The organism is Glycomyces paridis, assembly GCF_004912155.1.
Lineage (GTDB): Bacteria > Actinomycetota > Actinomycetes > Mycobacteriales > Micromonosporaceae > Glycomyces > Glycomyces paridis.
Genome location: NZ_STGX01000007.1, coordinates 132,610 through 188,167, shown reverse-complemented (window position 1 = coordinate 188,167; position 55,558 = coordinate 132,610). Strand labels below are relative to the sequence as shown.

The 55,558-nt window shown below is 70.7% G+C and carries 59 protein-coding genes, 1 tRNA gene, 1 pseudogene and 1 riboswitch (2 of these 62 running past the window's edge); of the genes and pseudogenes, 42 read left to right on the top strand and 19 right to left on the bottom strand.

The annotated features are described in order from the left end of the window. A protein-coding gene (locus E9998_RS11420; protein ID WP_136529816.1) for a hypothetical protein crosses the window boundary here: on the bottom strand, positions 1-1,094 show its 5' portion. 46 nt of this gene lie to the left of the window's left edge; the window shows 1,094 of its 1,140 coding nt (coding positions 1-1,094); it begins with the start codon at positions 1,092-1,094; its stop codon lies beyond the left edge, outside the window. Between the two features lie 82 nt (positions 1,095-1,176). After that, entirely contained in the window at positions 1,177-1,863 is a 687-nt protein-coding gene (locus E9998_RS11415) for an IclR family transcriptional regulator (RefSeq protein ID WP_030157516.1), read from the bottom strand. A gap of 67 nt (positions 1,864-1,930) precedes the next feature. On the opposite strand from E9998_RS11415, the gene leuC reads away from it, so the two are divergent. From leuC to E9998_RS26750, 3 genes are all read left to right on the top strand, one after another. Beyond that, positions 1,931-3,358, top strand: a complete 1,428-nt coding sequence (gene leuC / locus E9998_RS11410) for a 3-isopropylmalate dehydratase large subunit (protein ID WP_136529815.1) — start codon at positions 1,931-1,933, stop codon at positions 3,356-3,358. A gap of 10 nt (positions 3,359-3,368) precedes the next feature. Further along, positions 3,369-3,968, top strand: a complete 600-nt coding sequence (gene leuD, locus E9998_RS11405; RefSeq protein WP_136529814.1) for a 3-isopropylmalate dehydratase small subunit — start codon at positions 3,369-3,371, stop codon at positions 3,966-3,968. 240 nt (positions 3,969-4,208) lie between these two features. Then, positions 4,209-4,769, top strand: coding sequence for an HU family DNA-binding protein (locus E9998_RS26750; protein ID WP_136529813.1), 561 nt, complete (start codon positions 4,209-4,211; stop codon positions 4,767-4,769). Between the two features lie 145 nt (positions 4,770-4,914). Here E9998_RS26750 and E9998_RS11395 read toward each other — a convergent pair whose 3' ends face one another. From E9998_RS11395 to E9998_RS11380, 4 genes are all read right to left on the bottom strand, one after another. Beyond that, positions 4,915-6,195 carry a D-arabinono-1,4-lactone oxidase gene (locus E9998_RS11395; protein ID WP_136529812.1) on the bottom strand — a complete coding sequence of 427 codons (1,281 nt, stop codon included), beginning with the start codon at positions 6,193-6,195 and terminating at the stop codon, positions 4,915-4,917. Positions 6,196-6,343: 148 nt separating this feature from the next. Next, complete coding sequence (locus E9998_RS11390) at positions 6,344-7,252, bottom strand: NUDIX domain-containing protein (protein WP_158299780.1); 909 nt, start codon at positions 7,250-7,252, stop codon at positions 6,344-6,346. A 161-nt stretch (positions 7,253-7,413) separates the two neighbouring features. Continuing rightward, positions 7,414-7,623, bottom strand: a complete 210-nt coding sequence (locus E9998_RS11385; protein WP_136529890.1) for a cold-shock protein — start codon at positions 7,621-7,623, stop codon at positions 7,414-7,416. A gap of 102 nt (positions 7,624-7,725) precedes the next feature. After that, on the bottom strand, positions 7,726-7,941 hold the full coding sequence (locus E9998_RS11380) for a hypothetical protein (RefSeq protein WP_136529810.1): 216 nt from the start codon (positions 7,939-7,941) through the stop codon (positions 7,726-7,728). A gap of 393 nt (positions 7,942-8,334) precedes the next feature. On the opposite strand from E9998_RS11380, the gene E9998_RS11375 reads away from it, so the two are divergent. The 12 genes and pseudogenes from E9998_RS11375 to E9998_RS11320 all read left to right on the top strand — a co-directional run bounded on the left by E9998_RS11375 (position 8,335) and on the right by E9998_RS11320 (position 17,758). After that, the gene (locus E9998_RS11375) at positions 8,335-9,153 is read left to right on the top strand and encodes a lysophospholipid acyltransferase family protein (protein ID WP_204745392.1); all 819 of its coding nucleotides are present in this window, start codon (positions 8,335-8,337) and stop codon (positions 9,151-9,153) included. An 11-nt stretch (positions 9,154-9,164) separates the two neighbouring features. Continuing rightward, on the top strand, positions 9,165-10,172 hold the full coding sequence (locus E9998_RS11370) for an NAD(P)H-dependent glycerol-3-phosphate dehydrogenase (protein WP_136529888.1): 1,008 nt from the start codon (positions 9,165-9,167) through the stop codon (positions 10,170-10,172). Then, positions 10,162-11,238 carry a D-alanine--D-alanine ligase family protein gene (locus tag E9998_RS11365; protein WP_136529809.1) on the top strand — a complete coding sequence of 359 codons (1,077 nt, stop codon included), beginning with the start codon at positions 10,162-10,164 and terminating at the stop codon, positions 11,236-11,238. The genes E9998_RS11370 and E9998_RS11365 overlap by 11 nt, the downstream gene beginning before the upstream one ends. Before the next feature lie 183 nt (positions 11,239-11,421). Further along, positions 11,422-12,027 (top strand): 30S ribosomal protein S4, encoded by a 606-nt coding sequence (rpsD, locus tag E9998_RS11360; protein ID WP_136529808.1) that lies wholly within the window; start codon positions 11,422-11,424, stop codon positions 12,025-12,027. 315 nt (positions 12,028-12,342) lie between these two features. After that, positions 12,343-12,564: a translation initiation factor IF-1 gene (gene infA, locus E9998_RS11355; protein ID WP_026929479.1), complete on the top strand. Its 222-nt coding sequence runs from the start codon at positions 12,343-12,345 to the stop codon at positions 12,562-12,564. 26 nt (positions 12,565-12,590) lie between these two features. Further along, on the top strand, positions 12,591-12,707 hold the full coding sequence (gene rpmJ, locus E9998_RS11350) for a 50S ribosomal protein L36 (protein ID WP_091053360.1): 117 nt from the start codon (positions 12,591-12,593) through the stop codon (positions 12,705-12,707). Positions 12,708-12,873: 166 nt separating this feature from the next. Next, positions 12,874-13,248 (top strand): 30S ribosomal protein S13, encoded by a 375-nt coding sequence (gene rpsM, locus E9998_RS11345; protein ID WP_136529807.1) that lies wholly within the window; start codon positions 12,874-12,876, stop codon positions 13,246-13,248. 11 nt (positions 13,249-13,259) lie between these two features. Next, entirely contained in the window at positions 13,260-13,658 is a 399-nt protein-coding gene (gene rpsK, locus E9998_RS11340; protein ID WP_136529806.1) for a 30S ribosomal protein S11, read from the top strand. Positions 13,659-13,776: 118 nt separating this feature from the next. Beyond that, entirely contained in the window at positions 13,777-14,823 is a 1,047-nt protein-coding gene (locus tag E9998_RS11335) for a DNA-directed RNA polymerase subunit alpha (protein ID WP_030157550.1), read from the top strand. A gap of 67 nt (positions 14,824-14,890) precedes the next feature. Beyond that, a pseudogene (rplQ, locus tag E9998_RS11330) lies at positions 14,891-15,238 on the top strand (50S ribosomal protein L17); the annotation flags it as partial. 133 nt (positions 15,239-15,371) lie between these two features. After that, positions 15,372-16,187, top strand: coding sequence for a tRNA pseudouridine(38-40) synthase TruA (gene truA, locus E9998_RS11325; protein ID WP_136529804.1), 816 nt, complete (start codon positions 15,372-15,374; stop codon positions 16,185-16,187). A 101-nt stretch (positions 16,188-16,288) separates the two neighbouring features. Continuing rightward, a complete protein-coding gene (locus tag E9998_RS11320) occupies positions 16,289-17,758 on the top strand; it encodes a vWA domain-containing protein (protein ID WP_136529803.1) in 1,470 nt (489 codons plus the stop codon). Between the two features lie 60 nt (positions 17,759-17,818). On the opposite strand, the gene E9998_RS11315 is transcribed toward E9998_RS11320, so the two are convergent. After that, entirely contained in the window at positions 17,819-18,214 is a 396-nt protein-coding gene (locus E9998_RS11315; protein WP_136529802.1) for a RidA family protein, read from the bottom strand. A gap of 103 nt (positions 18,215-18,317) precedes the next feature. Between E9998_RS11315 and E9998_RS11310 the strand changes: the two genes are divergently transcribed. The 3 genes from E9998_RS11310 to E9998_RS11300 all read left to right on the top strand — a co-directional run bounded on the left by E9998_RS11310 (position 18,318) and on the right by E9998_RS11300 (position 22,095). After that, a complete protein-coding gene (locus E9998_RS11310; protein ID WP_136529801.1) occupies positions 18,318-19,277 on the top strand; it encodes a helix-turn-helix transcriptional regulator in 960 nt (319 codons plus the stop codon). 302 nt (positions 19,278-19,579) lie between these two features. Next, on the top strand, positions 19,580-21,043 hold the full coding sequence (locus E9998_RS11305) for a cytochrome ubiquinol oxidase subunit I (protein WP_204745390.1): 1,464 nt from the start codon (positions 19,580-19,582) through the stop codon (positions 21,041-21,043). After that, positions 21,043-22,095: a cytochrome d ubiquinol oxidase subunit II gene (locus tag E9998_RS11300; protein WP_136529886.1), complete on the top strand. Its 1,053-nt coding sequence runs from the start codon at positions 21,043-21,045 to the stop codon at positions 22,093-22,095. The genes E9998_RS11305 and E9998_RS11300 overlap by 1 nt, the downstream gene beginning before the upstream one ends. 87 nt (positions 22,096-22,182) lie before the next feature. Here E9998_RS11300 and E9998_RS25300 read toward each other — a convergent pair whose 3' ends face one another. Both E9998_RS25300 and E9998_RS11290 read right to left on the bottom strand, forming a co-directional pair. Continuing rightward, complete coding sequence (locus tag E9998_RS25300) at positions 22,183-23,205, bottom strand: proprotein convertase P-domain-containing protein (protein ID WP_158299779.1); 1,023 nt, start codon at positions 23,203-23,205, stop codon at positions 22,183-22,185. Between the two features lie 315 nt (positions 23,206-23,520). Then, positions 23,521-24,477: a hypothetical protein gene (locus E9998_RS11290; protein WP_136529800.1), complete on the bottom strand. Its 957-nt coding sequence runs from the start codon at positions 24,475-24,477 to the stop codon at positions 23,521-23,523. A 180-nt stretch (positions 24,478-24,657) separates the two neighbouring features. Here E9998_RS11290 and E9998_RS11285 point away from each other — a divergent pair, with 180 nt between their 5' ends. The 15 genes from E9998_RS11285 (at position 24,658) to E9998_RS11220 (ending at position 37,813) form a co-directional block, all read left to right on the top strand. Continuing rightward, a complete protein-coding gene (locus E9998_RS11285; protein ID WP_204745388.1) occupies positions 24,658-25,263 on the top strand; it encodes a class I SAM-dependent methyltransferase in 606 nt (201 codons plus the stop codon). A gap of 69 nt (positions 25,264-25,332) precedes the next feature. After that, entirely contained in the window at positions 25,333-26,211 is an 879-nt protein-coding gene (locus E9998_RS11280; RefSeq protein WP_136529798.1) for a DnaJ C-terminal domain-containing protein, read from the top strand. A gap of 80 nt (positions 26,212-26,291) precedes the next feature. Further along, positions 26,292-26,398: riboswitch (TPP riboswitch) on the top strand. After that, the gene (gene thiE, locus E9998_RS11275) at positions 26,391-27,065 is read left to right on the top strand and encodes a thiamine phosphate synthase (RefSeq protein ID WP_136529797.1); all 675 of its coding nucleotides are present in this window, start codon (positions 26,391-26,393) and stop codon (positions 27,063-27,065) included. Its footprint overlaps the riboswitch before it by 8 nt. Continuing rightward, positions 27,065-28,318, top strand: coding sequence for a glycine oxidase ThiO (gene thiO / locus E9998_RS11270; protein ID WP_136529796.1), 1,254 nt, complete (start codon positions 27,065-27,067; stop codon positions 28,316-28,318). Before thiE ends, thiO begins: the two co-directional genes overlap by 1 nt. Next, the gene (gene thiS / locus E9998_RS11265; protein WP_136529795.1) at positions 28,315-28,506 is read left to right on the top strand and encodes a sulfur carrier protein ThiS; all 192 of its coding nucleotides are present in this window, start codon (positions 28,315-28,317) and stop codon (positions 28,504-28,506) included. Before thiO ends, thiS begins: the two co-directional genes overlap by 4 nt. After that, a complete protein-coding gene (locus E9998_RS25840; protein ID WP_204745387.1) occupies positions 28,443-29,306 on the top strand; it encodes a thiazole synthase in 864 nt (287 codons plus the stop codon). Before thiS ends, E9998_RS25840 begins: the two co-directional genes overlap by 64 nt. Continuing rightward, positions 29,303-30,127 (top strand): bifunctional hydroxymethylpyrimidine kinase/phosphomethylpyrimidine kinase, encoded by an 825-nt coding sequence (gene thiD, locus E9998_RS25835; RefSeq protein ID WP_204745386.1) that lies wholly within the window; start codon positions 29,303-29,305, stop codon positions 30,125-30,127. Before E9998_RS25840 ends, thiD begins: the two co-directional genes overlap by 4 nt. A 297-nt stretch (positions 30,128-30,424) precedes the next feature. Then, entirely contained in the window at positions 30,425-32,008 is a 1,584-nt protein-coding gene (gene thiC, locus E9998_RS11255) for a phosphomethylpyrimidine synthase ThiC (RefSeq protein ID WP_136529794.1), read from the top strand. Positions 32,009-32,296: 288 nt separating this feature from the next. Then, entirely contained in the window at positions 32,297-32,740 is a 444-nt protein-coding gene (gene rplM, locus E9998_RS11250) for a 50S ribosomal protein L13 (protein ID WP_136529793.1), read from the top strand. Between the two features lie 25 nt (positions 32,741-32,765). Next, positions 32,766-33,353, top strand: a complete 588-nt coding sequence (gene rpsI, locus E9998_RS11245) for a 30S ribosomal protein S9 (protein WP_136529792.1) — start codon at positions 32,766-32,768, stop codon at positions 33,351-33,353. Between the two features lie 275 nt (positions 33,354-33,628). Beyond that, positions 33,629-34,957 (top strand): phosphoglucosamine mutase, encoded by a 1,329-nt coding sequence (gene glmM, locus E9998_RS11240; protein ID WP_136529791.1) that lies wholly within the window; start codon positions 33,629-33,631, stop codon positions 34,955-34,957. A gap of 347 nt (positions 34,958-35,304) precedes the next feature. Further along, complete coding sequence (locus E9998_RS11235; RefSeq protein ID WP_192907081.1) at positions 35,305-36,180, top strand: LemA family protein; 876 nt, start codon at positions 35,305-35,307, stop codon at positions 36,178-36,180. A 39-nt stretch (positions 36,181-36,219) separates the two neighbouring features. Further along, entirely contained in the window at positions 36,220-36,882 is a 663-nt protein-coding gene (locus tag E9998_RS11230) for a hypothetical protein (RefSeq protein WP_136529790.1), read from the top strand. Between the two features lie 61 nt (positions 36,883-36,943). Next, on the top strand, positions 36,944-37,636 hold the full coding sequence (locus E9998_RS11225) for a hypothetical protein (protein WP_136529789.1): 693 nt from the start codon (positions 36,944-36,946) through the stop codon (positions 37,634-37,636). A gap of 105 nt (positions 37,637-37,741) precedes the next feature. Then, positions 37,742-37,813: transfer RNA gene (locus E9998_RS11220), tRNA-Gln, on the top strand. A gap of 46 nt (positions 37,814-37,859) precedes the next feature. Here E9998_RS11220 and E9998_RS11215 read toward each other — a convergent pair. The 6 genes from E9998_RS11215 to E9998_RS11190 form a co-directional block, all read right to left on the bottom strand. Further along, on the bottom strand, positions 37,860-38,120 hold the full coding sequence (locus E9998_RS11215; RefSeq protein WP_136529788.1) for a Txe/YoeB family addiction module toxin: 261 nt from the start codon (positions 38,118-38,120) through the stop codon (positions 37,860-37,862). Continuing rightward, positions 38,121-38,378 carry a type II toxin-antitoxin system Phd/YefM family antitoxin gene (locus E9998_RS11210; protein ID WP_136529787.1) on the bottom strand — a complete coding sequence of 86 codons (258 nt, stop codon included), beginning with the start codon at positions 38,376-38,378 and terminating at the stop codon, positions 38,121-38,123. It lies immediately after the preceding gene. An 89-nt stretch (positions 38,379-38,467) separates the two neighbouring features. Then, on the bottom strand, positions 38,468-39,556 hold the full coding sequence (locus E9998_RS11205) for an ROK family protein (protein ID WP_136529786.1): 1,089 nt from the start codon (positions 39,554-39,556) through the stop codon (positions 38,468-38,470). A 3-nt stretch (positions 39,557-39,559) separates the two neighbouring features. Beyond that, positions 39,560-40,837 (bottom strand): sugar ABC transporter permease, encoded by a 1,278-nt coding sequence (locus tag E9998_RS11200; protein ID WP_240037573.1) that lies wholly within the window; start codon positions 40,835-40,837, stop codon positions 39,560-39,562. Next, positions 40,834-41,601, bottom strand: coding sequence for an ATP-binding cassette domain-containing protein (locus tag E9998_RS11195; protein ID WP_136529785.1), 768 nt, complete (start codon positions 41,599-41,601; stop codon positions 40,834-40,836). Before E9998_RS11195 ends, E9998_RS11200 begins: the two co-directional genes overlap by 4 nt. Before the next feature lie 9 nt (positions 41,602-41,610). Next, a complete protein-coding gene (locus E9998_RS11190; protein ID WP_136529784.1) occupies positions 41,611-42,732 on the bottom strand; it encodes a sugar ABC transporter substrate-binding protein in 1,122 nt (373 codons plus the stop codon). Between the two features lie 180 nt (positions 42,733-42,912). On the opposite strand from E9998_RS11190, the gene glmU reads away from it, so the two are divergent. The 9 genes from glmU to E9998_RS11145 all read left to right on the top strand — a co-directional run bounded on the left by glmU (position 42,913) and on the right by E9998_RS11145 (position 52,870). Continuing rightward, positions 42,913-44,352 carry a bifunctional UDP-N-acetylglucosamine diphosphorylase/glucosamine-1-phosphate N-acetyltransferase GlmU gene (gene glmU / locus E9998_RS11185; protein WP_136529783.1) on the top strand — a complete coding sequence of 480 codons (1,440 nt, stop codon included), beginning with the start codon at positions 42,913-42,915 and terminating at the stop codon, positions 44,350-44,352. A gap of 98 nt (positions 44,353-44,450) precedes the next feature. Continuing rightward, positions 44,451-45,434, top strand: coding sequence for a ribose-phosphate diphosphokinase (locus E9998_RS11180; protein ID WP_136529782.1), 984 nt, complete (start codon positions 44,451-44,453; stop codon positions 45,432-45,434). A gap of 198 nt (positions 45,435-45,632) precedes the next feature. Beyond that, entirely contained in the window at positions 45,633-46,262 is a 630-nt protein-coding gene (locus E9998_RS11175; RefSeq protein ID WP_240037572.1) for a 50S ribosomal protein L25/general stress protein Ctc, read from the top strand. Between the two features lie 11 nt (positions 46,263-46,273). Further along, positions 46,274-46,867: an aminoacyl-tRNA hydrolase gene (gene pth, locus E9998_RS11170; RefSeq protein ID WP_136529780.1), complete on the top strand. Its 594-nt coding sequence runs from the start codon at positions 46,274-46,276 to the stop codon at positions 46,865-46,867. Between the two features lie 213 nt (positions 46,868-47,080). After that, complete coding sequence (locus E9998_RS11165) at positions 47,081-48,577, top strand: sugar transferase (RefSeq protein ID WP_240037571.1); 1,497 nt, start codon at positions 47,081-47,083, stop codon at positions 48,575-48,577. A 132-nt stretch (positions 48,578-48,709) separates the two neighbouring features. Next, complete coding sequence (locus tag E9998_RS11160; RefSeq protein ID WP_136529778.1) at positions 48,710-49,528, top strand: inositol monophosphatase family protein; 819 nt, start codon at positions 48,710-48,712, stop codon at positions 49,526-49,528. Positions 49,529-49,600: 72 nt separating this feature from the next. Continuing rightward, on the top strand, positions 49,601-50,503 hold the full coding sequence (cysD, locus tag E9998_RS11155; RefSeq protein ID WP_136529777.1) for a sulfate adenylyltransferase subunit CysD: 903 nt from the start codon (positions 49,601-49,603) through the stop codon (positions 50,501-50,503). Further along, positions 50,503-51,780, top strand: a complete 1,278-nt coding sequence (locus E9998_RS11150) for a sulfate adenylyltransferase subunit 1 (protein ID WP_136529776.1) — start codon at positions 50,503-50,505, stop codon at positions 51,778-51,780. Before cysD ends, E9998_RS11150 begins: the two co-directional genes overlap by 1 nt. 229 nt (positions 51,781-52,009) lie before the next feature. After that, positions 52,010-52,870, top strand: a complete 861-nt coding sequence (locus tag E9998_RS11145) for a hypothetical protein (protein WP_136529775.1) — start codon at positions 52,010-52,012, stop codon at positions 52,868-52,870. A gap of 107 nt (positions 52,871-52,977) precedes the next feature. Here E9998_RS11145 and E9998_RS11140 read toward each other — a convergent pair whose 3' ends face one another. The 4 genes from E9998_RS11140 to E9998_RS11125 form a co-directional block, all read right to left on the bottom strand. Beyond that, positions 52,978-53,736 carry a chromosomal replication initiator protein DnaA gene (locus E9998_RS11140; RefSeq protein ID WP_136529774.1) on the bottom strand — a complete coding sequence of 253 codons (759 nt, stop codon included), beginning with the start codon at positions 53,734-53,736 and terminating at the stop codon, positions 52,978-52,980. Between the two features lie 9 nt (positions 53,737-53,745). Continuing rightward, entirely contained in the window at positions 53,746-54,360 is a 615-nt protein-coding gene (locus E9998_RS11135) for a DUF305 domain-containing protein (RefSeq protein ID WP_136529773.1), read from the bottom strand. An 87-nt stretch (positions 54,361-54,447) separates the two neighbouring features. After that, positions 54,448-55,230, bottom strand: coding sequence for a DUF3105 domain-containing protein (locus tag E9998_RS11130; protein ID WP_136529772.1), 783 nt, complete (start codon positions 55,228-55,230; stop codon positions 54,448-54,450). A gap of 194 nt (positions 55,231-55,424) precedes the next feature. Next, positions 55,425-55,558, bottom strand: the end of a protein-coding gene (locus tag E9998_RS11125; RefSeq protein ID WP_240037570.1) for a DUF3105 domain-containing protein. 559 nt of this gene lie beyond the right edge of the window; the window shows 134 of its 693 coding nt (coding positions 560-693); its start codon lies beyond the right edge, outside the window; its stop codon occupies positions 55,425-55,427.

Genomic DNA, 55,558 nt, shown 5'->3' with positions numbered 1-55,558 from the left:
TGCTCCTGCCAGGCGTAGACCTCGGATTCGTGCTCGAGCATGCGGCCGATGTTCATGGCGCGCCATTGGGATCGGCCGGCCTCGCGGTAGCCGGTGTCGTCGGCGCAGGCGGCGAAGGCGGTGGCGAGGGCGAGTTCGGCGGCGAAGGCGGTGTCGTAGTCGTAGGGGGCGTCGGCGGGGATCTCGGGCATGGCGGCGAGTTCGGCATCGGGGAGGGGGTCGAACTCGATGCCGGCGTTCGCCGGGTCGGGCGGGTAGAAGGCGTGGACGTAGAAGAACGGGTCGACGTAGCCGTCCTGGTTGAAGTCCCAGCCGGGTTCGGTGTCCGCGTCGAGGCAGACCAGGAACGCGCGCTCCTCCTCGCGGGTGAGGTCGCGCCAGTCGCGGATGTCGTCGTAGTAGTCCCAGTCGACCCACAGCGGGTTCGGCTCGCCCCACTCCCAGAGGACGGACGGGTCCTCCACGTCGGTGATGCGGGTCGGCTCGCCGTAGACCGCGCTGTGCATCTCGCCGTCGCAGCCGCCGGGTTCGGGCTCCTGCAGGCGCTCCTCGTCGGTGTCGTTCGAGTCCCTCCAGGCGACGACCGCGGGCCCGAAGTACGCCCGGTTCCACGCCAGCCGCTCCTCGTCCGACAGGTCGTACCAGGGACCTTCCATGGTGTTGTAGTAGTCCTGCATGTAGTCGGGGACCTCGTCCTCGGGGGCGAGTTCGCTCCCGTCGTAGGTCTCGGCCCAGACCATGAAGCCGTTCTCGGCGGCCTCCTCGGCGGTGGGGATCTGCTCGACGGGGGCCTGGAAGTCGAGCAGGTCGAGGTCGCCTTCGGCGCCGCTGGGCCACAGGAAGAGCTCGGTCTCGTCGTGGACGGTGAAGCCCTTGTCCTCCAGGCAGCGGCGCATGAGCCGGTTGAGGATCGCGTCGAGTTCGCCGCCGACCTCCATGCCCTCTTGGAGCGCGGCCTGGAGGCGCGCCTCGTCGTCCTCGTCCGCTTCGAGGCCGAGGTCGACGCGCTCGTCCAAGGGGTCTTCGGGCGCTTCGGTGCAACCGGTGAGCGCCAGGAGCGCGGCGCCGACTATCGCGATGGGTGTGCGGTGCATGTGTCCCCGACGCCGCGGGGGGCCGGTCCGGTTGCACGGAAGCGGCCCGGCGGCGGGCCGCCGGGCCGTGGGCTGGAAGGGATCAGAGACCGGAGAGCTTCTGCCCGGCGCGGATGACGGCCATGCCGAGGCGGTCGCCGGGGCGGCGCCCGAGACGCTCTATGGGGCCGGACACCGAGATCGCGGCGACGACGCGGCCGGTCTTGTCGCGCACCGGCGCGGAGACGCTGACCACACCGGGCTCGCGCTCGGCGACCGACTGCGCGAAGCCGCGGCGGCGGACCTCGGCGAGGGTCTTGGAGGAGAAGCGGCACTTGGGCAGGAGGGGCAGGATGCCCTCGGGGGGCTCCCAGGCGAGCAGCACCTGCGCGCCCGACCCCGCCGTCATCGGCAGGGCGGCGCCGACCGGGACGGTGTCGCGCAGGCCGGAGGCCCGCTCTGCGGCGGCGACGCACACGCGCTCGTCGGCCCGCCTGCGGTACAGCTGGGTCGACTCTCCCGTCTGGTCGCGCAGGAGGTTGAGCACCGGCTCGGCGGCGGAGAGGAGGACGTCGGCCGTCGACCCGGCGAGCTCGCCGAGCTTCGGGCCGGGACGCCAGCGACCTTCATGGTCGCGTTGCAGCATCTCGTGGGCTTCGAGGGCCTGCGCGAGCCGGTGGGCCGTGGCCCTGGGCAATCCGGTCTCGTGCACGAGTTCAGCCAGGCTGGCGCCGTTGGTGCAGGCCGTGAGGATGAGCACCGCCTTGTCAAGGACGCCGACTCCGCTGATAGTATTCGTTCTCACGAGCTGAACACTACCTCCCATATACCGAGAAGTCCAACGACTGGGAACAGAGATGTCACGTACACCACAAGAAGCTGAGGAAACGCGACCGCGCACCCTCGCCGAAAAGGTCTGGGACGCCCACGTGGTACGCACGGGCGGCCAACAGCCGGACCTGCTCTACATCGACCTCCACCTGCTGCACGAGGTGACGAGCCCCCAGGCCTTCGACGGCCTGCGGCAGGCCGGGCGCAAGGTCCGCCGGACCGATCTGACGATCGCGACCGAGGACCACAACACGCCCACCGACAACCTCTTCACCATCGCGGACCCGACCAGCCGCAAGCAGATCGAGACGCTCCGCGCCAACTGCGAGGAGTTCGGCGTCCGCATCCACTCGCTCGGCGACGCCGAGCAGGGCGTGGTCCACGTCGTGGGACCCCAGCTGGGACTCACCCAGCCGGGCATGACCGTCGTCTGCGGCGACTCCCACACCTCCACGCACGGCGCGTTCGGCTCGATCGCGTTCGGCATCGGCACCAGCGAGGTCGAGCACGTGCTCGCCACGCAGACCCTGCCGCAGGCGAAGCCGAAGTACATGGCCGTCACCGTCAACGGCTCGCTGCCCGAAGGCGTCTCCGCCAAGGACCTGATCCTCAAGATCATCTCCATCACCGGCACCGGCGGCGGCAAGGGCCACATCGTCGAGTACCGCGGCCAGGCCATCGAGGAGCTCTCGATGGAAGGTCGCATGACGGTGTGCAACATGTCGATCGAGTGGGGCGCCAAGGCCGGCCTCATCGCGCCCGACGCGAAGACCGCCGCCTACGTCCAGGGCCGCGCGCACGCGCCCAAGGGCGAGGACTGGGACGCCGCCGTCGAGTACTGGCAGAGCCTCACCACCGACGAGGGCGCCGTCTTCGACAAGGAGATCGTCATCGACGCGGCCTCCCTGAGCCCGTTCGTCACCTGGGGCACCAACCCCGGGCAGGGCATCGAGCTCTCCGGCGCGGTCCCCGCGCCCGAGGACTTCGCCGACCCGATCGAGCGCACCACCGCCGCGAGCGCCCTGACGTACATGGGCCTGGAGGCCGGCACGCCGATGCGCGACATCGACGTGGACGTGGTCTTCCTCGGCTCGTGCACCAACGGCCGCATCGAGGACCTGCGCACCGCCGCCGACGTCATCAAGGGCCGCAAGGTCGCCGACACCGTCAACATGATGGTCGTGCCCGGTTCCGCGAAGGTCCGCGAGCAGGCGATCGCCGAAGGCCTCGACCAGGTCTTCATCGACGCGGGCGCCGACTGGCGCTTCGCGGGCTGCTCGATGTGCCTGGGCATGAACCCCGACCAGCTGACGCCGGGCCAACGGGCCGCCTCGACCTCGAACCGCAACTTCGAGGGCCGCCAAGGCAAGGGCGGGCGCACCCACCTGGTCAGCCCGGCCGTCGCCGCGGCCACCGCCGTCACCGGACGCCTCGCCAGCCCGGCCGACCTGTAGGAGAGGGCACATGGACAAGTTCACGACCCACACCGGCAGCGCCGCCCCGCTGCGCCGCTCGAACGTCGACACCGACCAGATCATCCCGGCCGTCTACCTCAAGCGGGTCACCAAGACCGGCTTCGAGGACGGGCTGTTCGCCGAGTGGCGCGAGGACGAGGCGTTCCTGCTCAACCAGGAGGCGTACAAGGACGCCACGATCCTGGTCACCGGCACCGAGTTCGGCACCGGCTCCTCGCGCGAGCACGCCGTCTGGGCCCTGAAGGACTACGGGTTCAAGGCGGTCGTCGCCCCGCGCTTCGGCGACATCTTCCGCGGCAACTCGCTCAAGAACGGTCTGTTGACTGTGGAGCTGCCCGAGGCGGCCGTCGAGGAGCTCTGGACCCTCAGCGAGACCGACCCGACCGCCGAGATCACCGTGGACCTGGTCGAGTGCGAAGTCCGTGCGGGGGACCGTACCTGGGGCTTCGAGTTCGACGAGTTCCTGCGCTGGCGCATGATGGAGGGCCTCGACGACGTGGCGCTGACACTGCGCGACGAGGACAAGATCGCGGCCTTCGAATCGAACCGGGACGCTTGGCGGCCTAGGACTCTCCCCGCGGCGGTCTAGCGTCCGCATTCCGATCCAGTTAGCCCTCACGTACGGAGCCGGTGGCGTCGCCACCGGCTCCAGGCGTGTTCGGGTCCCTCCCAACGGGGTTGCGAGCGTCGATTTCGGGCACCCGAATAAAAATTCCTTGCGACACAAGGGGTCGATTTTCGCGGAAACAGTTGCGTTCGCTTTCGAAACGTCATAACGTGCGCTTAACAAGCTGGTATGGCTCCAGAACTTATCGGGAGGGTAGGACTCGTGAACAAGGCAGAGTTCGTTGATCGGATCGCCGCTCGCACTGGCGACCGGGCCGCCGCGAAAGAAGTCGTGGATGTGGCGATCGACGAGATACAGCGCGCGGTGGTGAAAGGGGAGAAAGTCTCCTTCGCCGGTTTCGGCGTCTTCGAGAAGCGCCAGCGCGCCGCTCGCATGGCCCGCAACCCGCGCACCGGTGACGCGGTGAAGGTCAAGAAGACCGTGGTCCCGGCGTTCCGCCCGGGTACCGGCTTCAAGGAGCTGGTGACCGGCAAGCGCAAGGCGACCAAGGCCGCACCTGCCTCGAAGAAGGCCGCGCCCGCCAAGAAGGCCGCCGCGAAGAAGACCACGGCCAAGAAGACGGCCGCCAAGAAGACCGCGCGGGCCGCCTCCACGGCGACCCGCTCGACCGCCACGAGCCGCGTGGCGGCCAAGAAGACCGCGGCGAAGAAGACGGTGGCCAAGAAGGCCTCCACCGCGAAGAAGGCCGTGCGCAAGACCGCGGCGAAGCCCGCCGCGAAGAAGACCGCGGCCAAGAAGGCCACGAAGCGCGGACGTAGCTGATGCCGTGCCCCGATACGGTTCGGGGCACGGTGGAGCACCCGTCCGACACGCACGGGGAAGAGGGCATTCAGGAGCCGCCTGAATGCCCTCGTCGCTTTCCGCGGCGCGGCGGGGTCCCGGCCGCGCGCCCGGGCGGCGCGAGTCGCTAAAGCGCGGCGCCGCCGACGACGGCGGTGGAGAAGTGATTGGCGAACTTCCCCTCTGGATCGACACGTTCGCGCAGTTTCTCGAAGTCGCCCATTCGTGGATAACGCGAACGGACTTCGCCAATCGGCATTGAAAACAATTTGCCCCAATGGGGCCGCGCCGCGAACGGCGCGAGTGCGGTTTCGACCGCGAGCATCGCCGGGCGCACCGCCTCGACGTCACTCACCCAAGTGAAATGCAGACCGACCGTGTCGCGCCCGTACGCCGGCGACAGCCACAGGTCGTCCCCCGCCATCGTCCGGATCTCGCTGATCTGCGTGACCGGGGCGAGCAGCCGCCCGATCCCCGCCAGCGCCTCGATCGCCGCCGGGGCGTCCGCGCGGTCGATCAGGTACTCCGACTGGAGCTCGTCCCCGGCGCTCGGCGTGAACTCGGGCCTGAAGTGCGCCAGTCGCTCCAGCCACGGCCCCGTCTGGCCCTGCTGGACCGTGCACGCGGCCGGGTCCACGCCCGGGACCGGGTGGCGCGGCCCGTCCGCCAGCGGGGCGCCGTACCAGTTCGCCTTCGGGAACGGGTGCGACTGGTCGGCCGTGCGCTGCTTGACCCAGAACTGGAACGCCGGCTCGGCCCCCCACGCGGTGAACAGGCTCGTGCTGTACGCCGCCGAGGTCAGCTCGTCGAAGTGGTCCACGACCGCCTCGTAGGTCAGGCCGTCGTAGACGTACTGGCGCATCTCGAAGCCCGCCAGGAGGTCCAGCGTCACCGTGTGCACGACCCCGAGCGCGCCCAGGTGGACCACCGAGCCGGGGAAGTCCTCGTCGCCGCGCGCGACCGTGCGCAGTTCGCCGTCGGGGCCGATGAACTCGATCGCCGCCACGGCGGTCGCGAGGTTCCCGTTGGCGTCGCCCGAGCCGTGCGTGCCCGTGGCGATCGAGCCCGCGACCGAGATGTGCGGCAGCGACGCGAGGTTGTGCAGCGCGAAGCCGGCCCGGTGGACGGCCGCGCCCAAGCGCGCGTAGGTGAGCCAGCCCGAGGCGGTCACGGTGCCGTCGAGGGCCGAGATCCGCACGTCCGGCTCGATGCCGGTGAGCGAGAGCATGACCGCGTCGGTGTCGGCGATCGTGTTGAACGAGTGGCCCGACCCCAGCACCCGCACGCGCGGGGCCGCGGCGACGGCCGCCCTGGCCTCGTCGAGCGTCGCGGGCTGCTCGAAGCTGCTGGGGGAGAAGCGGATGTTCCCGGCCCAGTTGCGAAGGTCGGTGCTGGCGCGGTCCGGCACGGGTGCCTACCTCCTTGTGCGCGCACGACGGCGCTCGAATCCGATGGCGGACGCAACCCTAGCGCGCGAAAACGCCTTCAGAGCGCCCGCCAGGGCCCGTACGCAGCCGCGCCGCCCCCGAAGCCCCCCGACGGACCCGCGAAGGCGCTCAGAGCCGTTCGAGCCCGATGAGCCGCTGGCCCGACAGGGACAGCACCCACGCCTCCCCGGCCCGCGTCGACACGTCCGGGACCTCCAGGCCGTCCTCGTCGGCCAGGATCGCCACCGTGTCGCACACGACCTCCGGCTCGGCGCACACGATCGCCGCCCCGCCCCCGCCCGCCAGCTCCCGCACCTGGACGCCCGTGCGCAGCGGATTGCGGCCGTGCGCTTCGGCGTCGAAGGTCGAATCGCCGCTCAGCGTGCACCGCACCGCGTGCGCGACCGGCTCCACGGTCTGCACGCTCGCCCGGCCGGTCGCGCTGTAGGCCCGGTCCGGCTGGTACAGCGACGTCAGCGCCGCCAGCCGCACCGCCTGGTCCCGGCCCCGATCGCTCAGCGGGCGCGTCACCTCCGGCCCGTCCCAGGACGCCTCGACCTCCGCCGGGGCCGCCAGGATCACCGTCGCCGTCACTGCCGGGAGCGACGCGAACGCCTTGAGCACCTCCTGGTCCCGCGGACGCGTCAGCGCCGCACGGGCCTCCGAGAGCGTCAGCCAGCGCCGCTCGCCGATCTCCTCGTCCGCGGTGAAGCCCGCCTCGGGCTTCTCGGTGCGCATCGACCAGTAGTCGACCCACTTGAGCACGTCGCCCGCCGGATTGGGGAGCACGTACGAAGGGCGGCACAGCCACATCTGCGGGATGACCGGGATGCCGGTCTCCTCTTCGACCTCGCGGCAGGCCGCCGTCAGCGGATGCTCGCCGGGGTCGAGCTTGCCCTTCGGCAGCGACCAGTTCCCGACCTGGGGCCGCCACACCGCGACCAGTTCCACCAGCCCGCGTTCGCCGTTGCGCCACAACAGGCCGCCGGCCGCGGCCACGTGCCGCCGCGCCCCGCTCGTCGATGCAGTCCCGCTCACGCTCATACCGTACTGTGACTCACCCAATCGCGGGAACCTCGCCACTCGTGCGGAGGACGCCGATGCCGTATGGGGACAGCCCATTACGGGCCGAACCGCGACGAAACGCCCCCGCTCCCTCAGGCGCGCATGGTCAAGCCCGCATGGTCAGGCCGGCATGGTCAAGCGTGCATGGTGACGATGCGGACGGCGACCACCGCGCCCGCCTCGTCGCATTCGAAGGCGACGCGCTGGCCGGGGCGCAGCAGGCGCAGCCCGGAGACGTCGAAGGCCGCCGCGTCGAAAGCGATGCGGCGGCCCGCGTTGTCGGTGCCGTCGAGGACGATCACGCCGGAGCGGTCCTCGTTGAAGGTCGCGATGGTGCCCTGCATGGTCTCAGCTTGGACCATCGGGGGCCGATCCGCCAGGGGCGCGGCCGCATCGGCGCGGGGAACGGCGATGCCGCGGCCGGGCGGGCCGCGGCACCGGGGGGACTACTTGCGGATCTGGCGGCGTTCGCCGCCGCCAACGGCCTTGTAGCCCTTGTAGCCGAGGAAGATGAGGCCGCCGACGACGGCGACGACGAGGGCGAGCTTGATGAGGAAGCCGAGCGTCGCGAACACCAGGCTGATGACGGTCGCCACGAGCCAGATCGCGACGATCGCGCCGCCGAACATGGCCGCGAGCCAGCCGAAGAGACGCCAGTTCATGTCATTCACTCCGAGTCGGGTCGGGATTCGCGCCGGCGAGGCGGTCGGCGCGCTAGATGTCATTGTGACTCTATGATGACATCATAGCTGGGGCGGCGCAACCCCGGCGTCCCGCGCCCCGCCCGCCCGGAGTCGCCGACCGCGCGGCGCGTACCTGGGAGTTCACTTGGCGTATACCGCGACCCCGGAACGGGGAGTCAAACCCCACCCTTTGCTTCCCGTCGCCCGACCGGGCCGGGGCGGGCGTTAGAGTGCAATGCACTGACGATCCCGTACACAACGGCACAGGCTGAGCCGACGGACGGCTCTCGCGCGTCGCCCGGCCCTCCCGCGGCCCGCCGCGCGGGAACGCCCCGCGCCCGCACCGGCCCCGCCGAGAAAGAGAGCCACCAGGTGACCGAGCCGACGCCCGAGGCGCAGTACACCTTCCGCCGCCGCGGCGGCGACGCCCTCTCCGCGTTCATCCAGGTCTGCGGCAACCTCGTGAAGGGCGGGATGCTCCTCCTCTCCAAGCGCGAGTGGAGCGGCATGGAGCACGTCCCCCTCACCGGGCCGGCGATCCTGGTCTGGAACCACTACTCGGACATCGACCCGCTCGTGGTCGCCCACTACGTGTGGAACGCCGGACGCCACCCCCGCTTCCTGCTCAAGGAGTCGATCCTGCGGATTCCGGTGGTGGGCCCCGTGGTCGGGCGCACCGGGCAGATCCCGGTCAAGCGCGGCAGCGCCGACGCCGCCGACGCCGTGCGCGTCCTCGCCGACGAGCTGCGCATGGGTCACGTCGTCATCATGTCCCCCGAGGGCACGGTCACCAAGGAGCCGAACCACTGGCCCATGAAGGGCAAGACCGGCGTCGCCCGTCTGGCCCTGGAGACCGGCGCGCCCGTGATCCCGATCGTCCAATGGGGAGCGCTCGCGATCCACGACCGCGGCCGCAGCCCCAAGTTCAAGTTCGGCCGCAAGCCCGTGACCGTCCGCGCCCTGCCCGCCGTCGACCTCGACCGGTGGCGCACGGCGCCGACCGAGGGCTCCGGGGCCGTCCCCGGCGCCGAGGTCCCCCGCGAGACCCTCGCCGCGGTCACCGACCGCATCATGGAGTCCCTGCGCGACGGCCTCGCCGAGATCCGCGGCGAGACCGCCCCCGAGCTGTTCGACCCCCGCCGCCGGCGTTCCGAGGACCGGGACCGCGAAGAAAGCGAGCCGACCGAGTGAGAGCAGCCGTGATGGGCGCCGGTTCCTGGGGGACCGTGTTCGCCAAGATCCTCGCCGACGCCGGGACGCCCGTGACGTTGTGGGCCAGGCGGGAGGCCGTCGCCGAGGCGGTCGCCGCCCGCCACCGCAACCCCGACTACTACCCCGACATCGAGCTGCCCGCGCTCGTCTCGGCCACGACCGACGCGGCCGAGGCCCTGCGCGGCGCCGACCTCGTCGTCCTGTCGGTGCCCAGCCAGACCCTGCGCGGCAACCTCGCCGACTGGTCGGACCACCTGGAGCCCACCGCGACCCTCCTGAGCCTCATGAAGGGCATCGAGCTCGGGTCGACCGCGCGCATGACCGAGGTCATCGCCGAGGTCACCGGCGCCCCGCAGTCGCGCATCGCGGTCCTGTCGGGCCCCAACCTCGCCCGCGAGATCGCCGAGGAGCAGCCCACGGCCTCGGTCGTGGCGTGCATCGACCACGGCCGGGCCGTGGACGTCCAGAAGGCCGTCACCACCGCGTACTTCCGCCCGTACACGAACACCGACGTGGTCGGCTGCGAGCTCGGCGGCGCGGTCAAGAACGTCATCGCCCTCGCCTACGGCATGGCCGCCGGCATGGGCATGGGCGACAACACCAAGGCCACCATCATCACCCGCGGCCTCGCCGAGACCACCCGCCTGGGCCTGCGCCTGGGCGCCGACCCGGCCACGTTCGCCGGGCTCGCCGGGCTCGGCGACCTGGTCGCCACCTGCTCCTCCCCGCTGTCGCGGAACCACACCTTCGGTGAACAGCTCGGTCTCGGGGCAACCCTCGAAGAGGCCGCGCGCGTCACCAAGCAGACCGCCGAGGGCGTCAAGAGCTGCCGGTCCATCACCGACCTCGCAGGCAAGGTCGGCGTGGAGATGCCGATCTGCGACGCCGTCGAGCGGGTCTGCCACGAGGGACTCGACCCCAGAGCCGCGGTCGCCCTGCTCATGGGACGCGAGACCAAACCAGAAACCGACAGTTTGAGGTCCGACAATGCACGATGACAGCTCCGCGAAACCGACCGTCGCCGTCTTCTTCGGCGGGCGCAGCGTCGAGCAGCCCGTCTCCGCCGCCTCCGGCTCCGGGGTCGCCAAGGCGCTCCGCGACCGCGGCTACGAGGTGACCTCCATCGGCATCACGCGCGCCGGCGAGTGGGTCGAGCTGCCCTCGGACGCCGCGTTCGCGATCGAGTCCGCGGGCTCGCTGCCCGAGGTCACCGCCGAGGTCGGCAAGTCCGTCGCCGTGGACCTCGGCCCCGGCGCGCGCCCGATCGCCGACGTCCTCTTCCCGGTCCTGCACGGGCCCTACGGCGAGGACGGCACCATCCAGGGCCTGTTCGAGATGGCCGGGGTCCCCTACGTGGGCTCGGGCGTGCTCTCCAGCTCCCTGTGCATGGACAAGGAGTTCAGCAAGCGACTGCTGGCCGCCGAGGGGATTCCCCAGGGCGCCTTCGCGGTCCTCAAGCCGGGGGAGGAGCTCGACGCCGAGGCGGTCGTGGCGAAGCTCGGCCTGCCGATCTTCGTCAAGCCCGCCCGCGCCGGCTCCAGCCTGGGCATCAGCCGCGCCAAGTCGGCCGAGGAGCTCGCCGACGCGGTCGCCAAGGCCCGCGAGGTCGACGAGAAGGTCGTCTTCGAGGCCTCCTTCATGAACGTGCGCGAGATCGAGATGGGCGTCCTGGAGACCCTCGACGGCGACCTCGACGTGACCTTCCCGCTCGAAGTGCTCGCCAAGGGCGAGGACGGCTGGTTCGACTTCGACGCGAAGTACCTCGACAACCCCGAGCCGTTCGACCTGCACCCGGACTACCCCGAGGGCGTGGCCGCGCAGGCGCAGGCCCTCGCCCGCAAGGTCTTCCGGCTCCTGGACTGCCGCGACCTCGCCCGCGTCGACTGCTTCCTCGGCGAGGACGGCGTGGTGTACCTCAACGAGGTGAACACCATGCCGGGCATGACGCCGATGAGCGGCGTCCCGCAGGCCTTCGCCGCCGCCGGGACCTCCTACGGCGACCTCGTGGAGCGCCTGGTCACTCTCGCGGCGGCCCGGGTGGGCGACGCGAAGGACGGCAAGTAACCTAGACCCGAGCTCTGTACCCCGTGACGGGGTGCGAAGCGACCGCATCACCGTGTGCGCGCCAGCCCCAGGGGACACCCAGGTGCATAGCTGAGCGCGCTACACTCACGCGTTTCTGCCGGTCAGGGACGCAATCTGCCTCGGATCTCCTTCGAGGCGACGCATGAATTACTGGAGAGATCATTGCAAGCTAAGGCGAAAGTCAAGCTTTCCCGATCCCTCGGCATCGCTCTGACGCCGAAGGCCGCCAAGTACATGGAGCGCCGTCCCTACCCTCCGGGGCAGCACGGCCGCGGCCGCAAGAAGGAATCGGACTACAAGAACCAGCTGGTCGAGAAGCAGCGTCTGCGCGCCCAGTACAACATCTCCGAGCGCCAGCTGCGGAACGCCTACGCCGAGGCCGTGCGCCGCACGGGCAAGACCGGTGAGAACCTGGTCAGCCTGCTCGAATCCCGCCTGGACGCCTTCGTGCTCCGCGCCGGCTTCGCCCGCACGATCTACCAGGCCCGGCAGTTCGTCAACCACGGTCACTTCACCGTGAACGGCCGCAAGGTCGACATCGCCTCCTACCGGCTCAAGGCCGGCGACTTCGTGCAGGTCCGCAAGAAGTCCCGCGCCACCACGCCGTTCCAGCTCGCCGCCGCCGGCGCGTGGGCGGGCGAGGTCACCCCGGCCTACATCGAGTCGCACCTCGAAGGCCTCATCGCCCGTTTCCTGGCGGTGCCCGAGCGCAAGCAGATCCCCGTGATCTGCGACGAGCAGCTCATCGTCGAGTACTACTCGAAGTAACAAGCCTGAGCAAGCAGGAGACGCCGCCTCGGACCTTCGGGCTACCGGGAAAGCCGGGGCGGCGTCCCCGCTCGCGATTCGAGTGCCCTCTGTCACGGTCAACCCCCTGGTAGGCGGTATGCGAGCGCGAGTAGACTCGCCCAGTGGTGCAGTGCGCCCCCTGACGGGGCGCCGGGCGCTCCGGTCTCCGGACGCCGCAGGCGTAGCGCGGCACCGTTCCTTCGCCCTCCCGAACCATCGGGTCGGCGTGCCAGTAGCTCCGGGCCCGTCACGGGCGCGGGGTTTTCAGACCGAGTTGTCACGGTAGCGGAGGCTATGCCGAAAAAAGACGGTGCCATCGAGATTGAGGGCAAGGTCGTGGAGTCCCTCCCGAACGCCATGTTCCGGGTGGAATTGACCAACGGCCACAAAGTGCTCGCCCACATCAGCGGCAAGATGCGCCAGAACTACATCCGGATCCTCCCCGAGGACCGGGTCGTGGTCGAGCTCTCGCCGTACGACCTGTCGCGCGGGCGGATTGTCTACCGTTACCGCTGACCTGACGACTACATGAAGTAGGACTCGTGAAAGTCAAGCCGAGCGTCAAAGTGATCTGCAAGAACTGCCGCGTGATCCGCAGGCACGGACGAGTGATGATTATCTGCTCGTCCGACCCGCGTCACAAGCAGCGTCAGGGTTAAGCAGCTCATACGCCCAAGAAAGGCCCCAATAGGGGAAGCCGCCGCCGGTGCTCCGGCACAACCCTCGGCTCGGAGGCCGAGGCTCGCATCGCCCATCAGGGCAGGGGTTCAGACCCCGGCGGGAAGGCAGCGGTCAGACCTCCGACAACGCTAGGAGTATGCCTGCATGGCACGCCTGGTCGGAGTCGACCTCCCGCGCGACAAGCGCCTGGAGATCGCACTCACCTACATTTACGGCATCGGCCGCACGCGCTCGCTCGAGACGATCGCGGCGACCGGCCTCGACCGCGACAAGCGGGTCAAGGACCTCACCGACGAAGAGATGGTGCAGCTCCGCAACTACATCGAGGAGCACTTCCAGGTCGAGGGCGACCTGCGCCGCGAGGTGCAGGCCGACATTCGCCGCAAGATCGAGATCAACTGCTACCAGGGTCTCCGTCACCGCTACGGCCTTCCGGTCCACGGTCAGCGGACCAAGACCAACGCCCGTACTCGCAAGGGTCCGAAGAAGACCGTCGCGGGCAAGAAGAAGGCACGTTAGGAGACCAGCAGATGCCACCGAAGACTCGCGGCGGTTCCAAGAACCCGCGCGCCAAGAAGAAGAACGTGCCCCACGGGCACGCCCACATCAAGAGCACCTTCAACAACACCATCGTGTCGATCACCGACCCGACCGGTGCCGTGATCGCCTGGGCCTCCTCCGGCCAGGTCGGTTTCAAGGGCTCGCGCAAGTCGACCCCGTACGCCGCGCAGATGGCCGCCGAGGCCGCCGCCCGCCGTGCGATGGACAACGGCATGCGCAAGGTCGACGTCTACGTCAAGGGCCCCGGCTCCGGCCGCGAGACCGCGATCCGCTCCCTCCAGGCCGTCGGCCTCGAGGTCGGCTCGATCAACGACGTGACGCCCCAGCCGCACAACGGCTGCCGTCCGCCCAAGCGCCGCCGCGTCTAGGGCGACACCGAAGCGGAGCCGGGGCGGCGCTTTCGAGCGCCGCCGCGGCGAGGCCTCACCGAATCCAAGCGTTTCAGGCGTCAAATAGCGGGCGCCCCGAACAAAGGACACCATCGCAATGCTCATCACCCAGCGGCCCACGCTCACCGAGCAGCAGATCAGCCCGACCCGATCCAAGTTCACCATCGAACCCCTGGAGCCCGGTTTCGGCTACACGCTCGGCAACTCGCTGCGGCGCACCCTGCTGTCGTCCATTCCGGGCGCGGCGGTCACGTCGATCAAGATCGACGGCGTCCTGCACGAGTTCTCCACCATCCCCGGCGTGAAAGAAGACGTCGTCGAACTGGTGCTGAACGTCAAGCAGATCTGCGTCTCCTCGGAGAGCGACGAGCCGGCCACCATGTACCTGCGCAAGGAAGGCCCCGGCGAGGTCCTCGCCGGCGACATCCAGCCGCCCGCCGGCGTGCAGGTCCACAACCCCGAACTCAAGCTCGCGACCCTCAATTCCAAGGGCCGCATCGACATGGAGTTCGTGGTCGAGCGCGGCCGAGGCTACGTCTCGTCGCCGGCCAACAAGGGCGAGACCAACGAGATCGGCCGCATCCCGGTCGACTCGATCTACTCGCCCGTGCTCAAGGTGGCCTACTCCGTCGACGCCACGCGCGTCGAGCAGCGCACCGACTTCGACAAGCTCACCGTCGACGTCGAGTCCAAGCCGTCCACCACGCCGCGCACCGCGCTGGCGTCGGCCGGCTCCACCCTGGTGGAGCTGTTCGGCCTGTACCGCGAGCTCGACACCGAGGCCGAGGGCATCGACGTCGGGCCCAGCCCGGCCGACCAGCAGCTGGCCGCCGATCTGGCCCTGCCGATCGAGGACCTGGACATGACCGTCCGCTCCTACAACTGCCTCAAGCGCGAGGGCGTCAACACCGTCGGCGAACTCATCAACCGCACCGAGGCCGACCTGCTCGACATCCGCAACTTCGGGCAGAAGTCGATCGACGAGGTCAAGATGAAGCTCGCGGGCATGGGCCTGAGCCTCAAGGACTCCCCCGGCACCTTCGACCCGAGCGAGGCCGCAGTGGCCTACGGCGGGTCGCCGGTCGCCGAGTCCGACGAGTACGAGGACGACGGCGAGGACCTCCGCGAGACCGAGCAGCTCTAAGAGCCGCGTGAATACGGCGGTCGGTTCCGTAAGACGGTCGGCCGTGTCAAACCAAGAGGAGTAAGAAATGCCTAAGCCCACCAAGGGCCCGCGCCTGGGCGGTTCCCCGGCGCACGAGAAGCTCATGCTCTCGGGCCTCGCGGCCTCCCTGTTCGAGCACGGCAGCATCACCACGACGCTGACCAAGGCCCGCCGCCTGCGTCCCTACGCTGAAAAGCTGATCACGCACGGCAAGAAGGGCACGCTGCACCACCGCCGCCTGGCGCTGGCCAAGCTGCGCAACAAGGACGCCACGAACGACCTGTTCGAGCAGGTCGCCCCGCGCTTCGCCGCCCGCGAGGGCGGCTACACCCGGATCATCAAGGCCGGGAACCGCAAGGGCGACAACGCGCCGATGGCGATCATCGAGCTCGTCGACTAGGACGCCGCCGGGCCGCGAGGCCCGCCGGCTCCATCAGTCAGCACCGCGCGCAGGGCCTCGGCCTTGCGCGCGGTTTCGCTTTCCGGACAAGCGGTCCCAGAGGATCGGGCACAGGGTGGAGGAACGGGTGGAGGACAGCACGCGGCTGCGGCTCGGCGTCGCCTACGACGGGGCCGAGTTCAACGGCTGGGCTCTGCAACCGGGGCTGCGGACCGTCGCCTCCGAGGTCATCCGCGCCCTGGAGATCCTCTTCGGCGAGATCGAGGGCTTCACCGTCGCCGGGCGCACCGACGCGGGCGTCCACGCGACCGGCCAGATCGTCCACGTCGACGTGCCGACCGTGAAATGGGAGGCCCTGCGCGACCGCCTCGTGTGGCGCCTGCGCGGCATCCTCCCGCCCGACGTGCGCGTCACCGCCGCCGAGGCCGTCGACCCGTCCTTCAACGCCCGCTTCGCGGCGCGGTGGCGCCGCTACCGCTACCGGGTCGCCGACGCGACCTGGGGCGTCAACCCCCTCCGGCGCCTCGACACCCTCGCCTGGCCCCGCCCCCTCGACGTCGAGCGGATGCACGCCGCGAGCCAGGCGCTCCTCGGCGAGCACGACTTCGTCGGCTTCTGCAAGCAGCGCGAGGGCGCCACGACCATCCGCGAACTCAAGCAGTACGACTGGGCCCGCGACGAGGACGGCATCGCCGTCGCCACCGTCCGCGCCGACGCCTTCTGCCACTCCATGGTCCGCAGCCTCGTCGGCGCCTCCCTCGCCGTCGGGGACGGCCGCCGCGACGAGGCCTGGCTCGCCGCCATCCTCACCCACGGCGAACGCGCCAACGACGTCCACGTCGTCGGCCCCCACGGCCTCACCCTCGTCGAGGTCTCCTACTCCGACGACCCCGCCGACTGGCGCGCCCGCATCGACCAGACCCGCCGCCTCCGCACCCTCTGAGGTACCGGTTCGCTCACCGGGCCGTCACGGTTCGGCCACGGCGGGAACCGGAGCGGGTCGGGCGCAGTCTCATGGTGGACGACGTGAGAAGGGACCCCTCCATGAGACGCCTGACGAAGATCGGGATCGCGGCCCTGTTGCTGCCGCTCGCCGCCTGTTCCGGACCGAGCGGCGACGCCGGGAGCGGCGAGGCGCAGGCGCTGACCGAGGACTACGCCGCCTCGCCCGCCGAGCCGGGGAGCGAGGAGGGCTACGCGCCCAACGGGCCGGTGTCGCCCGAGGACGACCCCGAGTCGACCTTCGCGGTCGACGTGGACACCGCCTCCTACGACTACGCCCGCCGCTCGCTCGGCGACGGCGCGCTGCCACCGGTCGACCAGGTCCGGCCCGAGGAGTTCGTGAACTACTTCGACCAGGGCTACGCGGAGCCGGACGGGAACGGCTTCGCGCTCACCGTGGACGGCGCCGAACTGCCCGACTGGTACGAGTCCGGCGACGCCACCCACCTGATGCGCGTGGGCCTCCAGACCAGGACCGCCGACGACGCCGACCGCAAGGACGTGAACCTGACCTTCGTCATCGACGTGTCCGGCTCGATGGAACAGGACGACCGGATCGGCATCGTGCGCGACTCCCTGCACCTCCTCGTCGACCAGCTGCGGCCCACCGACGCCGTCGCGATCGTCACCTACGAGACCGAGTCCGACCTCCTCCAGGGCATGACCGAGGTCGGCGACGGCGAGGAACTCCACGACGCGATCGACGACCTCGACGCCCGCGGCTCCACCAACATGGAAGCGGGCCTTGAGGACGGCTACGAACTCGCGGGCGAGGCCTACGACTCGGGCCGCGACAACCGCGTCATCCTGCTCTCCGACGGGGAGGCCAACGTCGGCATCACCGAGCACGACGCGATGCTCGAATCGCTCGGCGACGCCGTCGCCGGAGGGATCACGCTCCTCACCGTCGGCGTCGGCGACTCCTACAACCAGGAGATGCTGGAGCAGCTCGCCGACAACGGCGACGGCTGGGCCGTCTACTTCGCGACCGCCACCGAGGCCGAGCGCGTGTTCTCCGAACGCCTGACCTCGACCCTCGGCGTGACGGCCCGAGACGCGAAGATCCAGGTCACCTTCGACCCGGCCACGGTCGCCGAATACCGGCTCATCGGCTTCGAGAACCGCGCCATCGCCGACGAGGACTTCGAGGACGACGGCGTCGACGGCGGCGAAGTCGGGCCCGGCCACTCCGTCACCGCCCTGTACGCCCTCGCCCTCACCGGCGAGGACGGCGAACTCGCCACCGTCGACGTCCGCTGGCAGGACCCCGAGACCGAGGAGACCGGCACCGCCACCGCCGACCTGCACGCCGCGGCCTTCGGCGAGAGCGCCCTGCCGAGCCTGCACGTGGACCTCGTGGCGGCCGCGTTCGCCGAAGTCCTGCGCGGCAGCGCCGACTTCGACTGCGAAGCCGTCCTCCCCGCCGCCGCCGACCTCGCCGCGACCACCGAGGACCCCGACGTCGAGGAACTGGCCGAACTCATCGCCGCCGCCACCGACCTCGGCGTCTAGTTTTCGCAAGCCCCGCAAGGGCCCCGGCGCGACGCGCCGGGGCCCTTCGATCATCGGAGGCTACGCCACCGCCGTCCCCTCGATCTCGACCATGAGGCCCGGCACCGCCAGGCGCGCGACGCCGAGGAGCGTCGAGGCCGGGGCCACGCCCGCCTCGGCGAGGCGGGCCGCGAGCGGGCCGTAGTGGCGCAGGAGCAGGTCGACGTCGGTGGTGTAGACGTTGAGCCGCACCAGGTTCGACATCGACATCCCGGCGCCGTCGAGGACCGCCTCCAGGTTCCGGATGCTCAGCGCGAGCTGCGCCTCCATGTCGTCCACGTGGACGGGAGCGCCGTCGGCTCCCGTCGAGGTCTGGCCGGCGCAGTAGAGGGTGCGGGTGTGCCCCTCCACGAGCTCGCCCTGGTTGAAGCCCAACGCCTTCGACCACTGGACGGGGTTGACCGCCGTTCGTTCCATCATCGGTTCCCTTCGAATCCGCGCGGCCGGAGGGCCGCGGCGCCATCGAGCTTCGCAGCGAATCACGACATCTTGTGTCAGGTATTGCGGATAGATTCTCCTCATGCGCGCCGACCGCCTCGTCTCCCTGGTCCTCCTGCTGCGTCAGCGCGGCCGCCTCACCGCCGAGACCCTCGCGGCGGAGCTGGAGGTCTCCACGCGCACGGTGCTGCGCGACATCGAGGCGCTCTCGGCGGCGGGCGTCCCGGTCTACGCCGAGCGGGGCCGCCACGGCGGTTTCGCGCTGCTCCCCGGTTTTCGCACCGAGCTCACCGGGCTCAACCGCGACGAGGCGCTGGCGCTGCTGACGGGCAGGGGCGGGCAGGCGTTCGGGCTCGGGCCCGCGCTCGCCTCGGCGATGCGCAAGGTCGTGGACGCGCTGCCCGAGGGCCACCGGGCGGCCGCGAGCGACGCGACGCAGCGGTTCCTGGTCGAACCGGCGGCCGACCTGCTCTCGCGCAGGCGCGAGACCGAGGACCTGCCGGCCGCAGTGGTCGCCGAGGTGCGCCGGGCCGTCCTCGAAGGGCGGCGGCTCCGGTTGCTGTACGCGGCGGTCGGGCAGGAGGCGCAGTGGCGCACCGTGGACCCGATCGGCCTGGTCACCGTGCGCGACAAGGCGTATCTGCTGGCGACGCGTTCGGGCGCGGACCGCACGTACCGGCTCGCGCGCGTCTCCGGCGCCGAGGCGCTCCCCGAGTCCGCAGTGCGCCCGGACCGGGTCGACCTCGACCGGATCTGGGCCGAGCGCTCCGAGCGGTTCCTCTCCGGCGGCGAGCACCTGACCGTGGCGCTGCGCGTGGACCCGGCGAGGCGCGAGGAGCTGCTGGACACGTCGCTGGCCGTGCGCGCGGCACGGGACGCCGACGGCGGCTCGGTGCTGGAGGCGACGTTCCACGATGCGCGCCATGCGGAGTGGGCGCTGTGGCGCCTAGGTCTCGACGCGGAGGTCCTCGCCCCGTCTTCGCTCCGGCTGGCACTGCGGGACATGGCGACGGCGATGGCCGCACGCTACGCGGAACCGTGAGCGCCGCGTCGAGTGTTTTCGGGTGTGGCGGGCCTTGTCCGCGTAGCGCACGCGCGGGCCTTGTTGCGGCGGAGTGCTCCGCGGCCGAGCCGATTGGAGTAGCTCACGGCGCGCTTCAGCGGCCCGCCGCCGAAATTGAGCGCCGCCGTCCCGCCCGAGGCGCTGCGCGGGCGAAGCCGCAGGGTCCGGTGCCTTTTCGCTGGTCCAAACGTTTTTGAACACGTTCGATCCGGTCGTCCCGGCTCTTGTGAAAGCATTCACAAGAGCGTTGATCCGGACGTTCGGGCACGTAGCTTCAAACCATGGACGCAACCCAGCTCCTCGCCCAGACCGCCGACGCGGTCGCCGCCGCCGACCCCGCGGGCCTCATGCCCGCCCGCCAGCAGATGGCGCTCTCGCTCGGCTGGCACATCATCCTCGCCTGCTTCGGCGTCGCCTTCCCCGCGATCATCTTCGCGATGCACCTGCGCGGCATCGTCAAGCAGGACCAGGTCGCGCTCGGCCTCGCCAAGCGCTGGGGCAAGGCCTCGGCCGTGCTCTTCGCGATCGGCGCCGTCTCCGGCACCGTCCTCAGCTTCGAGATGGGCCTCCTGTGGCCCGGCCTCATGGGCACCTTCGGCGACGTCCTCGGACTCCCCTTCGCCTTCGAAGGGCTCGCCTTCTTCCTCGAAGCGATCTTCCTCGGCATCTACCTGTACGGCTGGGGCCGCATGCCCCAGAAGCTCCTCCTGCTCATGGTGGTGCCCATGGCGATCACCGGCGTCATCGGCACCTACTGCGTGCTCGCCGTCAACGCCTGGATGAACGCCCCGGTCGGCTTCGACATCGTCGGCGGCGAAGTGGTCGACATCGAACCCTGGGCCGTCCTGTTCAACCAGCACGCGTTCCTCGCCTTCGCGCACATGTGGCTCGCCGCCTACATGGTCGCCGGGTTCTCCATCGCCGCCGTCTACGCCGCCGGGATGCTCAAGGGCCGCCGCGACCGCCACCACCGCCTCGGCTTCATGGTGCCCTTCGCGTTCGCCACCATCGCCGCCCTCGCCCAGCCCGTCGCCGGGCACTTCCTCGGCCACGACCTCGCCGAGCGCCAGCCCGCCAAACTCGCCGCCTTCGAATTCGCCGACGAGACCGCCGACGGCGCCACGCCTCTCACCATCGGCGGGATCTACATCGACGGCGAAGTCAAGTGGGCCATAGAGATCCCCTACCTCAGCTCGATCGCCTCGCTCAACTCCTTCACCGAACCCGTGCCCGGCCTCGACCAGTTCGACGAGGCCGACGAACCGCCGGTGAACTTCACGCACTACGCCTTCCAGACCATGATCGGCATCGGCTTCCTCCTCCTCGGCGCCGTCCTGCTCTTCTGGTTCATGCGCCGCCGCAAGGTGGACCTGCTCCAGAACCGGTGGTTCCTGCGCTTCGCCGCCGTCTCGGGCCTCCTCGCCGTCACTGCCATGGAAGCGGGCTGGATCGCCACCGAAGTGGGACGCCAACCGTGGATCGTCTACGGCGTCATGCGCACCACCGAGGCCGCCGCCGACCACTCGGGAGCCCTTTGGGGCGTCTACGGCGCCTCCGTACTCCTGTACGGCGGCATGAGCATCGGCGCGATCGTCATCCTCCGTTCGATGGCCCGGCGCTGGCGCGACGGCGCCGCCGACCTGCCCAGCCCCTACGGCCCGCGCTCGCCGCTCGCCGACCCCGACGCCACTGTCCGGGACTCCACTGTCCGGGACTGTGGCGACGAACTGGAGGACGCGCGATGATGACCCTCGAATTCGCCGTCGCGGCGGCCCTGTTCGCCGGGGTCCTGTGCTACGCCGTCCTCGGCGGCGCCGACTTCGGATCGGGCTTCCACGACCTCACCGCGGGCGGCAGCCGCCGCGGCGCCCCGCTGCGCACCCTCATCGACCACAGCATCGGGCCCGTCTGGGAGGCCAACCACGTCTGGCTCATCTACGTGCTCGTCATGTGGTGGACCGGATTCCCCGAGTCCTTCGCCGCCGCCATGACCACCCTCTACGTGCCGCTCGTCCTCGCGCTCGGCGGCATCGTCCTGCGCGGCGCCAGCTTCGCCTTCCGCAAGTACAGCGAGACGCTCTGGCAGGCGCGCCTGTTCGGCGTCGTCTTCGCGACCTCCTCGGTCCTCGCCCCGTTCTTCCTGGGCACCATCGCCGGAGCGCTCGCCTCGGGCCGCGTCCCGGCCGGCGGGAACGGCGACCCGTGGACCTCATGGCTCGCACCGACCCCGCTGTTCACCGGCGCGATCTCGGTGGGCACCTGCGCCTTCCTCGCCGGGACCTTCCTGACCGCCGACGCCGCCCGGCGCGGGCAGGACGCGCTGGCCGCGCGCCTGCGCGTGCGCTCGCTCGTCGTCGGCGCGGTGACCGGCGCCGTCGTGTTCGCCGCGCTCATCCCGATCGAACGCGACGCGCCGACGCTGTGGGAGGGCCTGACGAGCCGGGCCCTGCCCGTGGCCGCGCTCTCGGCCCTCGGCGGGATCGCGACGCTGATCCTGCTGTGGCGCGGGCGGTTCGGGATTGCGCGGCTGACCGCCGTGGTCGCGGTGGCTGCCGTCATGGCCGGCTGGGGTGTCGGGCAGTACCCGTGGGTCCTGGTCGACCAGGTGTCGATCCACGAGGGGGCGGGCGCCCCGGCGACCCTCCAGGGGCTGCTCGTCGCGGTCGGCATCGCGGCGCTCATCGTGGCGCCCGCGCTCGGCTACCTGTTCTACCTCACCCAGTCGCCGCAGTGGAACGGTGCGGCCGAGCCCGCCAAGCCCGCGACCGTCCATTGGAGCCGCCGACTCGAAGGTTGACGGCATCAGCCATAGTGGAGCCTGCGGTGGATGAAAAGGGGGGCCGGGCGCTGCGGCGCCCGGCCCTCCGTGGCGTTTCGGCGCCCGCTAGATCGCGAGGGACCAGCTGTTCAGCGTCCCACTGGAGCCGCCCGAGTAGGTGTCGGTGACCCGCAGGGTCCATGTGCCCGAACGCGACTCGCTCGACAGGTTCGCGGTGTACGTCGCGTTGACGTTCGCCGTGGTCGAGGAGCTCGCGGCCTTGAGCGTGTAGGTCGACCCGTCCGGGGCGACGAGCGCGATGGCGATGTCGCCGCTGTACGGGTGCGTGACGTTGACGCTCACCGAACTCGACGAGGACGCGCTCCCGGTGCACGACAGGCTGATCGTCGAGTTCAGCGGCGTGCCCTCGGGTACGGCCGCCGCGGTGGTCTTCGCGCCGGTGCAGCCGGTCGGCGTGCCGCCGGAGGAGCCGCAGTAGTTCGTCAGGTGCGACTGGAGCGCGCTCTTCTCGGCCGAGTCCACCGTCAGGTCGTACAGGGACTTGACGTGGATCCAGGCCTTGACGTAGTCGCACCGCACGGAGGCGTTGGAGGGCATCCACTCCGCGGGGTCGTAGTCGCTCTTGGAGCTGTTCGCCGAGGTCGTGGCGATCCACAGCTGCGGCGAGTTGATGTCGTTGGCGAATGCCTGGCGCTGGGCGGTCGTCCACGACCACGCGCCGGAGGCCCACGCCTCGGAGAGCGCCACGACGTGGTCGATGGTGGCGTTGGAGACGGTGCTCGTCCACACGTTGTCGAAGTCGGACTGCCACGAGCCGGAGTCGGGCTGGCAGTCGGAGCCGGTGACGACGTTGCTGCCGTCGCGCTTGAGCACGTACTGGCGCGCGGTGCACCCGCCGCCGACGCTCACCCAGTGCGGGAACAGGTCCCGGTCGTAGGAGGAGCCGTGGGATTCGGCGGCGACGGTCAGGCCGTTGAGCTCCGACTGCGCGGTGGAGGTCGACGGGATGCCCGGCGGGCGGACCGCCTGGGCGGGGGCGGCGTCGACCGCGAGCAGGGCGACGACGGTCAGCGCGGCGGCGGCGAGCGCCGCCAGAGCGCGGCGGGCGTGGAGGGTCCATGGAGACATGTGCAGCTCCTGAGGGAGGTGTCGGGGAACCGGTCGTGCGGGGAGGGCCGACAGGGAACGGGTCATCGACCTGCATCGATCAAAACATGGGATCATGGGCTAGGGCAAGAGATGCGGACAAATATTCACACGTACGACATCAACCGGTAGGCCCCTATCGCCCGAAAAGTCGCCACGCGGTCGGGGGATCGCCTGCGATGCAGGGGAGTCCGACGGCGGCAAGGGGTGACGGCGCGACCATTAGTGTCCACTATGGTCGTCGCTCGGTCGCTCGGTCGCTCGGTCGCCCCGGGCCTCGACGGCTCCCGGCTCACGTCACTGAATGTCGCGGCGCGGCTTCAACTGGTCCACGAACCACACGTCGACCAGATCGCCCACGATGGCCCGCACCGGCTCGCCCGCGTCCTCGATCGCCTCGCCGTCGGTGCGGCCGATGACCACGTACATCAGATAGTGGCCGTACGTGTTGTACCCGACCATCGTCGCGGCCCTGCCCAGCTCGGCGGCCTCGCCGTCGGTCCGCAGGGCCGCGAAGCCGCCCTCCAGGCCCGCGTCGATCGCCGCGCGCATCGCCTCGGACTCGTCGGCGTCGGCCAGGTTGAGCACGCCCGCCGTCGCGGCGTACTCGCCGTCGGGGCTCACCACTGTCGCGCGCACCGTCTGCGTGCAGTCGGCCGCCGCCAGCAGCTCGGCCAACTCGTCGAGACCCGCCTCCGCGCAGTCGGTCAGCTCCTCGGCGTCGAGCACCTCGTAAGCCCCCGCCGCGCCCGCCGGGGCGATCGCGCCCGAACCGAACAGCTCCGCTACCGAGATCGGCTCGGCGTCCGTCTCGCGGCTCGCGATCGGGTCCACCACATCCGGAGCACCCGAAGTCGCGTCCATAGAGGACGCATCCTCGGGCGTGCCGTTCGACGCCGACTGGTCCGGATCGCCACCGCGCAGGACGATGAACGCCCCCGCCGCGCACGCCGCCGCCACCGCCAGCGCGCTGACCACCGCCAAGGCGACCAGCCACCACTTCGTGCGCCGCCGCGCCTTCTGCGCCGCGCGCCGCAGCGGCCGCGACGCGTGGAGGTGCTCCAGCTGCGCCTCCAACTCCACCTCCGCGGAGCGGTCGACCGCCGTCGTCGCCTGATCCGGGCCGAACCGCACCGTGGGCGCCTGCGAGCGGGCGCCCTCGTCGTACTCCGACCAGTCGAATCCCGGATCGGTCTGGTTTCGGCGCCCCTGCGTCTGCTGCGGGACACCGAAGGGGGACGGGCCATGTGCCATGGAGGCAGCTTAGACCCGCTACGGGCCGAAACCGGTGCATGATCCCCCGGGAGAAGGACGGCCGCCGCCGCAGGCGGCACCGGGCGGAACGCCCGTGGCGGAAGGGGCGCGGGAGGCGCCCGCGTCTCTCCGCGCCGATCCGCCGACCCCGCCGCCCCGCGGCAGGCGACAATAGCGGATGTGTCCGACCAGCCAGAGCACTACTTCAGCGAGCAGCCCGCCGTCGACGACCGCGAGCGCACCATCGGGTTCGAACTCGACGGCGTGACCTACGAGTTGACGACCTCCACCGGGGTGTTCTCCGGGAGCAGGCTCGACCCCGGCACCGGCGTCCTCCTGCACAAGGTCGTCCCGCCCGAGACCGCCGGGACCTTCCTCGACCTCGGCTGCGGGTACGGCCCCATCAGCGCCGTGCTCGCCCAACGCGCCGACGCCGAGGTGTGGGCCGTCGACGTGAACCGCCGCGCCCTCGACCTGACCCGCCGCAACACCGAGAAGTCCCCCGGGACGGTCCACACCGCCGTGCCCGAGGACGTCCCGGCCGACCTGCGCTTCGACGAGATCTGGTCGAACCCGCCCATCAAGGTCGGCAAGGAGGCCCTCCACGAGCTCCTCGACACGTGGCTGCCGCGCCTCAAGGACGGCGGCGTCGCGTGGCTCGTCGTCTCCAAGCACCTCGGCTCGGACTCGTTGGCGCGCTGGCTTTCCGAGCGCGGCTGGGTCGTGGACAAGCACGCGAGCGCGAAGGGCTACCGGGTCCTGCGGGTCGACCGCGCCGAGGCCTAGGGTCTGGTCCGCGTCGGTGCGCTGCCCTACGATGAGGTGGCGAACCCGCGCCCGATCGGAGGCCACCCCATGCCCGGCGATCCCGCTCATCTCGGCGCCGTCGACCTGCGGTTGACGCTGGCCGAACTCGCCTTCGGCGGCAGGAGGACCGTGCGCGTCGCGGCCCCCGGGCCGTGCGTCAACTGCGAGGGCTCCGGGCTCGACGAGGGCGAGGCGTGCGCGTTCTGCGACGGGTCGGGCTCGATGACGACCGAGCGCGCGGCTACCGTGCGGCTCCAGGCCGGGCTCGCCGACGGCGACACCGTGATCGTGCCGGTCGAGGGCGTCCCCGAGGGGGTCGTGGCCGTGGTGCGCGAACGCGAGCACTCGACGCTCACCCGCGACGGGGTCGACCTGCGGACCGTCTTCGACGTCGATGCCGACGTCCTCGAACTCGGCGACGTCGTGGACGTCGCCACGCTCGACGGCGAGGCCGCCCTGCGCGTCCCGGCCGGTACGCCGGACGGGGCCGAGCTGCGGCTGCCCGGCGAGGGGATGCCCCTCGGTCGCGGTGCGGCCGAACGGGGCGACCTGCTCGTGGAGCTCCGCGCCATCGCGGCCCCAGAGCCCGAAGCGGTGCGCGAGGCCCGGCGGCTCGGGCGCGGGCCGCTGGTCGCGGGCGTGATCATGCTGGTCCTCGGGGCCCTCCTCATCGTGGTCGGCGCGGTCGACCGCGCCGACACCGACATCTGCGAGCCGAGCGAGACCGTGCGGTGCGTCCTGGTCGTCGACGGCGTGGCGCAGGACGCGCCCGGACCGGGGACGCAGCGCAGCCGGGCCGACCTCGCGCTCATGATCTACCTCGCCGCCGGTCTGACGCTGACTGGTTTCGGGGTGCGCTCGGTTCGCAAGGGGCTCAAGGAGTCCGGCGCGTACCGCGTCGAGGAGGGCCAGCGCCGCTCGGCGTGAGGGCGCGCACGGCGCTGTCCGGATGCTGACACGCACTTGTCGCGGAGCGCCGTGATGGCGTAGCGTGACGGCCGTACGTGAACAACCCACGGGAGTCCGATGCATCGGGCTGAGAGGGGACTTGGTAGTCCCGACCGTCGAACCTGATCCAGGTCATGCTGGCGCAGGGAGAAGGAGCCATGAACGCTACTCGTCTACCGCGACTCCACGTCATCACCGACACCCGCACCGGTGCCCCCCTTCGCGATCCGCTCGACGTGGTCGCCGCCGCGCTCGCCGCGGGCGCCCGTCTGATCCAGGTGCGCACCGAGGACCACCACACCGACCGCGCCGCGTTCGACCTCGCCGCCGCCGTCACCGCCCGCTGCGCCGAGTACGGCGCGCTGTGCCTGGTCAACGACCGCGTGCACGTCGCCCAGGCCGTCGGCGCGGGCGGCGTCCACCTCGGCGCCGACGACCTCCCCGTCGACGCCGCGCGCCGCATTCTCCCCGCCGGTGCCGTCATCGGCGGCACCTGCCGCGAACCCGAGGCGGCCCGCGCCGCGCGGCGCGCCGGTGCGACCTATCTCGGCGTCGGGCCGGTGTGGGGGACCGCGACGAAGACCGGGCTGCCCGAACCGATCGGCCTCGACGGGCTCGCCGCCGTGTGCGCGGCGGTCGACCTGCCCGTCATCGCCATCGGCGGGATCGACGCCGAACGCGCCCGGCGGTGCCGTGAGGCCGGAGCCTACGGCGTGGCCGTCGTCTCCGCTGTCGCCGCCGCCTCCGACCCGGGGGCCGCGACCGCGGAACTCCTTGCCGCCATTGGTGATACGCCACCACCCGACCTCCTGCGGGGGACGGGCGCACGCTGATGCGCGTCGCCGTCGTCGGCGCCGGGTCCATCGGACTCGCCGTCGCGTGGCGGGCCGCCCTGCGCGGAGCCGAGGTCGCGGTCCACGACCCCGAGCCCGGTTCGGGCGCCTCGCGCGTGGCCGCCGGCATGATCGCCCCCGTCACCGAAGCCCACTACGGCGAGGAGGCTCTGACCCCGTTCATGGCCGCCTCCGCCGACGCCTGGCCCGGCTTCGCCCGCGAACTCGCGGCCGCCACGGGTCTGGACGTCGGATTCCGCGACGTGCCGACCCTCGTCGCCGCTGTCGAGGACGGCGACCGGGCCGAGATCGACCGCCAGTCGGACCTCTACCGCGCCACCGCGAGAGCGGTCGAGCGCCTCACCCCGCGCGCCGCCCGCAAGGTCGAACCCCTGCTGAGCCACCGCGTGCGCGCCGCCGTCCTCGCACCGCAGGACCGCGCCGTCGACCCGCGAGCCGTCCACAGTGCACTTCTTGCCGCAGTTGAAGTCGCCGGTGTCGAACTGCGCCGCGAGACCGTCGCCGACCTTCGCGACCTCGACGCCGACCAGGTGGTTCTCGCCGCCGGATGCGGCTCGGCCGCCCTCGGGGACCTCCCGGTGCGCCCGGTCCGCGGCGCCGTCCTGCGCCTGCGCGCCGTCGGCGACCAGCCGCTCCCGCGAACCACCGTGCGCGGCTTCGTGAAAGGCCACCCGATCTACATCGTCACCCGCGACGGCGGCGAAGTCGTCGTCGGCGCCACCAGCGACGAACGCGGCCACGACCGCCGCACCGGCACCGCCGGCGCCGTCCACGACCTGCTGCGACGCTCGATCGAACTCGTCCCCGAGATCGCCGAGTACCACCTCGCGGAGGTCAGCGTCGGTTTCCGGCCCGGCACCCCCGACAACCTCCCCCTCATCGGCCGCCTCGACCACCGCACCCTCGCCGCGACCGGCCACTACCGCAACGGCATCGCCCTCATCCCGGCCACCGCCGACGCCGTCGCCGACCTCCTCGCGGGGGAGGAGCGCCCCGACCTCGCCCCCTTCGATCCCCTGCGGTTCAAAAGGACGGCCGCGCCCCGCGAAACACCGCCGGTCGGCCCGGCCCCGGCCGCCTCCGGACACCGCCCCGACTCCAACCGGGTCGCCGAAAACGCGGCACCACAGCGGGTCGCGCCCTCAGCACCGGACCCGTCCGCCGACCACGCCCGCGAACGGCCCGCACCGTCCATCCCGACCGAACCCGCAGCCGAGGAGGCCCGACCGTGAACATCCACGTCAACGGCGAAGCGCGCGAAGGCGTCGCCACCATCACCGAGGCCGTCGCCGCCGTCACCGAAGCGCGCCGCGGGATCGCCGTCGCCCTCAACGGCGAAGTCGTGCCCCGGTCCGAATGGGACCGTCCACTCAGCGACGGCGACGCCGTCGAAGTCCTCACCGCGACCCAAGGAGGCTGACCGTGGCGAACAGCACCGCGGCACCGAACGCCCTGCCCGACCTGAAGATCGCCGACCGGACCTTCGCGTCCCGGCTCATCCTCGGCACCGGCGGCGCCGCCAACCACGTCCAGCTCGCCGAGGCCATCACCGCCTCCGGCACCCAGCTCATCACCGTCGCCCTGCGCCGCGTCGACCCCGGCGCGGGCGGATCGATCCTCGACGTCATCGAGGAGTGCGGCGTCGACCTCCTCCCCAACACCGCCGGATGCTTCACCGCCGAACAGGCGGTGCGCACCGCCCGCCTCGCGCGCGAAGCCTTCGGCACCGACTGGGTCAAGCTCGAGGTCATCGGGGACGAGGACACCCTCCTGCCCGACCCGGTCGAACTCCTCGACGCCGCCGAAACCCTTGTCGCCGAAGGCTTCACCGTCCTGCCTTACACCAGCGACGACCCCGTGCTCGCCCGCCGACTCGAGGACGCCGGGTGCGCGGCCGTCATGCCGCTCGCCGCCCCGATCGGCACCGGCCTCGGCGTGCGCAACCCACACAACCTCGCCCTCATCTGCGATCACGCCCGCGTCCCCGTCATCTGCGACGCCGGCATCGGCACCGCCTCCGACGCCGCGCTGGCGATGGAACTCGGCTGCTCCGCGGTCCTCCTCGCCACCGCCGTCACCCGCGCCGCCGACCCGGCGCTCATGGCCGCGGCCATGCGGGACGCCGTCAAGGCCGGTCACGCCGCCCGGCTCGCCGGGCGCATCCCCAAGCGCCACTTGGCGAAAGCCTCCTCCGCGTTCGAAGGGATGGCCGACCTGTGAACCGCGTCCAACCGCCCGTCGCGCTCACCGTCGCCGGATCGGACTCCGGCGGCGGCGCGGGCATCCAGGCCGACCTGCACACGTTCGCGGCCCACCGGGTCCACGGCACCAGCGTCGTCACCGCGATCACCGCCCAGAACACGCGCGGCGTCACCGCCGCCGCGGCCGTCGGCGCCGACCTCGTCCGCGCCCAACTCGACGCGGTCCTCGGGGACTTCCCCGTCGCCGCCGTCAAGACCGGGATGCTCGGCGGCGACGAACTGCTCGCCCTCGTCGCCGAATACGGGCGGGCCGACCGGCTCCCGAACCTCGTGGTCGACCCGGTCATGGTCACCACCACCGGCGACGCGCTCTTCTCCGGCGACCCGGCCGCGTACCTCGCCGAACTCGGGCCCCTCGTCACCCTGCTCACCCCGAACCTGGTCGAAGCGCGACAACTGCTCGGCCGCGAGATCGACGGCGTCGAGGACATGCGCGAGGCCGCGCGGGCCCTGGCGACCTTCGGGCCGCGCGCGGTGCTGGTCAAAGGCGGACACGGTGCCGACGCGGACTCCGCCGACGTGGTCGACGTCCTGTGGTGCGACGGGCAACTGCTCGACCTGGCCGCGCCGCGCGTCGCCACCCGCAACGACCACGGCACCGGCTGCACCCTCGCCTCCGCGATCGCCGCCCGCCTGGCGCTGGGTCATCCGCTTCCGCAAGCGGTCGCCGGCGCGAAGGTCTACGTCACCGAGGCCCTGAAAGCCGCCACCGACTGGCACCTGGGCACCGGGCCCGGCCCGGTGCACCACCACCACGGACGCAGGAGTGTTGCGCTGTGAACGCGGCGATCGCGCGGGGTTTTCCGGGCGCGGCGAAGGCGCTATATGGAGTCCATTGGGCCCCCGGTTCGAACCCTGACACGGGGGTCCGACATTGCGCGGTGGCGGGTGTTCGAACGGCGGTCGGACGGGCCCGATCGCGAGGGGGCATCACGTGGGTTTTTTCGGGCGCGGCGAAGGCGCTATATGGGGTCCGCTGGGCCCCCGGTTCGAACCCTGACATGGGGGTCTGACATTTCCGGGCGGTCGGTGTTCGACGGGCTCGGGTCGGTTCATTTCAGAATGCGAGGAGACAGCATGAACGGTAGGTCGAAGGTCTACGTCGAAGGCGCAAGGGCGGACATCCGGGTGCCCTTCACCGAGGTGGCGCTGAGCGGCGGGGAGGTGCCGGTGCGGCTCTACGACACGTCCGGGCCCGGGTCGGAGCCCGAGGTCGGGTTGCCGCAGTTGCGGGCGCACTGGATCGCCGAGCGGGAGGCCGGCGGCGTGGAGGTCGGCGGGGCTGCGTTCCCGTGCCGGACCCAGCTGCACTACGCGAAGCAGGGGGTCGTGACCCCGGAGATGGCGTTCGTGGCCCTCCGCGAAGGGCTCGACGAAGAGTTCGTGCGCGCGGAGATCGCCGCCGGGCGCGCGATCCTGCCCGCGAACGTCAACCACCCCGAGACCGAGCCGATGATCATCGGCAAGCACTTCCTCACGAAGATCAACGCCAACATCGGCACCTCCGCCGTCTCCGACTCCATCGCCGCCGAGGTCGAGAAGCTCACCTGGGCCGTCAAATGGGGCGCCGACACCGTCATGGACCTCTCCACCGGCAAGCACATCCACGAGACCCGCGAGCACATCATGCGCAACTCGCCCGTCCCGATCGGCACCGTCCCCCTCTACCAGGCCCTGGAGAAGGTCAACGGCGACCCGGTGAAACTCAGCTGGGAGGTCTACCGCGACACCATCATCGAGCAGGCGGAACAGGGCGTCGACTACATGACCGTGCACGCGGGCGTCCTGCTGCGCCACGTGCCCCTCGCCGCCCGCCGCGTCACCGGCATCGTCTCGCGCGGCGGCTCGATCATGGCCGCCTGGTGCCTCGCCCACCACGAGGAGAACTTCCTCTACACGCACTACCGCGAACTGTGCGAGATCTTCGCGAAGTACGACATCGCCTTCTCCCTCGGCGACGGCCTGCGCCCCGGCTCCATCGCCGACGCCAACGACGAGGCCCAGTTCGCCGAACTGCGCACCCTCGGCGAACTCACCCACATCGCGTGGGAGTACGACGTCCAGGTCATGGTCGAAGGCCCCGGCCACGTCCCCATGCACAAGATCAAGGAGAACGTCGACCTCCAGCAGGACATCTGCGGCGAGGCCCCCTTCTACACCCTCGGGCCCCTCACCACCGACATCGCGCCCGCCTACGACCACATCACCTCCGCCATCGGCGCGGCCATGATCGGCTGGTTCGGCACCGCCATGCTCTGCTACGTCACCCCCAAGGAGCACCTCGGCCTGCCCGACCGCGAGGACGTCAAGGAAGGCGTCATCGCCTACAAGATCGCCGCCCACGCCTCCGACCTCGCCAAAGGCCACCCCAAGGCCCAGGAACGCGACGACGCCCTCTCCAAGGCCCGCTTCGAGTTCCGCTGGCAGGACCAGTTCAACCTCTCCCTCGACCCCGACCGGGCCCGCGAGTACCACGACGAGACCCTCCCCGCCGAACCCGCCAAGACCGCCCACTTCTGCTCCATGTGCGGCCCCAAGTTCTGCTCCATGAAGATCAGCCAGGAACTCAAGGAGTACGCCGCCAAGGGCATGGCCGAGAAGAGCGAGGAGTTCCTCGACGGCGGCGGCAAGGTCTACCTCCCCGTCGTAGAGACCCGCTGACCACCCGTCCCCGGCGTCCCCGACCCGCCGGGGACGCTGTATCCGAGGTCACGGCGGGTGCCTTCGGGGGCGCCGCCGTGACCGCGTAAACTAGGCAGCTGTTGTTCGAGTGTCGCCGCGCGGCGGCCGGTCCGAGGACCGGGCGTGACGCGACGGAGACGCTGTCCAACGAATCCCCACCCGCCCGACCAGGGCGGGCGCGTGCCGTCGAGGCCGCGGGGGGATTCAGGCGGTCCCGTTTCATCTACGGGATTCGTTCCACACCGACAACGAAAGCTAGGTAACACTGTGCCGACGTACAGCCCCAAGCCGGGCGACATCGACCCGCAGTGGCTCGTGATCGACGCGACCGACGTGGTGTTGGGTCGTCTCGCGACGCACGCAGCCGATCTGCTCCGCGGCAAGCACAAGCCCACCTTCGCGCCGAACGCCGACACCGGTGACTACGTCATCGTCGTCAACGCCGAGAAGGTCGTGCTCACCCGGAACAAGCTCCAGACCAAGAAGGCCTACCGCCACTCCGGCTACCCGGGCGGTCTCAAGGAGAAGTCCTACGCCGAGCTGATGCAGAAGGCCCCCCACAAGGTGGTCGAGAAGGCCGTCTTCGGCATGCTGCCGAAGAACAAGCTCGGCCGCGCCGTGTCCAAGAAGCTGAAGGTCTACCCGGGCCCGGGCCACCCGCACGCCGCCCAGCAGCCGAAGCCGTACGAGATCAAGAAGATCGCGCAGTAGGCGCGGGCGGAACAGGAGCAACCACATGAGTGACGAGATCCAGGCCAACGAGGCCGTCGAAACCGAAGCCGTCGAGGCCGTCGAGACCCCCGCCGAAACCGTCGAGGTCGCCGAGGTCGCCGAGGTCGCAGAGACCCCCGTCGACGTTCCCGCCGACATCCCGGTCGAGGTCCCCGCCGACGTCGCCGCCGCGCCGTCCGTGCCCAGCATCCCCATGGTCCCGGCCGACCGCGCCATCCAGACCGTGGGCCGCCGCAAGCGCGCCATCGCCCGCGTGCGCCTGGTCGCCGGCACCGGCAAGTACGTCGTCAACGGCAAGAGCCTCGAAGACTACTTCCCCAGCAAGGTCCACCAGCAGACCGTGGCCGAGCCCTTCGTGACCGTCGAGGCCGGCGACAACTTCGACGTCCTGGTCAACATCCACGGCGGCGGTGCCACCGGCCAGGCCGGCGCGCTCCGCCTCGGCATCGCCCGGGCCCTGCTCGAAGTCGACCCGAACATGCGCCCGGCCCTCAAGGCCGCCGGTTTCCTGACCCGCGACGCCCGCGAGAAGGAAAGCAAGAAGTACGGTCTCAAGAAGGCGCGTAAGGCGCCGCAGTACTCGAAGCGCTAGCACGACTCCACCGTCCTCGGACACCGACGCCGCACAGGCGTCGCCGAGGACGGGGAAACGCGCTAGTCTGCACAGGCGACGGGGCTGCCGAGGAGGACATCCTCGGCAGCCCCTCGCTCTTTTCGCGAACGGGTATGCCGCACGGCATCCGCCACCAAGCCACAGGACCGGTCCCGGGCCCCAGGGCGACGCCCTGAACCGCATCCAGGTCCGCAGGCCCCGCCGCGAGCGGGCCGCGGGACCCGAGCCGGCACCGCAAGATGGGAAGCCACACCGTGTCTCGACTGTTCGGCACCGACGGCGTACGGGGGCGGGCGAACGCCGACCTCACGCCCGACCTGGCACTCCGCCTCAGCATCGCCGCCGCGAAGGTGCTCGGCGCCTCCGACCGGCGCACCGTCGCCGTCATCGGCCGCGACCCCCGCGCCTCCGGCGAGATGCTCGCCGCCGCCAGCGCCGCCGGGCTCGCCGCCGCCGGCGCGAAGGTCATCGACCTGGGCATCCTTCCCACGCCTGCGGTCGCCCACCTCACCGCCCTGACCGGCGCCGACTTCGGCGTCATGGTCTCGGCCTCGCACAACCCCATGCCCGACAACGGCATCAAGTTCTTCGCGGCCGGCGGCCGCAAGCTCCCCGACGAGGTCGAGGATGCCATCGAAGCGGCCATGGGCGACACGACGCCCCTCCCGCAGGCCGAGGGCGTCGGGCGCATCGCCCGCTCCGTCGACCCCGTCGAGGCCTACATCGAGCACCTGGTCACCGTGTGCCCGAACCCCCTCGACGGCCTGAAGGTCGTGCTCGACCCCGCCAACGGCGCGGCCACCGGCGCGGCCCCCGAGGCCCTGCGCCGGGCCGGCGCCGAGGTCGTCACCATCAACGACGACCCCGACGGCCTCAACATCAACGAGAACTGCGGCTCGACCCACATGGAGGGTCTGCGCGCCGCCGTCCTCGCGCACGGCGCCGACGCCGGGATCGCGCTCGACGGCGACGCCGACCGCTGCCTGGCCGTCGACGCCGAGGGCAACGACGTCGACGGGGACGCGATCATGGCGATCCTGGCGCTGGCGATGCGCGAGGCCGGGACGCTGCGCGGGGACACGCTCGTGACCACGGTGATGAGCAACCTCGGCCTGCACCAGGCGATGGGCGCGGCCGGGATCAAGCTGGAGATCACCGGCGTGGGCGACCGCTACGTGCTCGAACGCCTCGGCGAGGGGGACTTCTCGCTAGGCGGGGAGCAGTCGGGGCACATCATCCTGTCCGACCACGCCACGACCGGGGACGGCACGCTGACGGCGATCATGCTGCTGGCGCGCATGGCCGCGACCGGCCGCGCCCTGGGCGACCTCGCGTCGGTGTTCACCCCGGCGCCGCAGGTGCTGGTGAACGTGCGTGTCGCCGACAAGTCCGTGATCGACCACGAGTCGGTGCGGGACGCGGTCGCGCAGTGGCAGGCGAAGCTGGGTTCTGACGGGCGGGTGCTGCTGCGCCCCTCGGGGACCGAGCCGCTCGTGCGCGTCATGGTCGAGGCTTCCGAGGAGCCGGTGGCGCGGACGGTCGCGGCCGAACTCGTCGCCGTGGTCGAGCACGCCCACTCGTAGCCGCGTCCAGCGGTAGCGGACGCGGTCGGTGAGACGGGCGGGCCGACACGCCCGCGCACGGGCGCCGATGGTCGCGGGTCCCGCTCGTTCCGGACCCGCGCCGCAACCTGTGCGGCCGTGTCATGCCGGCCACACCTCGCCGGCCACGAGACTCGGCGACCAGAATCGTCAGACCGCATCGCGTCGCCGCAACGCGCCGCCGTGCCTCCGATCCGCGCCGCCGCGCCGTGCCCTCCGGCACCGCGGCGGCGCGGCCGTTTCGGGCCCGGGCGGGCGCCCGTCCTGCCCCGCGGGCGGCGACAAGGCAGGACGCTCCCGCTGGCAGAGATGCATTAAGCTCTCATTCCATGACCACTGTCATCGTCATTCTCGTCATCGTCGTCTTGATCGGGCTCATCCTGCTGTTCGCGGCCCTCGGCGGTCGCAACAAGCTGGTCCGGCTGCGGAACATCACGCAGGAGTCGTGGGCGCAGATCGACGTCGAGCTTCAGCGGCGGTACGACCTCCTGGACAACCTGATGTACGTCGTGCAGCAGGCCGCGGGGTCGGAGAACGCCACGCTGCGGCAGGTCGCCGAGGCGCGCGCGATGGCCATGCAGGCCCGCCAGGACCCGGGCCAGGGCCACGCCGCCCAGGGCGCGGCGGAGGGCCAGCTGGGGAACGCCATCCGCGGCGTCATCCACATGCAGGAGTCCTACCCGGCGCTCCAGACCAACCAGAACTTCCTCCAGCTCCAGACCGAGATCACCGAGACCGAGAACCGCATCGCGGCCCCGCGCCGCTTCTACAACGCGAACGTGCGCGAGTACAACACCTCGCTCCAGGTCTTCCCCGGTTCGATCTCCGCGAAGATGGGCGGCTTCAAGCCCGAGGAGTACTTCGAGCTGGACAACCCGGCCGCCCGCACGGCCCCGAAGATGCGCGACATGGGCCAGCCCGGCTTCATGCAGCAGCCCCAGCAGCAGCAGCTGCCGCCGCAGGCCCCGCCCGGCCAGGTGCCGCCCGGTTACGGACAGCCCCAGCAGGTCGGCTACCAGCAGCAGCCCCAGCCCGGCTACGGCCAGGCGCCGCAGCAGCCCGGTTACGGCCAGCCGCCGGCGCCCCAGCCCGGTTACGGCGCCCCGCAGCCCGGGTACGGCCAGATGCCGCCCCAGCCGGGCTACCCGCAGCAGCCTCAGCAGCCGCAGCAGCCCGGTTACGGCCAGCAGCCCTACGGCCGCTAGCCGGCCCGATCCCCCAACCGCCCCCGAAGGAACATCCCCGTGAGTTCATCCGACAACCCGTGGTGGGTCTACGTCCTGTGCGTCCTGGTCGTGGGCGTCGGCGCCTATTTCGCCTGGCGCGCCCGCCAGAAGAAGATCGCGATGTACCGGGCCTGGGCGGCCCAGTACCACTTCACGTACGAGCCGAGCGACAACTCAGTGGTCGGTCTGTCCACTGAGGAGCCTTTCAACGAGGGCCACTCCCGCAAGGGCGTCGACGTCTTCCGCGGCATGTACAAGAACCTGCACATCGTGTTCTTCCAGTACCAGTACACGACCGGCAGCGGCAAGGAGTCGCAGACGCACCTCAACCAGGTGGTCGCGATCGGCCTGCCGACGCACCGGCCGCTGCTGGACATCAGCCAGGAGAACTTCCTGACCAAGCGGTTCGCCAAGGACATCGACTTCGAGAACCAGACCTTCAACGACACCTTCAGGATCAAGTCGCCGAACCGCCGGTTCGCGTTCGACGTCATCCACGCCCGGACCATGGAGTGGATGCTCGCCGACCAGCGCGCCCGCGCCTACTCGTGGCGGTTCGAAGGACCCTGGCTCATGACGTTCCGCTCAGGCGCGCTCAAGCTCGAAGAGGTCTTCTTCTACGCGGACTTCCTCATCGACGTCTACGCCCAAGTGCCCAAGCACGTCTGGTCCAACAACTGACCCGGACCCGCGGGCCGCGCCGACAGGCGCGGCCCGCGGCCGTTTCCCCCGAGGAGGCCCCGTGACCGACGCAGCGGCCGTCGCGGGCGTCACGATCACGGCGCTCGTGTGCGTCGGCTCGATCGGGGGCCTCGTCACCCTCGTCGTCCTGCTCGTCCACTACGGGCGCAAGCGCCGACAGCAGCGGATCGACGCCAACCACGCCTGGGCCGGGCACCACGGCTTCCACTACTGGACCTCGGAGCCCTCGGCACTGGAGCTCTCGGCGCACGCCCCGTTCACCTCGGGCCACGCCCGGGTCGCCCTCGACGTGTTCCGCGGGACGCACCGCGGCAGGCACCTGCACTTCTTCCAGCTCCAGTACCGCACCGGCAACGGCGAGGACGAGTCCACCCACGACCACCAGGTGGTGGCGGTGAGCCTGCCCGCCTCGCGCCCGTACCTCGAGGTCACGCACGAGACGGCCCGGTCGCGGCGCCGCGCGAGGGACCTCCAGTTCGAGAACCGGGCCTTCAACGACCTGTACTTCATCGAGTCGGCCAGCCCGCGCTTCGCGCACGACGTGATCCACCCGCGGACGATGGAGTGGATGCTCGCCGACCCGCGCGCCCGTGTGAACCGCTGGCGCTTCGAAGGCGCCTGGCTCCTCACCTTCCGCTCCGGGCCCCTCCGCCTCGAAGAGGTCTTCGCGCACGCCGACTTCCTGCACCAGATCCTCGACCAGGTCCCCGATCACGTCTGGTCGGAGCCCTGACGCCCGACCGACCCGGCGCGGGCCGCGGCCAACGGCGCGGAAAGGACCCGTGGCCCCCTGCTGCTAGAATGGGCGCGCGGACGCGCCGTCGAGGCGCGCCCGCAATGGCCCGTGGTGTAATTGGCAACACTACTGATTTTGGTTCAGTCATTTCAGGTTCGAGTCCTGGCGGGCCAGCCGAACTCCTTGCCGCGCAAGCGGTCCGCGACCACGTTCGCGACGACTAACCGCCGTAGTGCCCGTGTGCCTGGATGATTCCGAGGACGTCGTCCCGCACCCGGTAGACCAGCCGGTGCTCGTCGTCGATCCGCCGCGACCACCAGCCCGACAATGGGCCCTTCAACGGCTCGGGCTTGCCGATGCCGGTGAACGGCTCGCTCTTGATCTCCTTGACCAGACGGTTGATTCGCTTGACGACCTTGCGATCGGATTCCGCCCAGGAGGTGTAGTCCTCCCAGCCCTCTTCGGAGAAGACCGTCTTCACTCAGTCGTCCTCGACTTCGATGAGGTCGCGGACGGTGCCGCCGCCCGCGTCCATCTCGGCGATGGACCGCATCAGGCGCTCGGCGTTGCGGCGCGAGCGGAGCAGGAACATCGTCTCCTGCCACGCCTCGTAGTCCTCCTCGGAGATCAGCACGGCGTTGCCGTTCTTCGAGGCGATGCGCACGGGCGCATGGTCGTCGTTGACCTTCTTGATGAGCGGGAACAGGTTCTTTCGGGCCTCACTGGCGGTGATGGTCATGGTTCAGCATTCCCCCAGGTCAGTCGTACTTTCTGTATTACAAGAATTGTACGAAAAACCGTACCACTCTTGCGCTGGGCCCGTCGCGGTCAGCGCATTCGGTCGATCAGGGCTGCGAAGCCGGTCTCGGCGGCGCCGATGAGGGGGCCCTCCTCGCCCAGGACCGGTGTGCGCAGGCGCAGGCGTGAGCGGAGGTGCGGGAGGGTCGTCTCTGCGAGCGCGGATCTGACGGGGGCCGCGGCCGAGAGGTAGAGCTCTCGCAGCCATCCGCCGAAGAGGATCTCGTCGGGACCGGTCGCGGTCACCACCGCGCCCAGGGCCCGGCCGAGGTCCTCGCCCGAGCGGCGCAGGCCGTCCCGTGCCGCGGCGTCGCCCATGCCCGCTGCGGCGGTGGCGCTCTCGATGTCCTCGGCGTAGCCGAAGGCCTCCATCTCCGCTTCCAGGCACCCGCGCAGACCGCACGCGCAGGCGAGGCCGCCCGGTTCGACCACGATGTGCCCCAACTGGATCGAGCCGCCGCGCTGCGCACGGCCCTCCACCACGAGGCCGGCCGTCAGGCCTCGCCCGCCGTGCAGGTACAGCAGGCGCGTCGCGTCGTGGGCGTCGCCGCGCGACCACTCGCCGACCGCGGCGGCGGTCGCCGTGTCGACCACGCGCCACTCGCGGCTGGTCGCGGCCGCCAGGTCGGCGGCCACGTCGCGGCCCGTCCAGCCCAGCTCCGTCGAATGCGCGACCGCACCGGCGTCCACCAGGCCCGGCACCGCCGCGACCGCCTCGGCGCCCGAGCCGCCGACGAGCGCCGCCGCCGCCTCGGCGGCCGCAGGACCCTCCACCCCCGTCAGCAGAGGGGACTCCGCCCGCTCCAGCACCTCCCCGCCGAGCCCGAACAGCGCGAACCGGACGCGGTCGGCGCGGATCTCCACCGCCGCCACCGACTCCGCCTTCGGCACGCACTCGACCAGGGTCGAGGGCCGGCCGGCCGAACCGGTCGACCGCCCCGTCGTCTCCTGGATGTGACCCGACTCGGCCAGGTCCGTCGCGATCGTGGCGATCGTGGAGCGGTTGAGCCCCAAGGCCTCGGTGAGTTCGGCGCGCGTCTGGGGACCGTGCCGGTGGAGCTGTTCGAGCAGCGCCGCGCGATTGCGCCGCCGCAGCTCCTCGGTCCCGGGCCGAGCCACCGCTCAGTGCCTGCCGAACAGCTTGCCCCGGCCCCGGGACATCGCGTCGACGCCCGCCGCGAGCAGCAGCACCGCCCCCGTCACCCCGAAGCGCACACCGGCGCTGAGACCCATGAGCCCCATGCCGTTGTTGATGATCGCCACCACCGCTCCTCCCAGTAGGGCGGCCCGCACCGTGCCCTTGCCACCGAAGAGGCTAGCACCGCCGATCACCGCCGCACCCACGGAAAGCAGGAGCACATTGGACCCTCCGGTGTTCGGGTCCACCGAAGCCGCACGGGAGGCCGCGACCACCCCGCCGACCGCCGCCATCCCCGAGCAGATGACGAACGCCGCGATGCGCACCCGGTCGACGTTGACCCCCGCGCGCACCGCCGCCTCGGCGTTGCCGCCCACCGCGTACAAGTGCCGCCCGAACCTGGTGCGGTGCAGCACGAACGTCCAGATCGCGAAGAACGCGCCCAGGAGCGCGACCACCACCGGCACACCGGTGAGCGAGATGATCTGCGGGTTCGCCGAACGCTCCAGATTCAGCAGGAACACCGTCGCCGTCAGCAGCGCCCCTAGCGCGAGGATGCGCGCCGCCACCACCGCGAGCGGCTCGTGCACGAGCGACCGCGCCACCCGCCGCCGCCACCGGTTCAGTTGCAGCCCAGCGTAAGCCGCGATCGTCACCACCAGCAGCGTCCAGCCCTGCCAGCGTTCCAGGTTCCCGCCCGCGACGGCCTTCACCGTCTCGTCGTGGATCGTGATGTTGCTGCCCTCGTCGAGGATCATGAGCACGATCCCCTGGAACGCCAGGAACGCCGCGAGCGTCACCACGAACGAGGGAATGCCGAGCTTCACCACCAGCGTCCCGATCAGCAACCCGATCGCCACGCCCGCGGCGATGGCCGCACCGATCGCGAGCGGCCACGGCATCCCCCAGTCGGTGAGGATCACCGCCATGACCGCCGCGCACACGCCCGAGGCGAACCCCGCCGACAGGTCGATCTCGCCGATGACCAGCACGAACACCAGGCCCATGGCGATGCACGCGACGGCCGCGCCCTGCCCGAAGAGGTTCGCGAGGTTGCCCACCGACAGGAACACCGGCTGCGAGATCCCGAAGAACACGCACAGCGCGATGATCCCCGCGACGGCCGGCAGCGCGCCGACCTCGCCCGAGCGCACCTCGGCCCAGTACCCCTTCAGGTGCTCGGCCACCGCGCGCACCGCGCCCGGCTCGGGCCCGGCCTCGGGCCGGGTCTCGGCGTCGTCGACTTGCACTGAGGTACTCACGTCCGGGCTCCGTTCGTGTCCGCGCCGAGCCCGAGGGTCCCGGACCGGCCGCTGGTGATCAGCTCGACCACCTGCGACTGGGTGGCGTCGGCCGCGTCGAGCACCGCCGCCATGCGCCCCAAATAGAGCGCGGCGATCCGGTCGGCGACGGCGAAGACGTCGTTGAGGTTGTGGGAGATGTAGAGGACGGCCAGGCCCTGGTCGGCGAGGCGCCGGATGAGTTCGAGGACCTGCCGGGTCTGGGCCACGCCGAGCGCGGCGGTGGGCTCGTCGAGGATGACCAGCCGCGAGTTCCACAGCACCGCCTTGGCGATGGCGACGGTCTGGCGCTGGCCGCCGGAGAGGCTGGCGACCGGCTGGCGCAGGTTGCGGATGGTGCGCACCGCGAGCGAGGAGAGCGTCTCGGCGGCGAGCTGCTCCATGGCGTCGTCGTCGAGGACGAGGCCGCGGACCTTCTCGCGCCCGAGGAAGAGGTTCTCGACCACGTCGAGGTTGTCGCACAGGGCGAGGTCCTGGTAGACGACCTCGATGCCGAGGGCCGCGGCGTCGCGCGGCCCGGAGATGGCGCGGACCTCGTCGTTCACGCTGATGGAGCCCCCGTCGATGGCGTGGATGCCCGCCACGCACTTGACGAGGGTGGACTTGCCGGCGCCGTTGTCGCCGACCAGGGCGCAGACCTCTCCGGCGTCGATCGACAGATCGACGTCGGAGAGGACCTCCACCGGTCCGAAGCGCTTCGAGAGGCCGGTGAGTTCGAGCAGCACGTGCGGCCCCTAACCGATCCCGTGCTCTTCGCACAGCGGGGCGTAGTCGCCCGCGCACAGCTCCGCCGGGTCGGCGTAGCCGTCGTCGACGACGTCCTGGATGTTGTGGGCGGTGACGGCGACCGGTTCGAGGAGCACCGAGGCGACGTCGGCGCTGGTGACCGGGTCGACGACGGTGGCGTCGGTGGTCGGCTTCTCGCCGTTGGCGAGCGCGACGGCGAGTTCGGCGGCGGCGTTGGCCTCCTCTTCGATGGCCTTGTACACGGTCATGCACTGGTCGCCGGAGAGGATGTTCTGGAGGCCCTGGATGGTGGCGTCCTGCCCGGTGACGGGCACGGTCCCGTTGAGGCTGTTGCGCTCCAGGACGGTGATGACGGCGTGGGCGAGGCCGTCGTTGGCGGCCAGGACGCCGTCGACCTCGGTGCCGGTGTCGGTGAGCATCTGCTCGAAGAGCGTGCCGCCCTGGGCGTTGTCCCAGTCGGGCACCCACTCGTCGGGGCCCTTCTCGAAGGTGCCGTCGGCGTAGAGCGGGTCGAGGACGGAGTCGTAGCCGTTCTTGAACAGGGTGGCGTTGTTGTCGGTGGGGGAGCCGTTGAGCTCGGCGATGAGCGGCTTCTCGACGCCTTCGAGGCAGGTGACGAGGCCTTCGCCCTGGAGGACGCCGACGCGCTCGTTGTCGAAGCTCACGTAGTAGTCGGCGCCGCCGCCCTCGGTGAGGCGGTCGTAGTCGATGGTCGCCACGCCCTGGGACTTGGCCTTCTCGATGACCGTCGCTCCGGTGCCGGAGTCGAGGTTGACGGTGATGAGGACGTCGACGCCCTTGGTGAGCATCTGGTCGGCGATGGTCTGGAAGTCCTCGCGGCTGCCCTGGGCGTTCTGGATGTCGTGCTCGACGCCGGCGGCGTCGAAGGCGGCTTCGAGGTACTTGCGGTCGGCGGTCTCCCAGCGGTCGGAGGAGGCCGAGTCGGGGAGGATGACGCCGACGAGCGGGGCGTCCCCGCCGCCGCCCGCGTCGTCTTCTCCGGCGTTGCAGGCGGTCATGGTGAGTGCGAGCGCCGCCGCGGCGGTCGCTCCCAGCGCGGCCCGGGCGGTGCGGCGACCGCCGGACCCGGGGTTGGTCGAGAAGTGCATGAGAGAGGTGCCTCCTGTATTTGTTGTTGACTGCAACATATGACGGGTGACCGAGATCGCACAAGTCTCCGAGCTGTGGAGAACGTGTTCCATTCGTAACGATTCGGTAATGGCCCGCCGGGGGAGGCGCTCGCCGGGGCGGGCTGTACACCTCGCCGCAACCGACTACCATGGCCCATCATGAGCAGTGAGCGTTCGGCGATCATCCTGGCCGCTGGCCTGGGCACCCGCATGAAGTCCGCCCGACCCAAGGTCCTGCACGAACTGCTGGGGAGGTCCCTGCTGGGGCACGTCCTCCGCAGCGTCAAGTCCGCCGGTTCGAGCCGCCGGATCGTCGTCGTCGGCGCCGCCGCCGACCAGGTCCGGGCCCACCTCGCCGAGGTCGACCCCGAGGTCGACACCGTCCTCCAGGAGCGGCAGCTGGGCACCGGCCACGCCGTGCGCATGGCGATGGAGGCGAACCCGGGCCTCGAAGGCACCGTCGTGGTCGCCTTCGGCGACGCCCCGCTCCTGCGCGCCGGCTCCATCGCCGAACTCGTGGAGGTCCACGAGAAGACCGGCAACGCCGTCACCGTCCTCACCGCCGTGGTCGAGGACCCCACCGGCCTGGGCCGGATCGTGCGCGACGGCGACGGCAACGTCCTGCGCAACGTCGAGCACCGCGACGCCGACGCCGAGGAGCTCGCCATCCGCGAGATCAACTCCGGCACCATGGCCTTCGACGCCGAGGTCCTGCGCGCCCAGCTCTCGCGGCTCGGCTCGGCGAACGACCAGGGCGAGGAGTACCTCACCGACGTCATCGAGCTCGCCCGCGAGTCCGGGCACTCCGTCGGCGCCTACGTCGTGGACGACCCCACCGAGACCCTCGGCTGCAACGACCGCTCGCAGCTCGCCGACCTGCGCCGCATCCTCCAGCGCCGCATCAACACCGACCTCATGCGCTCGGGCGTCACCCTCGAGGACCCCGACACCACCTGGATCGACGCCACCGCCAAGGTCGCCCCCGACGTGCTCGTGCACCCCGGCGTCCAGCTCAAGGGCGCCACCGCCGTCGACTCCGGGGCCGAGATCGGGCCCGACACGACCCTGACCGACACCATCGTGGGCGCCGGCGCGGTCGTCGTCCGCAGCCACGCCGACCAGGCCACCATCGGCGAGGGCGCCCACGTGGGCCCCTTCGCGCACCTGCGCCCCGCCTCCAAGCTCGCCGAGTCGGCCAAGGTCGGCGCGTTCGTCGAGACCAAGAACGTCGAGATCGGCGCCGGCGCCAAGGCCAACCACCTCGCCTACCTCGGCGACGCCACCGTCGGCGCCAAGGCCAACATCGGCTGCGGGGTCATCACCGCCAACTACGACGGCCTCCACAAGCACCGCACCGAGATCGGCGAGGCCGCCTTCATCGGCTGCGACACCGTGCTGGTCGCGCCCGTCTCGGTCGGCGACGGCGCCTACATTGGCGCCGGCTCCACCATCGTCAAGGACGTCGAGCCCGGCGACCTCGGCGTCGCCCGCGCCCGCCAGGCCGCGCTCCAGGGCTGGGTCGCCAGGAAGCGCCCCGGGACCGTCTCCGATCAAGCAGCCCGGCGTGCGAAAGGTGAGGCGGGAGTGTCGCAAGCGTGACGCGACACTAAACGCCCCGGTCCCCTCGCGCTTCCAGGCCGGGCAGGGGACACTGGAACCGTCACAGGTTCAGGTGAGACGACCTATGGGGGAGCCCAATGGCGAGCATGTCCGCTGTCAACTCCAAGATGCTGATGCTCTTCTCGGGGCGCGCCTACCCGGAGCTGGCTGAGGAGATCGGCAAGCACCTCGGGGTCGCGCCGACCCCGATGAGCGCCTACTCCTTCGCGAACGGGGAACTGTTCGTCCGCTACCAGGAGTCGGTGCGCGGCTGCGACGCCTTCGTCGTCCAGTCCATGCCCGCGCCGATCAACGAGTGGGTCATGGAGACCCTCATCATGATCGACGCGCTCAAGCGCGGCTCGGCCAAGCGCATCACCGTGGTGCTGCCCTTCTACCCGTACGCGCGCCAGGACAAGAAGCACCGCGGCCGCGAGCCCATCTCCGCGCGCCTCATGGCCGACCTGCTCAAGACCGCCGGCGCCGACCGCATCCTCACCGTCGACCTCCACACCGCCCAGATCCAGGGCTTCTTCGACGGCCCGGTCGACCACCTCTTCGCCATGGGCACGCTCGCGCGCTACGTCGAGGAGAAGTACGCCGACCGCCAGATGGCGATCGTCTCGCCCGACACCGGGCGCGTGCGCCTCGCCGAGCGCTGGTCCGACCGCCTCGGCGGCTGCCCGATCGCGTTCGTGCACAAGACCCGCGACCCCCTCAAGCCCAACCAGGTCGTCGCGCACAAGGTCGTCGGCGACGTCGAGGGGCGCACCTGCCTCCTCATCGACGACATGATCGACACCGCGGGCACCATCTGCTCGGCCGCCGAGATGCTCGCCAAGTCCGGCGTCGAGGACATCGTGATCGCCTCCACCCACCCGATCATGTCCGGGCCCGCCGCCGAGCGCCTCGCCGCCGCGCCCGTCAGCGAGGTCATCGTCACCAACACGCTCCCCATCCCCAAGGAAGCCGCCGACCTCGAGAAGCTCACCGTCCTCTCGATCGCCCCGCTCGTCGCGAAGGCCATCTGGGAGGTCTTCAACGACGGCTCCGTCACCACCCTCTTCGGCGGCCTCTCTTAAGGGTCCGCCCCGCGGGGCGGACCCTGGTCACACACCGATGCCCGTGTCAAGCGCGATCCGATGCGCGTAGTACTCTGGTGGGGTTGCCGACGGCGAGGGTGTCCTCCAGAGGGCGCCGTAATCGACGCAAAGGCGTAGGTCTCTTTCAGGGCTGCCTGCCCTTCTGAATGCCGACGTAAGCGTCGAGCGCCGCATGAAATGTTGCTTGAAAAACAGGGGAGTATTTCCGTGTCCGAAGTTCGTATCAGCGCCGAGCCTCGCACTGACTTCGGGAAGGGCGGTGCCCGCCGTACGCGCCGGGCTGGAAAGGTTCCCGCGGTGGTCTACGGCCACGGCGAGAAGCCGACCCACATTTCCCTTCCCGGGCTCGAGTTCGCGGCCGTCCTCCGCAAGGGCGGCGCCAACCAGCTCATCAACGTCGAAGTCACCGACGGCACCCGCGTCCTGGTGATCCCCAAGGACATCCAGCGCGACGCGCTCCGCGACGACATCGTCCACGCCGACCTGCTCATCGTGCGCCGCGGCGAGAAGATCACCACCGACGTCCCGATCTCCTTCGTCGGCGAAGCCGAGAAGGGCGGCCTGGTCGTGCACGAGCTCACCAGCCTCTCCATCGAGGCCGAGGCCACCCAGATCCCCGAGTCCATCGAGGTCGACCTCGAAGGCCTGGCCATCGGCTCGCAGCGCTACGTCTCCGAGATCGTCGTCCCCGAGGGCACCGTGATCCTCAACGACGGCGAGCAGGCCGTCGCCTCCGTCTCCGAGCCGCGCGGCGAAGCCGCCGACGAGGCCGAGGGCGAAGCCGCCGAGGGCGAGACCGCCGAGTAGGGCAAAAGACGATGACCGACGCACCGACGCTCGTGGCCGGCCTGGGGAACCCCGGGCCGAAGTACGCCGCGAACCGTCACAATGTCGGATTCATGGTTGCCGACGCGCTCGCCCGCCGCGTCGGCGGTCGATTCGCCGTGAACCGCAAGGTCCGCGCCGAAGTCTGCGAGGCCCGCCTGGGGGTAGGCGGGCCTCGCTTCATTCTCGTCAAGCCCTTGACGTTCATGAACCTCTCGGGCGAGGCCGTCGGGCCGCTCGCGCAGTACTTCGGCGTCGCACCCGAATCGGTGATCGCCGTCCACGACGAGCTCGACATCCCCTTCGGGCAGCTGCGCATCAAGCGCGACGGCGGCGAAGGCGGCCACAACGGACTGCGGTCCCTCTCGAAGGTCCTGGGCACCAAGGACTACGCCCGCGTGCGCTTCGGCATCGGGCGCCCGCCCGGCCGCCAGGACCCGGCCGACTACGTCCTCAAGGACTTCGCGAAGTCCGAACGCCCCGAAGTCGAACTCCAGATCGAGCTCGCCGCCGACGCGGTCGAGGCGATCATGGAGAAGGGCTTCGTCACCGCGCAGAACACGTTCAACGCGCCGCAGGCGGGTTGAACCGGTGGCGGAGTAATGCGCCGCAGGCGGGTTGAACCGGAAGCGCGCCGCAGCCGGACCGATCCGAAGGCGCCGTTACGACCCGCACCGGTGTTCCGTTCGTTCGCTTGGGATGCAACACCTCCCGTTCACCGAAGACAGTGGACGCACCCTCATGTACTCCTTAGCGTGACATTTCCGTCACTCTTCGTCCATTCACTCGTTAGATCTGTTGTGACGGTTGCAGAGGCACGCGAGGGTGCAGAGGCCACGGAGACGCGGGGACGCGTCTACTCCATCGGTCCCCAAGGGACGCGCCCGTACGGCGGTCCGCCGGCCTGGCAGCGCAAGTACTTCGCGGGCATCATCGGCTGCGACGTCGCCGGCGGGCTCCTCGGCGCCGGGCTCGCCTTCGCCGCCCGCTTCGGACACCTCGACCAGCACACCCGCTGGTACGCCCTGGCGCTCATCGCACTCCCGGCCGTCTGGCTGGCCGCGCTCGGGCTCTCGCGGGCCTTCGAGAAGCGGTACCTGTTCGTCGGCACCGAGGAGTACCAGCGCGTCGTCCACGCCGCGGTCGCGCTGACCGCGGCGGTCGCGATCGTCTCCTACGGGCTCGAAGTGCCGACCTCGCGCGTGTTCGTCCTCATTGCGATCCCCACGGCCGCAGCGGTGTCCATCGTCGCCCGCTTCGCGTGGCGCAAGTGGCTCCACCGGATGCGCCGCGGCGGCAGGTGCATGAAGCGGGTCGTGCTCGTCGGCCACGAGTCCTCCGTCGCGGCGCTCATCGTGCAGCTGCGCCGCGAGCACTACCACGGCCTCAACGTCGTGGCGGCCTGCCTGCCCACCGACCGGCCCCGAGGTGCGCTGCTGGACTTCGACACCCGCGTGCGCGGCAGCTTCGACCGCATCGCCGACGCCGTCGCCGCCGAGCGGGCGGACACCGTGATCGTCCTGTCCTGTCCCGAGATCGACGGCACCGCGCTGCGGCGCCTCGCGTGGCAGCTCGAACGCAGCGAGGTCGACCTCATCGTGGCCTCCGCGCTGGTCGACGTCGCGGGGGACCGGACCACCGTGCGGCCCGTCGACGGCCTGCCGATGCTGCACCTCGACCACGCCCGGCTCACCGGCGTGCGCCGCGTCGCCAAGGACGCGGTCGACCGCGTCGGCGCCGCCGCGCTGCTCCTGGCGCTCTCGCCGCTGCTGCTCGGCGCGGCCTTCCTCATCCGCTGCACCTCGCCGGGCCCGGCCCTGTTCAAGCAGGAACGCATCGGCAAGGACGGCCAGCCGTTCACGATCTGGAAGTTCCGCACGATGTACACCGACGCCGAACGGCGCCTCGCGGAGATCGCACACCTCAACGAGACCGACGGCGTCCTGTTCAAGATGAAGGACGACCCGCGCATCACCCCCGTCGGTAAGTACCTGCGCCGCTTCTCGATCGACGAGTTCCCGCAGCTGGTCAACGTCCTGCGCGGCGACATGAGCCTGGTCGGCCCGCGCCCGCCGCTCGCGATCGAGGTCGCCGCGTACGAGACCGACATGCGACGCCGCCTCGCCGTCAAGCCCGGGATGACCGGCCTGTGGCAGGTCTCGGGCCGCTCCGACCTGCCGTGGGAGGAGGCCGTGCGGCTCGACCTGCGCTACGTCGAGCACTGGAACCTCACCCTCGACTTCGTCATCCTCCTGCGCACCGTCACCGCGATCCTGCGCCCCCAGGGCGCCTACTGACCCCGGGCGCGGCCCGGGCCCCAGGCCGGCCGCGTCCTCCGCTCGACAGGAAGCCGCACCATGACTCCCGAATCCCGGGACCACCTCGCTCAACATTTGGACGCGGAAGGGCCGCAGCGTAGACTGACCTCCATGCACGAAGCCCCCGACGCCGCCTCCGCGGCCCCGACCGCCACGCCCGCGGCCGCCGACGCAGCGGACGCGGGCTTCGCCGCCGACCTCGCCACCGGCGCGGGGGAGCTGCTGCTCAAACTCCGGACCGAACTCGGCTTCGGCGACGCGCGCGCGCTCAAGGACGCCGGCGACCGCGTCGCCGACGACTACCTCCTGGGCCGCCTCGCGGCCGAGCGCCCCCGCGACGCCGTCCTCTCAGAGGAGGGCCGCGGCGAGCAGGGCCGCATCGGCACCGAGCGCCTCGAGGCTGACCGGGTCTGGATCATCGACCCGCTCGACGGCACCCGCGAGTACTCCGAAGAGGGCCGCGACGACTGGGCCGTCCACGTCGCCCTCTGGCAGCGCGGCCTCGGCCTCACCGCCGCCGCGGTCGCCCTTCCCGCCCAAGGTGTGACCATGCGCACCGACCAGCGCTACGACATTCCGCCCGTCCGCGCCGGGAAGCCGCGCATCGCCGTCTCCCGCACCCGCCCGCCCGCTGAGGCGCTCGCGTCCGCCGAAGCGATCGGCGCCGAGCTCGTCCCCATGGGCTCGGCCGGGGCCAAGGTCATGGCCGTGGTCACCGGTGCCGTGGACGCCTACGTGCATTCCGGCGGGCAGTTCGAGTGGGACTCGGCCGCCCCGGCGGCCGTGGCGCTCGCCTCTGCCTGGCACGCCTCGCGGATCGACGGTGCTCCGCTGCGGTACAACAATGCCGATCCGTACCTTCCGGACCTGCTGGTCTGTCGTCCCGATCTGGCCGAGCCGCTCCTCGCGGCCGTCGCCGGATCACGCTGACCCGCCGGCCCGGCCGGACTACCGAACACCAACCGCACCCCGCGAGGGGCAGCTGAGAGGAGCACTGCGCCGGTGAGCGACTACCGCATCAGCCACATCGCCGCGCTTGAGGCCGAGGCGATCTTCATCTTCCGTGAGGTCGCGGCCACCTGTCAGCGCCCCGTGATGCTCTTCTCCGGGGGCAAGGACTCGATCGTCATGCTGCACCTGGCGCAGAAGGCCTTCGCGCCCGCACCGATCCCGTTCCCGGTCATGCACGTCGACACCGGCCAGAACTTCGCCGAGGTCATCGACTACCGCGACCGCCGGGTCGCCGAGACCGGCGTGCAGCTCATCGTCGCCTCCGTCCAGGACGCCATCGACCGCGGCATGGTCACCGAGCCGCCGGACGGCACCCGCAACCGCATCCAGACTCCCGTGCTCCTGGAGGCGGCCGAGAAGTACCAGTTCGACGCGCTCTTCGGCGGCGCCCGCCGCGACGAGGAGAAGGCCCGCGCCAAGGAGCGCGTGTTCTCCTTCCGCGACGACTTCGGCCAGTGGGACCCCAAGAACCAGCGGCCCGAGCTGTGGAACCTGTACAACGGCCGGGTGCACCCGGGCGAGCAGATCCGCGTGTTCCCGCTGTCGAACTGGACCGAGCTCGACGTGTGGCGCTACATCGGCTCCGAGTCGATCCCGCTGCCCGAGGTCTACTTCGCCGCCGAGCGCGAGGTCGTGGACCGCGGCGGGATGCTCTACGCCGTCAACGAGTTCATCAAGGTGCGCGAGGGCGAGCGGGTCTTCAAGGAGACCGTCCGCTACCGCACCGTGGGCGACGCGAACCTGACCGCCGGGGTGCGCTCCGAGGCCTCGACCATCGACGAGATCATCGCCGAGGTCGCGGCCACCCGCATCACCGAGCGCGGCGCGACCCGGGGGGACGACAAGACCTCCGAGGCCGCCATGGAAGACCGGAAACGGGAAGGCTACTTCTGATGACGGACACGCTGACCTCGCGCGAGGACACGCACGAGCTGCTGCGCTTCGCCACGGCCGGTTCGGTGGACGACGGCAAGTCGACCCTCATCGGACGGCTGCTCTACGACTCCAAGGCGCTCTTCGACGACCAGTGGGACGCCGTCGAGGCCGTCTCCGCGGGCCGCGGCGACGAGTACACCGACCTCGCGCTGCTCACCGACGGCCTCCGCTCCGAACGCGAGCAGGGCATCACGATCGACGTCGCGTACCGGTACTTCTCCACGCCCGAGCGCAAGTTCATCATCGCCGACACGCCCGGGCACATCCAGTACACGCGCAACATGGTCACCGGCGCCTCGACCGCCGACCTCGCGCTCATCCTCGTCGACGCCCGCAAGGGCCTCGTCGAGCAGTCCCGGCGCCACGCGTTCCTGTGCTCGCTCCTTCGCGTGCCGCACATGGTCCTGTGCGTCAACAAGATGGACCTCGTCGACTACGACGAGGTCGTCTTCAAGCGGATCGAGAACGAGTTCAAGGCCTTCGCCACCAAGCTCGAAGTGCCCGACCTGACCGTCGTCCCGATCTCGGCGCTCAAGGGCGACAACGTCGTCAACCGCTCCGAGCACATGCCGTGGTACCAGGGGCCGAGCCTCCTCCACCACTTGGAGAAGGTCCACATCGCCTCGGACCGCAACCTCGTGGACGTCCGCTTCCCCGTCCAGCACGTGATCCGCCCGCACTCCGGCGACCACCACGACTACCGCGGCTACGCCGGCCAGGTCGCCTCCGGCGTCATGAAGCCCGGCGACGAGGTCATGGTCCTGCCCAGCGGGTTCACCTCCAAGATCGCCTCGATCGAGACCGCCGACGGCCCGCTCGAAGAGGCCTTCCCGCCCTTGAGCGTGACCGTCCGCCTCGAGGACGAGCTCGACGTCTCCCGCGGCGACATGCTGTGCCGCCCCGGCAATCAGGCCCGCGTCTCCCAGGACATCGAGGCCATGGTCTGCTGGATGGACGAGGCCCGGCCCCTGCGCCTGCGCGGCAAGTACGCCCTCAAGCACACCACCGCCGACGTCCGCGCCATCGTCAAGGACGTCCAGTACCAGCTCGACGTCAACACCCTCCACCGCGACGAGACCGCCACCGAACTCGGCCTCAACGAGATCGGCCGCATCACCCTCCGCACCACCAAACCCCTCCTCTGCGACGACTACCGCCGCAACCGCGCCACCGGAGGCTTCATCATCATCGACGAATCCGACAACCGAACCGTCGGCGCGGGCATCATCGTCTAACGCCCACAACGAAAAAGGGGCCCGGCCGCGAAGCGGCCGGGCCCTCTCGTCTTCGAGCCGAAAGGAGCTCCTGCGCCTGGGCCACCCCGAATTCGATTGAACCCCGGCGCAACGCCGTGACCGAACGGCTCCCGTTGTCCGCCAGGGTGACAGTCGCCACGATGGAACACTCTGGTGTTGGCGCGTCGCAACGTGAAACATGCGTTGAGGTCCAATAACGTTTCACGACATGGTCACCCATTCGCATGAGGTCCCCATCCGCCTGTTCCAGGACCGCCCCGAACTGGCGGCGGAATTGCTCGTCAAGACGGTCGGGGCGACGCTTCCACCGTATGCCGCCGCGGAATCCGAATCGGAGGCGTTGACGAACTGCGATCCGCTGGAACTGAACTGTGACAACGTCGCCGTGTTCAGGGACCGGTTCGGGAACGCGGTGCACGCGATCATCACCGAGATCCAGCGCAGCGACGATGCCGACAAGTGGTTCAGCTGGCCGATGTACCTGACGATCCTGCGGGCCCGCCTCAGGTGCCAGGTGCGGCTACTGGTCGTCTGCACGGACGAGGTGACCGCGACCTGGGCGAGGAAGCCGATTCGGATCGGCCCTCCGGAGTTCATCCTGCGGCCGGACGTGATCGGACCGGGAGACCTGGTGCGGCTCATAGACGGACATGACACCAGGGAGGCCGTCGAACTGCTGATCCTGGTGGCGGCGACCTACGGCAAGGGACCGCAGACCGAGGCCGTCGCCCATGACCTCGGCCGGCGGCTCAACGAACTATCAGACCCCGATCGCAAGAAGTATGCTGGTCTGGCATGGCAACTTCTTTCGAATGCAGCATGCGACATTCTGGAGGGCTACATGAGCATGACGTACCAGGAGTACCTGGAGACCCCGGCAGGTCAGCTCGAACTCAAAGGCGAGGCTCGGGGCAGGGCCGAGGCGGTGCTCGACATGTTCCAGCTCCGCGGCATCGAGGTGTCCGAGGACTCGCGGGAGCGGATCTTGGCATGTGCCGAGCCTGAGCAGTTGAAGCGCTGGTTCAACAGCGCTTTCAGTGCGGCTCGGGCAGAGGACCTGTTCGACTGAGAGCGTCGGCCGCGTGTCCGTGACGTGGCAGGAGTATTTGGAGACCCCGGAAGGTCAAAGACATTGAGAGGGCCCGACCGCTTTGCGGTCGGGCCCCTTCTTCGTTGTCAGGGGTTGATCCAGTTGCCTATGGAGATGAGGGTGGCGGCGGAGGCTCCGAGGACTGCTGTGGCCACTGCGGCGGCGGCGAGGAGGCGGAGGGGGGTTTGGGTCCAGTCGGGGCCGATCTGGTGGCGCATGGCGGGCATGGAGCCGGTGCCGGGTTCAGGTTGGGGGGATTCGACGGCTTCGGGGATCGGCTCGGGGGAGGGCCGCATGAAGGAGGCGGTCGGGAGGAGTTGGGTGTCGCCTGAGGTGCCGCCGTTGAGGCGGACGTGGTCGACCTGGACGGTGACCGGTCCGACCGAGCCGCGGAGGCCGTCGCCGACGCGGGCGAACTGGGTGGTGTCGTCGGAGCGGACCTGCGGCTGCGGGCCGGTGAAGGAGGCGCCTTCGCGGCCCACGCGCGGCACGGACCAGGAGCCGTTCGGCTCGCGGGGGGCCGACCAGGGATTGCCCGGTTCGGCGTGGCCGGACTCGGGCCGGTTCGATTCGCGGGGGGCGGACCAGGCGTTGCCGGGTTCGGCGTGGTCGGGTTCGCGCTGCATCGACCAGGAGCCGCTCGGGTCTGCGTGGCTCGACTCGCGGGGGGCGGAGGTCTCCCAGCTGTAGCGGTGCCGGGAAGGGCGCTGCGGGGGAGCTTCGGGGACGGTGTCGACTTGGACGGTGCGCAGCTCGTCGGTGCCCCGGCCGTCGCCGACGCGGGGGAGTTCCCCGGTGGTCGGGTGGGTCGGGTCGCCGTAGCTCGGGCCCCAGTTGTCGCTCACGCGGGCTCCCTACTCCTCGACGGTGGACAGGATCCGGTCGAGGTGGACTTCGAGGCTCTCGATCTCGGCCTGCTGCACGTTGACGGTGCGCTGGGCCGCGTCCACGACCCGCTCGTCGTCGGTGAGGTCGAGGACGATCTTCGCCATGTCGACGCCGCCGATGTGGTGGGCGATCATCAGGTCGATGAACATGAGGTCGGCCTCGGTGCCGGTGAGGGTCTTGAACTCGGCGAGCTCCTCGTCGGTCGCCATGCCGGGCATCTCGCCGGGGGCGTCGCCGTCGTGGGCGTGCTCCTCGCCGGCCCAGGCCATCGAGTCGCCGCTGGAGAGCCTGACGTCCCACTCGCGCAGCCACGAGCGGTACATCCCGATCTCGGCGCTCTGCGAGGTCGCGATGTCGTAGGCGACGAGCTTGAGGGTCTCGTCGCCGCCGTTCTGCCACTCGTACATCGCCATGTCGACGGCCTGCTGGTGGTGCGTCTGCATGTCCCGGGCGAAACCGGCCTCGGGAGAGTCCTCGCCGGGGGCGGCGGTGGCCGCGACCCAGCCGACCGCGACGCCCGCGGTCAGCATCAGCACGGCGGTGACCGCGACCAGCACGGCCGGACGGCGCCACAAGCTCATTCGTCGTTCCTTCCTCGGCGGGCGCTCCCCGAAGCGCCCGCGCCTCCCGTATGCCTAACGAGCGTGGGCCCGAAAGGTTCGCCCGCGTCAGCCGGTCGGAGCCTGGTCGGCGGCCGTGGTCGCCACGCCGCCGGTGCAGGTCGCGTTCGCCTCGGCGGAGTTGTCGGCGTTCTGGATGTAGAAGTCCAGGAACTCGTCGATGAGCGGGTCGTTCAGGTCGTCGGTCTGGTACTGGACGCCCCAGGCCTGCATGGAGACGGCCACGCCCTGGTCCGCGTAGGGGCTCATGAGGGAGTAGTCGCGGCCCTCGATCTTGGCGGCCAGCTGGTCGATGCCGTCGCCGTCGACCAGTGCCGGGTCGTAGGTCAGCCACACGGCGCCGTGTTCGAGGGAGTGGACGGCGTTGCCGTCGGCGATCGCCGCGGCGTAGACCGAGCCGGTGCACGTCTGCCACGCGCCGAGGTGGTCGCCGCCGGCGGGCGGGGCGATCTCGTACGTGGGGACGGCCGCGGGGTCGTCGTTGTCGACGTGGGTCTGCTGCATGACCCACGGGTATTCGAGGTCGTCCTCGGTGATCTCGCCGTCGGCGAGGGCGTCGCGGACCTCGGAGTAGTTGGCGTACTCGCCGTAGAAGGTGGTGACCCCCTCCGGTGGCTGGCTGCGGTCCCAGACGACGAACACCGCGGCCCCGATCAGGCCGAGCGCGACGACGCCGACGGCCGAGAACGTGAGGATGAGACCCCACGGCTTCGGCTGCTTGACCTGGACGGCGCGGCCCTTGCGGGCGGCCTGGGACGACTTGGGCTTCTCGGCGCTCTTGACGGCGCCTTTAGCGGCGCTCTTTGAGGCGGTTTGCTTCTTTGATGCCATTTCGCGGGGCGTGCCTTATTCGTCGACGTCGGTTGGAGCCGGAGCGGCGCCGGGGAGGGCCCGGTGTGAATACCGCTCGCGAAGGCCACCTTACCTTGCAGGGCGCCGCGCGCACCCTCCGACCGCCCGCCGAATACGGCAGGTCGAGGGCGTTTTCGGGCCCCGGCCGGGAGGCAGGGACCCGTGATGCGTCGTCACAGGTCGTTCGCGTCGGTCGACAGCCCGCCCGAGCAGGTCGCGTTCAGCTCCGGATTGAACCGCTGGTTGAGGACGAATCCGTCCAGGTACCCCTCGATCACCGGATCGGCCGGGTCGTCGGTCTGGTACC

What these genes read in the sequence shown, in the direction of transcription:
- thiO (WP_136529796.1), top strand. Translation starts at nt 27,065, where the DNA reads ATGCGCGTCGCCGTCGTCGGCGCCGGGTCCATCGGACTCGCCGTCGCG.
- pth (WP_136529780.1), top strand. Translation starts at nt 46,274, where the DNA reads ATGACCGACGCACCGACGCTCGTGGCCGGCCTGGGGAACCCCGGGCCG.
- E9998_RS11175 (WP_240037572.1), top strand. Translation starts at nt 45,633, where the DNA reads ATGTTGCTTGAAAAACAGGGGAGTATTTCCGTGTCCGAAGTTCGTATC.
- E9998_RS11300 (WP_136529886.1), top strand. Translation starts at nt 21,043, where the DNA reads ATGACCCTCGAATTCGCCGTCGCGGCGGCCCTGTTCGCCGGGGTCCTG.
- rpsM (WP_136529807.1), top strand. Translation starts at nt 12,874, where the DNA reads ATGGCACGCCTGGTCGGAGTCGACCTCCCGCGCGACAAGCGCCTGGAG.
- E9998_RS11160 (WP_136529778.1), top strand. Translation starts at nt 48,710, where the DNA reads ATGCACGAAGCCCCCGACGCCGCCTCCGCGGCCCCGACCGCCACGCCC.
- glmU (WP_136529783.1), top strand. Translation starts at nt 42,913, where the DNA reads ATGAGCAGTGAGCGTTCGGCGATCATCCTGGCCGCTGGCCTGGGCACC.
- E9998_RS11235 (WP_192907081.1), top strand. Translation starts at nt 35,305, where the DNA reads ATGACCACTGTCATCGTCATTCTCGTCATCGTCGTCTTGATCGGGCTC.
- E9998_RS11380 (WP_136529810.1), bottom strand. Translation starts at nt 7,941, where the DNA reads ATGAACTGGCGTCTCTTCGGCTGGCTCGCGGCCATGTTCGGCGGCGCG.
- leuC (WP_136529815.1), top strand. Translation starts at nt 1,931, where the DNA reads ATGTCACGTACACCACAAGAAGCTGAGGAAACGCGACCGCGCACCCTC.
- E9998_RS11315 (WP_136529802.1), bottom strand. Translation starts at nt 18,214, where the DNA reads ATGGAACGAACGGCGGTCAACCCCGTCCAGTGGTCGAAGGCGTTGGGC.
- E9998_RS11385 (WP_136529890.1), bottom strand. Translation starts at nt 7,623, where the DNA reads ATGCAGGGCACCATCGCGACCTTCAACGAGGACCGCTCCGGCGTGATC.
- rpsK (WP_136529806.1), top strand. Translation starts at nt 13,260, where the DNA reads ATGCCACCGAAGACTCGCGGCGGTTCCAAGAACCCGCGCGCCAAGAAG.
- rpsI (WP_136529792.1), top strand. Translation starts at nt 32,766, where the DNA reads ATGAGTGACGAGATCCAGGCCAACGAGGCCGTCGAAACCGAAGCCGTC.
- E9998_RS11130 (WP_136529772.1), bottom strand. Translation starts at nt 55,230, where the DNA reads ATGGCATCAAAGAAGCAAACCGCCTCAAAGAGCGCCGCTAAAGGCGCC.
- E9998_RS11280 (WP_136529798.1), top strand. Translation starts at nt 25,333, where the DNA reads ATGCCCGGCGATCCCGCTCATCTCGGCGCCGTCGACCTGCGGTTGACG.
- E9998_RS11150 (WP_136529776.1), top strand. Translation starts at nt 50,503, where the DNA reads ATGACGGACACGCTGACCTCGCGCGAGGACACGCACGAGCTGCTGCGC.
- thiE (WP_136529797.1), top strand. Translation starts at nt 26,391, where the DNA reads ATGAACGCTACTCGTCTACCGCGACTCCACGTCATCACCGACACCCGC.
- E9998_RS11305 (WP_204745390.1), top strand. Translation starts at nt 19,580, where the DNA reads ATGGACGCAACCCAGCTCCTCGCCCAGACCGCCGACGCGGTCGCCGCC.
- E9998_RS25300 (WP_158299779.1), bottom strand. Translation starts at nt 23,205, where the DNA reads ATGTCTCCATGGACCCTCCACGCCCGCCGCGCTCTGGCGGCGCTCGCC.
- E9998_RS25840 (WP_204745387.1), top strand. Translation starts at nt 28,443, where the DNA reads ATGGGACCGTCCACTCAGCGACGGCGACGCCGTCGAAGTCCTCACCGC.
- E9998_RS11180 (WP_136529782.1), top strand. Translation starts at nt 44,451, where the DNA reads ATGGCGAGCATGTCCGCTGTCAACTCCAAGATGCTGATGCTCTTCTCG.
- E9998_RS11335 (WP_030157550.1), top strand. Translation starts at nt 13,777, where the DNA reads ATGCTCATCACCCAGCGGCCCACGCTCACCGAGCAGCAGATCAGCCCG.
- E9998_RS11190 (WP_136529784.1), bottom strand. Translation starts at nt 42,732, where the DNA reads ATGCACTTCTCGACCAACCCCGGGTCCGGCGGTCGCCGCACCGCCCGG.
- E9998_RS11365 (WP_136529809.1), top strand. Translation starts at nt 10,162, where the DNA reads ATGCACGATGACAGCTCCGCGAAACCGACCGTCGCCGTCTTCTTCGGC.
- E9998_RS11290 (WP_136529800.1), bottom strand. Translation starts at nt 24,477, where the DNA reads ATGGCACATGGCCCGTCCCCCTTCGGTGTCCCGCAGCAGACGCAGGGG.
- thiC (WP_136529794.1), top strand. Translation starts at nt 30,425, where the DNA reads ATGAACGGTAGGTCGAAGGTCTACGTCGAAGGCGCAAGGGCGGACATC.
- E9998_RS11135 (WP_136529773.1), bottom strand. Translation starts at nt 54,360, where the DNA reads ATGAGCTTGTGGCGCCGTCCGGCCGTGCTGGTCGCGGTCACCGCCGTG.
- leuD (WP_136529814.1), top strand. Translation starts at nt 3,369, where the DNA reads ATGGACAAGTTCACGACCCACACCGGCAGCGCCGCCCCGCTGCGCCGC.
- E9998_RS11310 (WP_136529801.1), top strand. Translation starts at nt 18,318, where the DNA reads ATGCGCGCCGACCGCCTCGTCTCCCTGGTCCTCCTGCTGCGTCAGCGC.
- E9998_RS11370 (WP_136529888.1), top strand. Translation starts at nt 9,165, where the DNA reads ATGGGCGCCGGTTCCTGGGGGACCGTGTTCGCCAAGATCCTCGCCGAC.
- E9998_RS11145 (WP_136529775.1), top strand. Translation starts at nt 52,010, where the DNA reads ATGGTCACCCATTCGCATGAGGTCCCCATCCGCCTGTTCCAGGACCGC.
- infA (WP_026929479.1), top strand. Translation starts at nt 12,343, where the DNA reads ATGCCGAAAAAAGACGGTGCCATCGAGATTGAGGGCAAGGTCGTGGAG.
- E9998_RS11320 (WP_136529803.1), top strand. Translation starts at nt 16,289, where the DNA reads ATGAGACGCCTGACGAAGATCGGGATCGCGGCCCTGTTGCTGCCGCTC.
- E9998_RS11210 (WP_136529787.1), bottom strand. Translation starts at nt 38,378, where the DNA reads ATGACCATCACCGCCAGTGAGGCCCGAAAGAACCTGTTCCCGCTCATC.